The organism is Rubrivivax sp. JA1055 (genome assembly GCF_020966565.1).
GTDB lineage: Bacteria > Pseudomonadota > Gammaproteobacteria > Burkholderiales > Burkholderiaceae_C > Rubrivivax > Rubrivivax benzoatilyticus.
The window spans coordinates 1-54,561 of record NZ_JAJKFP010000005.1; the positions used below are offsets into that span (position 1 = coordinate 1).

The 54,561-nt window shown below is 72.1% G+C and carries 54 protein-coding genes, 1 pseudogene and 2 riboswitches (1 of these 57 only partly in view); of the genes and pseudogenes, 22 read left to right on the forward strand and 33 right to left on the reverse strand.

The window, feature by feature from the left end; translation table 11 throughout:
• Nucleotides 1-474: 474 nt before the first annotated feature.
• The 3 genes from ptsP to LOC65_RS06710 are packed head-to-tail and all read right to left on the reverse strand — an operon-like array spanning nt 475 to nt 2,963.
• On the reverse strand, nt 475-2,253 hold the full coding sequence (gene ptsP / locus LOC65_RS06700; RefSeq protein WP_164963424.1) for a phosphoenolpyruvate--protein phosphotransferase: 1,779 nt from the start codon (nt 2,251-2,253) through the stop codon (nt 475-477).
• A 22-nt stretch (nt 2,254-2,275) separates the two neighbouring features.
• Nucleotides 2,276-2,545, reverse strand: a complete 270-nt coding sequence (locus LOC65_RS06705) for an HPr family phosphocarrier protein (RefSeq protein WP_009858447.1) — start codon at nt 2,543-2,545, stop codon at nt 2,276-2,278.
• Nucleotides 2,514-2,963, reverse strand: coding sequence for a PTS sugar transporter subunit IIA (locus LOC65_RS06710; protein WP_009858448.1), 450 nt, complete (start codon nt 2,961-2,963; stop codon nt 2,514-2,516). Before LOC65_RS06710 ends, LOC65_RS06705 begins: the two co-directional genes overlap by 32 nt.
• Nucleotides 2,964-3,061: 98 nt before the next feature.
• Between LOC65_RS06710 and LOC65_RS06715 the strand changes: the two genes are divergently transcribed.
• Nucleotides 3,062-4,309 carry a CaiB/BaiF CoA-transferase family protein gene (locus tag LOC65_RS06715; RefSeq protein WP_230247005.1) on the forward strand — a complete coding sequence of 416 codons (1,248 nt, stop codon included), beginning with the start codon at nt 3,062-3,064 and terminating at the stop codon, nt 4,307-4,309.
• Between the two features lie 9 nt (nt 4,310-4,318).
• On the opposite strand, the gene LOC65_RS06720 is transcribed toward LOC65_RS06715, so the two are convergent.
• From LOC65_RS06720 to LOC65_RS06765, 10 genes are all read right to left on the reverse strand, one after another.
• Complete coding sequence (locus tag LOC65_RS06720) at nt 4,319-4,996, reverse strand: DUF4197 domain-containing protein (protein ID WP_230247006.1); 678 nt, start codon at nt 4,994-4,996, stop codon at nt 4,319-4,321.
• 60 nt (nt 4,997-5,056) lie between these two features.
• Entirely contained in the window at nt 5,057-6,025 is a 969-nt protein-coding gene (gene lipA, locus LOC65_RS06725) for a lipoyl synthase (protein WP_230247007.1), read from the reverse strand.
• An 82-nt stretch (nt 6,026-6,107) separates the two neighbouring features.
• Nucleotides 6,108-6,773, reverse strand: coding sequence for a lipoyl(octanoyl) transferase LipB (lipB, locus tag LOC65_RS06730; protein ID WP_230247008.1), 666 nt, complete (start codon nt 6,771-6,773; stop codon nt 6,108-6,110).
• A 5-nt stretch (nt 6,774-6,778) separates the two neighbouring features.
• Nucleotides 6,779-7,054, reverse strand: a complete 276-nt coding sequence (locus LOC65_RS06735; RefSeq protein ID WP_164963428.1) for a DUF493 family protein — start codon at nt 7,052-7,054, stop codon at nt 6,779-6,781.
• Between the two features lie 7 nt (nt 7,055-7,061).
• Nucleotides 7,062-7,952, reverse strand: a complete 891-nt coding sequence (locus LOC65_RS06740) for a D-amino acid aminotransferase (RefSeq protein WP_164963429.1) — start codon at nt 7,950-7,952, stop codon at nt 7,062-7,064.
• Nucleotides 7,953-7,989: 37 nt separating this feature from the next.
• On the reverse strand, nt 7,990-9,135 hold the full coding sequence (locus tag LOC65_RS06745) for a D-alanyl-D-alanine carboxypeptidase family protein (protein WP_009858455.1): 1,146 nt from the start codon (nt 9,133-9,135) through the stop codon (nt 7,990-7,992).
• Nucleotides 9,136-9,154: 19 nt separating this feature from the next.
• Nucleotides 9,155-9,772: an alpha/beta hydrolase gene (locus LOC65_RS06750; RefSeq protein WP_009858456.1), complete on the reverse strand. Its 618-nt coding sequence runs from the start codon at nt 9,770-9,772 to the stop codon at nt 9,155-9,157.
• Nucleotides 9,769-10,095 carry a ferredoxin gene (locus LOC65_RS06755; RefSeq protein WP_009858457.1) on the reverse strand — a complete coding sequence of 109 codons (327 nt, stop codon included), beginning with the start codon at nt 10,093-10,095 and terminating at the stop codon, nt 9,769-9,771. The genes LOC65_RS06750 and LOC65_RS06755 overlap by 4 nt, the downstream gene beginning before the upstream one ends.
• 46 nt (nt 10,096-10,141) lie before the next feature.
• Entirely contained in the window at nt 10,142-11,257 is a 1,116-nt protein-coding gene (locus tag LOC65_RS06760; protein ID WP_230247009.1) for a VanZ family protein, read from the reverse strand.
• 16 nt (nt 11,258-11,273) lie between these two features.
• Nucleotides 11,274-11,702: a CopD family protein gene (locus LOC65_RS06765; RefSeq protein ID WP_230247010.1), complete on the reverse strand. Its 429-nt coding sequence runs from the start codon at nt 11,700-11,702 to the stop codon at nt 11,274-11,276.
• Nucleotides 11,703-11,946: 244 nt separating this feature from the next.
• Here LOC65_RS06765 and hemB point away from each other — a divergent pair, with 244 nt between their 5' ends.
• Genes hemB through LOC65_RS06780 form a run of 3 tightly spaced genes read left to right on the forward strand, consistent with a single transcriptional unit; the run spans nt 11,947 to nt 14,942 of the window.
• Nucleotides 11,947-12,951 carry a porphobilinogen synthase gene (gene hemB / locus LOC65_RS06770; RefSeq protein WP_029718861.1) on the forward strand — a complete coding sequence of 335 codons (1,005 nt, stop codon included), beginning with the start codon at nt 11,947-11,949 and terminating at the stop codon, nt 12,949-12,951.
• Between the two features lie 10 nt (nt 12,952-12,961).
• Nucleotides 12,962-14,038 (forward strand): magnesium transporter CorA family protein, encoded by a 1,077-nt coding sequence (locus LOC65_RS06775; protein WP_230247011.1) that lies wholly within the window; start codon nt 12,962-12,964, stop codon nt 14,036-14,038.
• A gap of 13 nt (nt 14,039-14,051) precedes the next feature.
• Nucleotides 14,052-14,942: a DMT family transporter gene (locus LOC65_RS06780; protein WP_230247012.1), complete on the forward strand. Its 891-nt coding sequence runs from the start codon at nt 14,052-14,054 to the stop codon at nt 14,940-14,942.
• Here the strand turns inward: LOC65_RS06780 and ybeY are convergent, their stop codons facing one another.
• The gene (gene ybeY / locus LOC65_RS06785) at nt 14,943-15,386 is read right to left on the reverse strand and encodes an rRNA maturation RNase YbeY (RefSeq protein WP_132648599.1); all 444 of its coding nucleotides are present in this window, start codon (nt 15,384-15,386) and stop codon (nt 14,943-14,945) included.
• Nucleotides 15,376-16,344, reverse strand: coding sequence for a PhoH family protein (locus LOC65_RS06790; protein ID WP_230247013.1), 969 nt, complete (start codon nt 16,342-16,344; stop codon nt 15,376-15,378). The genes ybeY and LOC65_RS06790 overlap by 11 nt, the downstream gene beginning before the upstream one ends.
• 82 nt (nt 16,345-16,426) lie before the next feature.
• Here LOC65_RS06790 and embS point away from each other — a divergent pair, with 82 nt between their 5' ends.
• The 3 genes from embS to ruvA all read left to right on the forward strand — a co-directional run bounded on the left by embS (nt 16,427) and on the right by ruvA (nt 19,624).
• Nucleotides 16,427-18,295, forward strand: coding sequence for a sensor histidine kinase EmbS (embS, locus tag LOC65_RS06795; RefSeq protein ID WP_230247014.1), 1,869 nt, complete (start codon nt 16,427-16,429; stop codon nt 18,293-18,295).
• 62 nt (nt 18,296-18,357) lie between these two features.
• Complete coding sequence (embR, locus tag LOC65_RS06800) at nt 18,358-19,002, forward strand: response regulator transcription factor EmbR (RefSeq protein WP_009858466.1); 645 nt, start codon at nt 18,358-18,360, stop codon at nt 19,000-19,002.
• Nucleotides 19,003-19,045: 43 nt separating this feature from the next.
• Nucleotides 19,046-19,624: a Holliday junction branch migration protein RuvA gene (gene ruvA / locus LOC65_RS06805; RefSeq protein ID WP_009858467.1), complete on the forward strand. Its 579-nt coding sequence runs from the start codon at nt 19,046-19,048 to the stop codon at nt 19,622-19,624.
• A 119-nt stretch (nt 19,625-19,743) separates the two neighbouring features.
• Here ruvA and LOC65_RS06810 read toward each other — a convergent pair whose 3' ends face one another.
• Nucleotides 19,744-20,214, reverse strand: a complete 471-nt coding sequence (locus LOC65_RS06810) for a copper chaperone PCu(A)C (protein WP_009858468.1) — start codon at nt 20,212-20,214, stop codon at nt 19,744-19,746.
• An 80-nt stretch (nt 20,215-20,294) separates the two neighbouring features.
• On the opposite strand from LOC65_RS06810, the gene ruvB reads away from it, so the two are divergent.
• From ruvB to LOC65_RS06850, 7 genes are all read left to right on the forward strand, one after another.
• Nucleotides 20,295-21,359 (forward strand): Holliday junction branch migration DNA helicase RuvB, encoded by a 1,065-nt coding sequence (gene ruvB, locus LOC65_RS06815; RefSeq protein ID WP_230247015.1) that lies wholly within the window; start codon nt 20,295-20,297, stop codon nt 21,357-21,359.
• Nucleotides 21,360-21,548: 189 nt separating this feature from the next.
• On the forward strand, nt 21,549-21,974 hold the full coding sequence (locus LOC65_RS06825) for a type IV pilin protein (protein WP_009858470.1): 426 nt from the start codon (nt 21,549-21,551) through the stop codon (nt 21,972-21,974).
• Nucleotides 21,962-22,429 carry a GspH/FimT family pseudopilin gene (locus LOC65_RS06830; protein ID WP_164963435.1) on the forward strand — a complete coding sequence of 156 codons (468 nt, stop codon included), beginning with the start codon at nt 21,962-21,964 and terminating at the stop codon, nt 22,427-22,429. Before LOC65_RS06825 ends, LOC65_RS06830 begins: the two co-directional genes overlap by 13 nt.
• On the forward strand, nt 22,429-22,890 hold the full coding sequence (locus LOC65_RS06835; protein ID WP_230247016.1) for a pilus assembly protein PilV: 462 nt from the start codon (nt 22,429-22,431) through the stop codon (nt 22,888-22,890). Before LOC65_RS06830 ends, LOC65_RS06835 begins: the two co-directional genes overlap by 1 nt.
• Complete coding sequence (locus tag LOC65_RS06840) at nt 22,883-23,968, forward strand: PilW family protein (RefSeq protein WP_230247017.1); 1,086 nt, start codon at nt 22,883-22,885, stop codon at nt 23,966-23,968. Before LOC65_RS06835 ends, LOC65_RS06840 begins: the two co-directional genes overlap by 8 nt.
• A 5-nt stretch (nt 23,969-23,973) precedes the next feature.
• Complete coding sequence (locus LOC65_RS06845; RefSeq protein WP_230247018.1) at nt 23,974-24,534, forward strand: pilus assembly PilX N-terminal domain-containing protein; 561 nt, start codon at nt 23,974-23,976, stop codon at nt 24,532-24,534.
• A 3-nt stretch (nt 24,535-24,537) separates the two neighbouring features.
• Nucleotides 24,538-27,882 (forward strand): pilus assembly protein, encoded by a 3,345-nt coding sequence (locus LOC65_RS06850; RefSeq protein ID WP_230247019.1) that lies wholly within the window; start codon nt 24,538-24,540, stop codon nt 27,880-27,882.
• 18 nt (nt 27,883-27,900) lie between these two features.
• Here the strand turns inward: LOC65_RS06850 and LOC65_RS06855 are convergent, their stop codons facing one another.
• From LOC65_RS06855 to LOC65_RS06875, 5 genes are all read right to left on the reverse strand, one after another.
• Nucleotides 27,901-28,539, reverse strand: coding sequence for a histidine phosphatase family protein (locus LOC65_RS06855; protein WP_230247020.1), 639 nt, complete (start codon nt 28,537-28,539; stop codon nt 27,901-27,903).
• Between the two features lie 31 nt (nt 28,540-28,570).
• On the reverse strand, nt 28,571-29,200 hold the full coding sequence (locus LOC65_RS06860; protein ID WP_009858477.1) for a YbhB/YbcL family Raf kinase inhibitor-like protein: 630 nt from the start codon (nt 29,198-29,200) through the stop codon (nt 28,571-28,573).
• A gap of 45 nt (nt 29,201-29,245) precedes the next feature.
• Nucleotides 29,246-29,563: a DUF1840 family protein gene (locus tag LOC65_RS06865; RefSeq protein ID WP_230247021.1), complete on the reverse strand. Its 318-nt coding sequence runs from the start codon at nt 29,561-29,563 to the stop codon at nt 29,246-29,248.
• An 82-nt stretch (nt 29,564-29,645) separates the two neighbouring features.
• Nucleotides 29,646-31,742 (reverse strand): bifunctional diguanylate cyclase/phosphodiesterase, encoded by a 2,097-nt coding sequence (locus tag LOC65_RS06870; protein ID WP_009858479.1) that lies wholly within the window; start codon nt 31,740-31,742, stop codon nt 29,646-29,648.
• Nucleotides 31,739-33,019, reverse strand: a complete 1,281-nt coding sequence (locus LOC65_RS06875; RefSeq protein WP_009858480.1) for an HD-GYP domain-containing protein — start codon at nt 33,017-33,019, stop codon at nt 31,739-31,741. The genes LOC65_RS06870 and LOC65_RS06875 overlap by 4 nt, the downstream gene beginning before the upstream one ends.
• Nucleotides 33,020-33,259: 240 nt before the next feature.
• Between LOC65_RS06875 and LOC65_RS06880 the strand changes: the two genes are divergently transcribed.
• On the forward strand, nt 33,260-33,442 hold the full coding sequence (locus tag LOC65_RS06880) for a DUF3563 family protein (protein ID WP_009858481.1): 183 nt from the start codon (nt 33,260-33,262) through the stop codon (nt 33,440-33,442).
• Here the strand turns inward: LOC65_RS06880 and LOC65_RS06885 are convergent, their stop codons facing one another.
• The 3 genes from LOC65_RS06885 to LOC65_RS19345 are packed head-to-tail and all read right to left on the reverse strand — an operon-like array spanning nt 33,443 to nt 35,051.
• Complete coding sequence (locus LOC65_RS06885; protein ID WP_230247022.1) at nt 33,443-34,045, reverse strand: rhomboid family intramembrane serine protease; 603 nt, start codon at nt 34,043-34,045, stop codon at nt 33,443-33,445. It lies immediately after the preceding gene.
• Nucleotides 34,046-34,056: 11 nt separating this feature from the next.
• Nucleotides 34,057-34,530: a recombination-associated protein RdgC gene (gene rdgC, locus LOC65_RS19340; RefSeq protein ID WP_255718800.1), complete on the reverse strand. Its 474-nt coding sequence runs from the start codon at nt 34,528-34,530 to the stop codon at nt 34,057-34,059.
• Nucleotides 34,464-35,051: a recombination-associated protein RdgC gene (locus LOC65_RS19345; RefSeq protein ID WP_255718801.1), complete on the reverse strand. Its 588-nt coding sequence runs from the start codon at nt 35,049-35,051 to the stop codon at nt 34,464-34,466. The genes rdgC and LOC65_RS19345 overlap by 67 nt, the downstream gene beginning before the upstream one ends.
• A gap of 186 nt (nt 35,052-35,237) precedes the next feature.
• On the opposite strand from LOC65_RS19345, the gene LOC65_RS06895 reads away from it, so the two are divergent.
• A complete protein-coding gene (locus tag LOC65_RS06895) occupies nt 35,238-36,767 on the forward strand; it encodes a cobyric acid synthase (RefSeq protein WP_405048242.1) in 1,530 nt (509 codons plus the stop codon).
• Nucleotides 36,764-38,278 carry a cobyric acid synthase gene (locus LOC65_RS06900; protein ID WP_230247024.1) on the forward strand — a complete coding sequence of 505 codons (1,515 nt, stop codon included), beginning with the start codon at nt 36,764-36,766 and terminating at the stop codon, nt 38,276-38,278. Before LOC65_RS06895 ends, LOC65_RS06900 begins: the two co-directional genes overlap by 4 nt.
• 1 nt (nt 38,279) lies before the next feature.
• On the opposite strand, the gene LOC65_RS06905 is transcribed toward LOC65_RS06900, so the two are convergent.
• Nucleotides 38,280-38,630: a cysteine-rich small domain-containing protein gene (locus LOC65_RS06905; RefSeq protein ID WP_230247025.1), complete on the reverse strand. Its 351-nt coding sequence runs from the start codon at nt 38,628-38,630 to the stop codon at nt 38,280-38,282.
• Between the two features lie 82 nt (nt 38,631-38,712).
• On the opposite strand from LOC65_RS06905, the gene LOC65_RS06910 reads away from it, so the two are divergent.
• Entirely contained in the window at nt 38,713-39,300 is a 588-nt protein-coding gene (locus LOC65_RS06910; protein ID WP_230247026.1) for a bifunctional adenosylcobinamide kinase/adenosylcobinamide-phosphate guanylyltransferase, read from the forward strand.
• Nucleotides 39,301-39,315: 15 nt separating this feature from the next.
• On the opposite strand, the gene LOC65_RS06915 is transcribed toward LOC65_RS06910, so the two are convergent.
• Nucleotides 39,316-40,872, reverse strand: a complete 1,557-nt coding sequence (locus LOC65_RS06915) for a methyl-accepting chemotaxis protein (RefSeq protein ID WP_230247027.1) — start codon at nt 40,870-40,872, stop codon at nt 39,316-39,318.
• Nucleotides 40,873-41,188: 316 nt separating this feature from the next.
• Here LOC65_RS06915 and LOC65_RS06920 point away from each other — a divergent pair, with 316 nt between their 5' ends.
• Entirely contained in the window at nt 41,189-42,022 is an 834-nt protein-coding gene (locus tag LOC65_RS06920) for a nidogen-like domain-containing protein (RefSeq protein WP_029718859.1), read from the forward strand.
• A 101-nt stretch (nt 42,023-42,123) separates the two neighbouring features.
• On the opposite strand, the gene LOC65_RS06925 is transcribed toward LOC65_RS06920, so the two are convergent.
• The 7 genes and pseudogenes from LOC65_RS06925 to LOC65_RS06955 form a co-directional block, all read right to left on the reverse strand.
• A complete protein-coding gene (locus LOC65_RS06925; RefSeq protein WP_009858490.1) occupies nt 42,124-42,492 on the reverse strand; it encodes a DUF1636 domain-containing protein in 369 nt (122 codons plus the stop codon).
• Nucleotides 42,489-43,037 (reverse strand): VWA domain-containing protein, encoded by a 549-nt coding sequence (locus LOC65_RS06930; RefSeq protein WP_230247028.1) that lies wholly within the window; start codon nt 43,035-43,037, stop codon nt 42,489-42,491. The genes LOC65_RS06925 and LOC65_RS06930 overlap by 4 nt, the downstream gene beginning before the upstream one ends.
• A 107-nt stretch (nt 43,038-43,144) precedes the next feature.
• Nucleotides 43,145-44,152, reverse strand: a complete 1,008-nt coding sequence (locus tag LOC65_RS06935; protein ID WP_230247029.1) for an ATP-binding protein — start codon at nt 44,150-44,152, stop codon at nt 43,145-43,147.
• Nucleotides 44,149-47,927 (reverse strand): annotated as a pseudogene (gene cobN / locus LOC65_RS06940) (cobaltochelatase subunit CobN). The gene LOC65_RS06935 and the pseudogene cobN overlap by 4 nt, the downstream one beginning before the upstream one ends.
• Nucleotides 47,927-48,973: a cobalamin biosynthesis protein CobW gene (cobW, locus tag LOC65_RS06945; protein WP_230247030.1), complete on the reverse strand. Its 1,047-nt coding sequence runs from the start codon at nt 48,971-48,973 to the stop codon at nt 47,927-47,929. Before cobW ends, cobN begins: the two are co-directional and overlap by 1 nt.
• A gap of 4 nt (nt 48,974-48,977) precedes the next feature.
• Nucleotides 48,978-49,547, reverse strand: coding sequence for a cob(I)yrinic acid a,c-diamide adenosyltransferase (cobO, locus tag LOC65_RS06950; protein WP_230247031.1), 570 nt, complete (start codon nt 49,545-49,547; stop codon nt 48,978-48,980).
• An 11-nt stretch (nt 49,548-49,558) separates the two neighbouring features.
• The gene (locus tag LOC65_RS06955; protein ID WP_230247032.1) at nt 49,559-50,209 is read right to left on the reverse strand and encodes an energy-coupling factor ABC transporter permease; all 651 of its coding nucleotides are present in this window, start codon (nt 50,207-50,209) and stop codon (nt 49,559-49,561) included.
• A gap of 169 nt (nt 50,210-50,378) precedes the next feature.
• Nucleotides 50,379-50,638, reverse strand: a riboswitch (cobalamin riboswitch).
• Nucleotides 50,639-50,673: 35 nt separating this feature from the next.
• Nucleotides 50,674-50,899, forward strand: a riboswitch (cobalamin riboswitch).
• Nucleotides 50,900-50,965: 66 nt separating this feature from the next.
• Between LOC65_RS06955 and LOC65_RS06960 the strand changes: the two genes are divergently transcribed.
• The 3 genes in view from LOC65_RS06960 to LOC65_RS06970 are tightly spaced (at most 31 nt apart) and all read left to right on the forward strand, a layout consistent with a single transcriptional unit that may run on beyond the window.
• Nucleotides 50,966-51,748, forward strand: a complete 783-nt coding sequence (locus LOC65_RS06960; RefSeq protein ID WP_230247033.1) for a class I SAM-dependent methyltransferase — start codon at nt 50,966-50,968, stop codon at nt 51,746-51,748.
• Nucleotides 51,749-51,779: 31 nt separating this feature from the next.
• Entirely contained in the window at nt 51,780-53,912 is a 2,133-nt protein-coding gene (locus tag LOC65_RS06965; protein ID WP_230247034.1) for a TonB-dependent receptor, read from the forward strand.
• Nucleotides 53,909-54,561, forward strand: the 5' portion of a protein-coding gene (locus LOC65_RS06970; RefSeq protein WP_230247035.1) for an ABC transporter substrate-binding protein. It continues 274 nt past the right edge of the window; only the first 653 of its 927 coding nucleotides appear in the window; its start codon is at nt 53,909-53,911; its stop codon lies beyond the right edge, outside the window. Before LOC65_RS06965 ends, LOC65_RS06970 begins: the two co-directional genes overlap by 4 nt.

Below are 54,561 nucleotides of genomic sequence, written 5' to 3' on the forward strand. Positions count from 1 at the left end.
TTTGCTCAATAGGAATCGAAGTGAACTTCACTTCTATTTCCATGAGCGTTTAAAGTCACTAGGACCTTGAAGTCTTGCGACTTCTTGGCACTCGCCTTCAAACGCCCACGCTTATCGGCTGTATGTTGTTAAAGAACTTCGCTGCTTTCGCTGCGTCGCTGTTTGTTCAGCGAAGACCGAGATTCTGACATTCTTTTTAAACCCTGTCAAGCACTCGGCTTTTCTGCTTTTCGCTGAAACCCTTTTCAGAGTTTTTCCGGAACTGCCTCTTTCGAAGCACCACCGTCGATCAGCGGAGCTTGTGACTGTAGCACGGCTCCAAAACCGATTGCAAGCGGTTCAACGAAAAAAGTTTGCAGGACACCGTCGACCACCTCGCTGCTGCCTGCCCGCACACCGGCACACCTCAGCCCGCGCACCCAGGGACCGGCCGATCCGGACGAGTGCCGGAAGCTCCGCCCGCTGCCGGCCTTGTCAGTGGGCGAGCCCGCCCGAGAACAGGCGCGCCGCCTCCAGCGCCGGATCCTCGGCGCTCAGCACCGCCTCGACCGCCGCGGCCAGGCGGCGGGTGTCGGCACGCAGCACTCGCTGCTTGATCGACGCGATGCGCGCCGGGTGCATGGAGAAGCTGCGCAGCCCCATGGCCAGCAGCAAGTCGGTGAACGCCGCGTCGCCGGCCATCTCGCCGCAGACACTGACACCCTTGCCTCGAGCGTTGGCCTTGGCAATGGTGTCCGCGATCAGGCGCAACACCGCAGGATGCCAGGGATCGAAGAGATGGGAGACGGCATCATCGGACCGGTCGATCGCCAGCGTGTACTGGATCAGGTCGTTGGTGCCGATCGAGACGAAGTCGAAGTGATCGAGGAAGCGGCCGATCATCAGCGCCGCAGCAGGCACCTCGATCATCGCGCCGATCTCGACTTCGCCGTGAGCACAGCCTGCGTCGTCGAGTTGCTGTCGGGCACGCTCGAGCGCCTCCAGCGTCATCCGGATCTCGCCGACATGCGCGACCATCGGCACCAGGATGCGCACCTTGCCGAAGGCACTCGCGCGCAGGATGGCGCGCAGCTGCTGGCGGAACATGTCCGGCTCGGCCAGGCTCCAGCGGATCGCGCGCAGGCCCAGCGCCGGGTTCAGCGCATGCTCGTGTCGCAGCTCCTGCAGGCTCATGCGATCCAGCGGCTTGTCGGCACCGATGTCGACGGTGCGGATCGTCACCGGCAAGCCCTGCATCGACACCACGGCGTCGCGGTAGGCCTGGAACTGCTCGTCTTCGCCGGGCAGGTCGCCACCCCGGTTCATGAACAGGAACTCGCTGCGGAACAGGCCGACGCCGACCGCACCGGCCTCCAGCGCCCCGGCCGAATCGCCCGGCATCTCGATATTGGCCAGCAGTTCGACCGGCTGCCCGTCCAGCGTCACCGCCGGCGTGTGGCGCAGGCGGTTCAGGCGGGCGCGTTCGAGTTCGCTCTGGCGCTGGCGGAAGCGGTACTCCTCCAGCACGATCGGCGACGGGTTGACGATGACGACACCGGCGTCGCCGTCGATGACCAGCCAGTCGTCCTGCCGGATCAGGCGGCTCGCTTCGCGCGCACCGACGACGGCCGGGATGTCCAGGCTGCGCGCGACGATGGCGGTGTGCGAGGTGCGCCCGCCGACATCGGTGACGAAGCCGGTGAAGACGCTGCGCTTGAACTGGATCATGTCGGCCGGTGCGACGTCGTTGGCGACCAGCACCAGCGGGTCCTCGCCGCCGAAGTCGCGCATGCGCATCACGTCCGGCTCCGCAGAGGGGCTGTGGCCCGGCTTGCTGCGGGCAAGGCAGCGCAACAACCTCTCGGCCAGCTGCTCGACGTCGGCCTTGCGTTCACGCAGGTACTCGTCGTCCATCTCGTCGAACTGGCGCGCGAGCACCTCAAGCTGCGCCGACAGCGCCCACTCGGCGTTGTAGTGGCGCTCGACGATCCACTGCCGGGTCGCCGAGGTCATGGTCTCGTCGTGCAGCAGCATCTGGTGCACGTCGAGCAGCGCCGACAGCTCGGCCGGCGCATCCTGCGGCAGGTCGCGCTTGAGCGCCGTCAGCTCCGCGGACACGATGTCGCGCGCCTGGCGCAGCCGGTCGATCTCCTGCTCGACTCGTTCGGCCGCGACGAAATAGTGCGCGACGTCGACGCGGCTGGAAGCCACCAGCACCGCGCGGCCGATCGCGACGCCGCGCGAGACGGGAGTGCCGAAGACCTGGATGCTCATGCGTTCGGCTCCCGTCGGCGCGTCACTGGCCTTCGCCGAACTTGGCGTCGATCAGGCCGCGCAGCGCTTCCATCGCGGCCTGCTCGTCCTCGCCGTCGGTCTCGATCTCGACCTCGGTGCCCATTCCGGCGGCCAGCATCATCACTCCCATGATGCTCTTGGCGTTGACCCGCCGGCCGTTGCGGCTCATGAAGACTTCGCTGCGGAAGGTGCCCGCCAGCTTGGTCAGCTTGGCCGAGGCGCGGGCGTGAAGGCCGAGCTTATTGCTGATGGTGATGCGGGTCTTGATCATGAGGGCCCGGGGAGACGGCCTGATTCTGCCGGCGCGCGCCGCCGATCTGCATGACACCTTGCGTACCACCGGCCACGGCGCGCGCGACCAGTTCATCCAGCGGAAGGTGGGCGTAGCACAGGGTGCGCCACAGCATCGGCACGTTGACCCCGGCGACGACACGTGCGGAGACGCCGTCGGCCAGTTCGAGCGCCGCGTTGCAGGGCGTCGCGCCGAAGACGTCGACCAGGATCAGCGCCTCCTGGGCGCCGAGTTCGGCCAGCAGCGCACGCGCGCGCTCGACCACCTGCTCGGGTTGCATGCCGGGCTCGACGTCCAGCGCCGCCAGGCCGCGGCCGCAGTCCGGATAGACATGCGCGGCCACCGCGCGCAGCGAAGACGCGAGCGGGGCGTGGGCGATGACGAGCAGGGCGGCCATGGCAGCAGGAGCGCGGATTATCGGCAGCTTTCGCTCCGTCTTGCGCACCGTACTCGCATCAGGGCCTGGGCGCACGGCGCGGGCCCAGAATCGGCGCCATGGAACAGCTGAAACCGGGCGCGCTCGCGGGGCTGCGCGTGCTCGATCTCTCGCGCGTGCTCGCCGGCCCCTGGTGCACGCAGACACTGGCCGACCTCGGTGCCGACGTCGTCAAGGTGGAACGCCCGCGCTCGGCACGCCACCCCGGCGGCGACGACACACGCGGCTGGGGCCCGCCGTTCCTGAAGGACGCCGCCGGCCACGACAGCGCCGAGGCCGCGTACTTCGTCGGCACCAACCGCAACAAACGTTCGGTGACGATCGACATCGCGCACCCCGACGGTCAGGCACTGGTGCGCCGGCTGGCCGACACCGCCGACGTGATGATCGAGAACTTCAAGGTCGGCGACATGGCGCGTTACGGCCTGGACGCCCAGGCGATGCGCGCGACGCGCCCGCGCCTCGTCTACTGCTCGATCACCGGCTACGGCCAGAGCGGGCCGTACCAGGATCGCGCCGGCTACGACTACGCGATCCAGGGCCTGGGCGGGCTGATGAGCGTGACCGGCGAGCGCGACGGCCTGCCCGGCGCCGGGCCGCAGAAGGTCGGCGTGGCGGTCGCCGATCTGTTCACCGGCATGTACGCGACGGTCGCCATCCTCGCCGCGCTGCGTCACCGCGACGCCACCGGCGAAGGCCAGGCGATCGACATGGCGCTGCTGGACACGCAGGTCGCGATGCTCGCCAACCTCGGCGCCAACTACCTGGCGACGAAGACGCCGCCGCGGCGCGTCGGCAACGCCCACGCCAACATCGTGCCCTACCAGGTGTTCGAGGTCGCCGACGGCCACCTGATCCTGGCGGTGGGCAACGACAGCCAGTTCAGGCGCTTCTGCGAGATCGCCGGCTGCGCCGAGCTGGCCACCGACGAACGCTTCGCGACGAACGCCGCGCGCGTGCGCCACCGTCAGGTGCTGATTCCAATGCTGGAGCCGCTGATGCGGCAGCGCGCGCGCGCCGACTGGCTGGCCGCCCTCGACGCCGCCGGCGTGCCCTGCGGGCCGATCAACGACCTGGGCGACGTCTTCGCCGACGAGCAGGTGCGTGCGCGCGGCATGGTGACGCAGGCGGAGCACCCGCTGCTCGGCACGATCGATCTCGTCGCCAGCCCGATGAAGCTGTCGGCGACACCGCCGACGCTGCGCCGCGCGCCGCCGCTGCTGGGCGAACACACCGACGAGGTGCTGCGCGAGATCGGCCTGACCGAGGCCGAGATCGCCGACCTGCACGCCCGCGGCGTGGTCTGACGCGGCCGGCTAGAGCGAGAAGACCTTGCGCAGGATCGCGCTGCCGGTACCGACCGGGTCGGCGCGGATCTTCTTCTCCTCCTCGCCGATCATCAGGTACAGGCCGTCGAGCGCCTTGGCGGTGACGTACTGCTGGACGTTGGCGTCCTCCTGCTGGATCAGGCCGAAACGCGAAGCCTTGCCGGCGACCGCGTTGTAGCGGTCCGCCAGCTTCACCTTCTCGGTCGCCTTGGTGACGATGGGCAGGAACTTCACGCCCAGCGGCTCGCGCGTCTTGCGTGCGAAGAAGTCGGTCACCGAGGTGTCGCCGCCGCGCACGATGTCCAGCGCGTCCTCGACGCTGATCGACTTGGCGGCGCTGACGAGCAGCGTGCGCGCCTCGGGCACCGCCGCCTCGGCGGCGCGGTTCATCGCCGTCACCAACTCGTCGACGCGTTTGCCCTGGCCGGTGGCGCGCAGCAGCCCGGCGGCATCCTCCAGTGCGCCCGGCAGTGGAATGCGCACCTTCGGGTTGCCGAGAAAGCCGTCGGTGCGCCCCAGCAAGCCGACGGCGGCGACGGCGCCACGTTCCAGCGCCGCACGCACGCCGGCGGCGGCATCGGTCTCGGTCAGCGCGGCGGCGCGGCCGGCGAGCGGCCAGACGCTCGACGCGGCGGCCAAGGTCCACGCGAATTGCCTGCGATCCATCGCAACTCCATCAAGACGGGAGACGCGATCGTGCGCGCGGGCGCGCACGCTGGCAACCGATCAGCCTTCGGTGACGCCCGCCGCGTGCGCCTGCTGGTCGGCGTGGTAGCTCGAGCGCACCATCGCGCCGACGGCGGCGTGGCTGAAGCCCATCGCCGCGGCCTCGCGCTCGAACATCTTGAAGGTGTCCGGGTGCACGTAGCGACGCACCGGCAGGTGGTGGCCGCTGGGCGCGAGGTACTGGCCGATGGTCAGCATCTCGATGCCGTGGGCGCGCATGTCGCGCATCACCTCGAGGATCTCCTCGTCGGTCTCGCCCAGGCCGACCATCAGCCCGCTCTTCGTCGGCACGGCCGGCACTTCTTCCTTGAAGCGCTTGAGCAGGTTCAGGCTGAAGGCGTAGTCGGCGCCCGGCCGCGACTCCTTGTACAGGCGCGGCACGGTCTCCAGGTTGTGGTTCATGACGTCCGGCGGCGCGGTCTTCAGGATCGCCAGCGCCTTGTCCAGGCGGCCGCGGAAGTCGGGCACCAGGACCTCGATGCGCGTCGCCGGCGACGCCTCGCGGATCGCGGTGATGCAGTCGACGAAGTGCTGGGCGCCGCCGTCGCGCAGGTCGTCGCGGTCGACGCTGGTGACGACGACGTACTTCAGCTTCAGCGCGGCGACGGTCTGGGCCAGCTTCTTCGGCTCCTCGGCGTCCAGCGGGTCCGGGCGGCCGTGGCCGACGTCGCAGAACGGGCAGCGCCGCGTGCACTTGTCGCCCATGATCATGAAGGTCGCCGTGCCCTTGCCGAAGCACTCGCCGATGTTCGGGCACGAGGCTTCCTCGCAGACCGTGTGCAGCTTCTGCTCGCGCAGCACGTTCTTGATCTCGTAGAAGCGCGAGGACGCCGAGCCGGCCTTCACGCGGATCCACTCCGGCTTCTTCAGCACCTCGGCCGGCACCACCTTGATCGGGATGCGCGAGGTCTTGGCCTGCGACTTCTGCTTGGCGGTCGGGTCGTAGGCCGGGGTCTGGGGATCGGTCATGGCGCGGAGCGGGCGGGCGTGGGAGCCCGAAGATTATCCGCCGCGGCCTTTCGCCGCCCGGCCGTCAGGGTCGGCGCCGGGCTCAGGCCGGCGCGAGCCGCCGCGCCAGCGCCTGGCCGAAGGCGCGCGCCGCGTCCTCCCAGCCGACCTCGATGCCCAGCGAGCGCAGGTCCACCGTCTTCAGCCCCTTGTAGCCGCAGGGGTCGATGCGCTCGAAAGGCTGCAGGTCCATCGCGACGTTCAGCGCCGCGCCGTGGTACGTGCAGTGGCCGCTGACCTTGATGCCGAGCGCGGCGATCTTGCCCAGGCCGGCGAACGGATCGTCGTCGCGAGGCACCAGGCGGGCGTGACCGAAGGGGTCGTCCAGGCGCACGTAGATGCCCGGCGCGCCGCGCACGCGGTGGCCGGTGACGCCGACGGCGCCGAGCACGTCGAGCACCGCCTCCTCGAGGCGGAAGACGTATTCCTTGACGAAGTAGCCGGCGCGCCGCAGGTCGACGAGCGGGTAGGCGACGACCTGGCCGGGGCCGTGGTACGTCACCTGGCCGCCGCGGTTGGTGCGCACGACCGGGATCTCGCCGGCCGCCAGCACGTGGGCCTCGCGCCCGGCGATGCCCTGCGTGAAGACCGGCGGGTGCTCGACGAGCCAGATCTCGTCTTCGGTGCCGGCCGTGCGCGCCTCGGTGAAGCCGCGCATCGCGGCCTCGGTCTCGGCATAGTCGCGCCGGCCCTGCAGCAACAGCCGCATCGCCGTCAGAGCACGACCTTGACCATCGGGTGCGTGCTCAGCGTGCGGTAGAGCTCGTCGAGCTGCTCGCGGCTCGTCGCCGTGACGGTGATCGTCAGCCCCATGTAGTTGCCGCCCTTGCTCGGGCGGCGCTCGACACGCAGGCGGTCGAACTCGGGGTCGAAACGCAGCGCCACCGCGACGATGGCTTCCTCGAAGCCCTCGACGTGCGCGCCCATCACCTTGATCGGGAAGGCGCTCGGGTACTCGATGAGGCTTTGTTCGGGCGGGATGTCGGCCATCTTGACTTCAGATCGACTGCAGGCGCTTGGCCTGCTGGTAAGCCTCGTACAGGCGGGCGTAGACCGGGCCCGGCTTGCCGCGCAGCGCGCCGTGGCCGACCGGCACGCCGTCCAGGCGCGTGACCGGCAGCACTTCCTTGGTGGCCGAGCTCAGCAGCACCTCGTCGGCCGACAGCAGCTCGGCCTCGGACACCGGGCGCAGGCTGTAGGGGATGTCGCAGTCCTCGCACAGCTCGCGCAGCAGCTCGAAGCGGATGCCCTCGAGCACGAACTCGCTCTTGGGCGCGCCGATCAGCGCGCCTTCCTGCACGATCCAGACGTTGCTCGCCGAGGCCTCGGTGAGGAAACCGTCGCGCAGCATGATGGTCTCGACGGCGCCGTGGTCGGCCGACATCTGGCGCGCGAGCACGTTGCCCAGCAGGCTGGTGCTCTTGATGTCCCCGCGCTCCCAGCGGAAGTCGCGCGCGGTGATGCAGGCCACGCCGTGGTGGCGCTGCTCGGCCGTCGCGTGCTTCAGCGGGTTGACCATCATGAAGACCGTCGGCTCCAGGCCGTCGGGCATCACGTGGTCACGCGGGGCGACGCCGCGCGTGACCTGGATGTAGACCACCTGGTCATCGACGCCGCGCGTCTCGGCCAGCGTCTGCACCAGGCAGCGGCAGCGCTCCAGCCACTCGTCGCGCGTGTGCGGGTTCGGGATGCGGATCTTCGCCAGGCTGCGCTCCAGCCGCGCCAGGTGCTCGTCGAAGCGGAACAGCCGCCGGCCGTAGACCGGCACGACCTCGTAGATCCCGTCGCCGAAGATGAAGCCGCGGTCCAGGACCGGGATCTTCGCCTCGGCGAGCGGGGTGTAGTGGCCGTTCAGGTAGCAGAGCGTGTCGGGCAGGGCGATCGCCATGACGGTCTCGGTGTGGACGCCGCGTGAAGGCCCCAGATTACTTGATCCAGAGCCGCACGGCATCCCAGGCGCGGCCGAAGATGCCGGCCAGGCCCACCGGCTCGAGCACCTGCAGCGGGATCTCGGCCACCGGCGTGCCGCCGGCGGTCGTCACCTTCAGCGTGCCGACACGCTGGCCCTGCTGCAGCGGCGCGACCAGCGGGTCGGTGCGCTGGATCGAGGTCTTCAGCTTGTCGCCTTCGCCGCGCGGCACGGCGACGAAGATCGCGCCCGGCGCGCCCAGGCGGGCTTCGGACTTGTTGCCCTTCCAGACCGGCACCGTGGCCACCGCCTTGCCGGCGTCGAACAGCCGGATCGCGTCCCAGGCCGCGTAGCCCCAGTTCAGCAGCTTCTGGCTCTCGTTGGCGCGGGCCTGCATCGAGGCCGTGCCCATCACCACCGACAGCAGCCGGCGCTTGCCGTTGGGCATGTCGCGCTGGGCGCTGGCCACGAGGCAGTAGCCGGCGGCTTCGGTGTAGCCGGTCTTCATGCCGTCGACGCTCGGGTCGCGGCCCAGCAGCAGGTTGCGGTTGTCCTGGCGGATGTTGTTGAACGCGAAGGCCCGCTCCGAATAGATCGGATAGAACTGCGGGTGGTCCTGGATGATGCGAGTGGCGATGTAGGCGATCTCGCGCGGCGTCGTCTTGTGGCCGGCCTCGGTCAGCCCCGAGGGGTTGCGGAACTGGGTGTTCTTCAGCCCCCAGGCCTGGGCCTGCTTGTTCATCATCGCGACGAAGTTCTCGACCGTGCCGCCGACCGCTTCGGCCAGCGCGACCGTCGCGTCGTTGCCGCTCTGCACGATCATGCCGCGCAGCAGCTCGTCGACACGCGGCTGCATCCGGGTGTCGATGAACATCAGCGAGCCGCCGTACTTGCGCTCGTCCCAGGCGCGGGTGGACACCGGCACACGCTGGTCCAGCGCCAGCTTGCCGTCGCGCACGGCGTTGAACACCAGGTAGGCGCTCATCAGCTTGGTCAGCGAGGCCGGGTCGGCCGGCGTGTCGGCGTCGCGCTCGGCGAGCACCTGGTTGGCGCTGACGTCGATCAGGATGTACTGGCGCGCGGCGACCTCGGGCGGCACCGGGGCCTGGGCGTGGGCGCCAGCCACGAAGAAGGCCAGCGCCAGGGACAGGAGTCGTTTCATCGGGAAGGAATGGGGTGGGTCAGCGGTGCCAGGCACCGACGACGATCTGCTTGAGCAGCGTGAGCTGCCCGTGGAAGAAGTGGCCGGCGCCAGGCACCACCGTCAGCGGCAACGACTGGGGACGCGCCCAGTCGAGCACCGCCGCCAGCGGCACGACCTCGTCGGCCTCGCCGTGGATCACGACGCTGTCCTGAGGCACCGGCGCGGCGCGAAAGTTCCGCACCGCCGGCGCGACCAGCACCTGGCGCTCGACCGGCGTGCCGGCGTCGGCCAGGCGCGCAGCCAGCTGCGTGGCGATCGCGCCGCCGAAGGAGAAGCCGCCGACGGCCAGCGGCAGCGACGGGTCACGGAAGGCGGTGGCGACGGCCAGCGCGTCGTCGAGCTCGCCGACGCCGGCATCCCATTCACCGCCGGAGCCGCCGACGCCTCGGAAGTTGAAGCGCACCGCGCGATAGCCCAGCTGGACGAACGCCCGCGCCAGCGTCTGCACGACCTTGTTGTCCATCGTGCCGCCGTGCAGCGGATGCGGGTGGCAGAGCACGGCCACGCCGCGCAGGCCGGCTGCGGGAGCGTCGATCGCGACGTCCAGCGCGCCGGCCGGGCCGGGGATCGCCCGGCGCTCGGTGGCCGAGTTCATCGGCCGACGTCGGGGGGCAGCATCAGGCGCTCGACGGGCCGCCCGTTTTTCAGGTGCGACTCGACGATCTCGTCGATGTCCTCGCGGTCGACGTAGGTGTACCAGGTGCCTTCGGGGTAGACCACGGCCACCGGGCCGCCGGCGCAGCGGTCCAGGCAGCCGGCCTTGTTGACGCGCACGCCGCCGGCGCCGGCCAGGCCTTCGGCCTTGACACGCGCCTTGCAGTGATCGAACGCCTCCTGCGCGCCGTGACGGGCGCAGCTCGACTCTCCGGCGGGCCGCTCGTTGAGGCAGAAGAAGATGTGATGCCGGAAATAGCTCATGGCGGGATTGTAGGCACCGCCCCCGGCACGGCCGGCGCGCGGGGACTCAGTCGCGGCTGGCCAGACGGCCCAGCAGCCAGCCGCCCGCGGCATACGGCCAGAGCCAGCCGATCCACTGCGCCAGCCCGTGGAAACGCACGAAACGCCCCTGCTCCCAGCTCTGCAGGCTGTCGGCGAAATACGGGTCGGCAGGCGCCTGCGCGACCAGCGTCACCAGCACCGTGAGCACCACCAGCCCCAGGCCGCAGGCGACGCGGCGCCCCACCGGCGCGAGCAGCAGCGCGCTGCAGGCCGCGGCCAGCAAGGCCGGGCCCACCATCGGCGTCAGCCAGGCCAGCGCGTGCTGCGGGCCGAAGTTCAGCAGCGTCGACAGCGTCATCGTCGCCGCGGCCAGCGCCAGCGCGCCGGCGGCCAGCACCACGCGCCGCCAGCCCGGCGCAACGACCGAATAGGCCACCAGACAGGGCGCCAGCAGGCCCAGCGCCGTGACCGCGCCTTCGGCCGGCGGCCACAGGCGCTCGCCGGGCGTCGGCACCGCGGCCAGCATCTCGTAGACCGGGTCGGCCCAGGGCACTTCGTCGAGCCAGTCGAGCGCATAGCCGCGCAGGCGTTCGCCGAACTGGCCCAGGCCCAGCGGCACCGGCGCCGGGAACAGCAGCCCCAGCGGCCACAGCGCCAGCAACGCCAGCGCCCCGGCGCTGCGCGGCACGAACCAGCGCTGGCGCAGCCCGTGCCAGCGGTCGATCAGCCCGGCGGCATGCAGCGCCGCACCGGCCAGCGCGCCGACGGCGCCGCCGGCCGAATTGAGCGCGAAATCCTTCAGCGACGGGTGGCGCGTCGGCAGGAACTGCTGCGTGACCTCCGCGCCGTAGGACAGCGCCGCCGGCAGCACCAGGCCCAGCGCCAGCGACGGCAGCGGCGCCCAACCGCTGCGCCGTGCGGCGATCAGCACGAGGGCGCCCAGCGGCACGTAGCCGACGAAGTTGGACCAGTCGTCGAACGGCGTCACCCAGCGCGGCCAGGGCAGCGCCAGCAGCGCCGTCAGCTCCTGCCCCGGCGGCCAGCGCCAGCCCTCGAACGGGAACAGGCTGGCGTAGACGATCAGCGCCGCGAACGCCGCCGCCAGCGGCGTGGCCGAGCTGCGGTGACGGTCGCTCGTCACGCGTGCGAAGCGCCCGCTAGAAGGGCTTGACGACGACCAGCACGACGATCGCCATGAACAGGATCACCGTGACTTCGTTGAAGACGCGGAACCACTTGTGCGAACGTTTGTTGGCCGAGTTCTCGAAGTCCTTCAGCACGCGGCGGCAGAACTCCTGGTAGACGAGGATGCCCGCCACCAGCGTCAGCTTGGCGTGCAGCCAGCCGGCACCGGCGCCGATGCCGAAGTGCAGCCACAGCAGCAGCCCCAGCACGAAGGCCGGGACCATCAGGATCATCATGAAGCGGTACAGCTTGCGCGCCATCAGCAGCAGGCGCTCGCGCTCGGCGTGGCTGTCCGGCGGCACCATCGCCAGGTTGACGAACAGACGCGGCAGGTAGAACAGCCCGGCGAACCAGCTCGCCACGAAGATGATGTGGAAGGCCTTGACCCAGAGGTAGCTCATCGGGCCATTATGGCGGGCGCCACGAGGCTGAAAAAAGGAGGCCCCGGCGCGGAGCCGGGGCCAGCAAGCCTTATCGCTGTCATCACGGTAAGGCACCTGCTCAGGGAGGAAAAGCAGGGAATGACCACCGCGCGTGCGGCTATCATTCATCGGTCACTTTAGCAGAGTGACCGGCGAAGAGCCAACCGAAATCCGTCGGGCCTTCGCAGGCGTGTGACACGCTCCAGAACCCCCAGGACAGCTCGTGCGTACCCTTCCCCCGTTCCCCGCGAGCCGGCCGCGCCGGCTGCGCCGCGATGCCTTCACCCGCGCCCTCGTGCGCGAAAACCGGCTGGCGCCGGAAGACTTCATCTACCCGGTGTTCGTGCTCGAGGGCACGGGTCAGGTCCAGGACGTGCCGAGCATGCCCGGCGTGCAGCGCATGAGCCAGGACATGCTGTTCGGCGTCGCCGAGCAGTGCGTCGAACTCGGCATCCCGGTGCTGGCGCTGTTCCCGAACATCGACGCGTCGCTGAAGACGCCCGACGGCCGCGAAGCGACCAACCCCGACGGCCTGATCCCGCGCACCGTGCGCGCGCTGAAGGAGCGCTTCCCCGAGCTCGGCGTGATGACCGACGTCGCGCTGGACCCGTACACCAGCCACGGCCAGGACGGCCTGCTCGACGAGACCGGCTACATCATCAACGACGCCACCGTCGAGGTGCTGACCGCCCAGGCGCTGACGCACGCCGCGGCCGGCGTCGACATCGTCGCACCCAGCGACATGATGGACGGCCGCATCGGCGCGATCCGCAACGCGCTGGAAGCCGGCGGCCACATCCACACGCGCATCATGGCCTACAGCGCCAAGTACGCGAGCGCCTTCTACGGCCCGTTCCGCGACGCCGTCGGCACGCGCGGCACGCTGGGCAAGAGCGACAAGAAGGTCTATCAGATGGACCCGGGCAACTCCGACGAGGCCCTGCGCGAAGTGGCGCTGGACATCGCCGAGGGCGCCGACATGGTGATGGTCAAGCCCGGCCTGCCGTATCTGGACATCGTGCGCCGCGTGAAGGACGAGTTCGGCATGCCGACCTTCGCCTACCAGGTCAGCGGCGAGTACGCGATGATCAAGGCCGCCGCCGCCAACGGCTGGCTGGACCACGACGCCGTGATGATGGAAGCGCTGCTCGCCTTCAAGCGTGCCGGCGCCGACGGCATCCTGACCTACTTCGCGCTCGACGCCGCGCGGCTGCTGCGCCAGCGCTGATCCCGCCCGCATGCGGGTCTTCCACGTCGGCGCGCCGGGCTTCCGCGAACTCGACGCGCTGCCGCAGGCGCTGCCGGCCGAGGGCTTCCTCTGGATCGGCAGCGCACGCCGCGTCTTCGAGCTCGGCCAGGCCGATCTCCAGGCGGCGCTGCAGCGCTGGGGCCTCGGGGCGCTGGTCGACCTGCACGTCTCGGACCTGCTGAACCACCAGCTGCCGAGCCACTACGACTACACCTCCTGGTACGACCTGCTGGTCTTCCGGCGGCTGGCCGCCGCCGCCGGCAGCGAGGACCTGTTCGTCGACGACGAACACGGCACGATGGCCAGCGCCGAACGCGCGCTGCGCGCGATCGACACCAGCCCGGTCGGCTTCGTCGTCTTCGACCGCGTGCTGATCACCGTGCACCCGACCGACTGCGCCGTGCGCGAGCACTTCGCCACGCGCCTGGCCGGCGCCGGCACGCGCCTGCCGGCCAGCCCGGCGGACCTGATGCTGCGCATGGTCAACCACATGGTCGACAGCTACCTCGACCTGCGCCGGCTGCTGACGCGCCAGCTCGGCTACCTGCAGCAGCGCCTGCTCGACCCGAAGAGCCGCTTCGGCGACTGGAGCGTGCTGCTGCAGTCGCGTACCGCGCTGCACACGCTGGAGGACACCTGCGATGACCAGCGCAGCGCGGTGCAGGAGTGGGTCGACGCGCTCGACGAATGGCCCGAACCCGCCGAAGCCGCCGCGCAACGCGAGCGCGAGCTGCTGCGCGTGCGCTCGCGCGACGTGCTCGAACACGTCGAACGTGTGCTCTCGCACGTGCGCCGGCTCGAGCACTCGGCCGAGACCGCGGTGCAGATGCACTTCTCGGCGGTGGCGCACCGCACCAACGACATCATGCGCACGCTGACGGTGCTGACCGCCGTCTTCCTGCCGCTGAACCTGATCACCGGCTTCTTCGGCATGAACTTCGACATGCTGCCGCTGGTGCACTCGAGCAACGGCATCTGGGTCGCGATCTGGCTGATGCTGGCCGTCGGCGTCGGGCTGGCGGTGTTCTTCTGGCGCAAGCGCTACCTCGGCGAACAGCGCCGCTGAATCCCGTTCTCCGATGAGCCGCCCGACACGCCGCCAGCTGGCGGTCCTGCTGCTGCTGACCCTGATCTGGGGCCTGAACTGGCCGGTGATGAAACTCGGCGTCAGCGGCTTCCCGCCGCTGTCCTTCCGCGCCGTGTCGATGCTCGCCGGGCTGCCGCTGTTCGGCCTGGCGCTGCTGGCGCTGCTGGCGCTGCGCGTGCCGCTGGCGCTGCCGCGCGAGCACTGGGGCGAGCTGCTGCGGCTGACGGTGTCCAACATGCTGGTCTGGCACGTCGTCGTGATCCTCGCGATCCCGTCGCTGAGCTCGGGGCGCGCGGCGATCCTCGGTTACTCGATGCCGGTGTTCGCGGCGCTGTGGGGCCGCTGGCTGTTCGGCGACCGGCTGGGCTGGCGCCAGCTCGCCGGCGTCGCCGCCGCCGGGCTGGGTGTCGTGCTGCTGCTGGCGCACGAGGCCGGCCGCCTGGCCGGCGCGCCCTGGGCGGCCGCGGCGATGCTGCTGGCCGCGGCGACCTGGGCCTACGGCACGCATCGCCTGCGGCGCAGCACGATCCCGGTGCCGCTGCTCGCGGTGGCGTTCTGGATGACGGTCGTGACGACCGCCGTGATGAGCGTGCTGGCGCTGGCCTTCGAGTCGCACAGCTGGACCCTGCCGTCGGCGCCGGTGGCCTGGGCCATCGCCTACAACGCCGTCGGCGTGTTCTGCTTCGCGCAGGCGGCCTGGTTCTACCTGGCGCGCACGCTGCCGCCGGTGGCCAGCTCGATCAGCGTGATGATGATCCCGGTGCTGGGCACCTTCTCCGGCGCGCTGGCGCTCGGCGAGACGCTGCACTGGCAGGACTTCGCGGCGATGCTGCTGATCGTCGCGGCGATCGCCTCGGTGCTGATGCGGCCGAAGGCCGGCTGATCAGCCGCGCGCGTAGGGGTCGGCGAAACCCAGCGCGGCGAGCAGCTCGGTCTCGCGCGCTTCCATCGCCTCGGCCTCGCCGTCGTCCTCGTGGTCCCAGCCCTGGGCGTGCAGCGTGCCGTGCACCAGCAGGTGGGCGTAGTGCGCCTCCAGCGTGACGCCCTGCTCGGCGGCTTCGCGCTCGACGACCGGCGCACAGAGGACCAGGTCGGCGACGACCTCGGGCTCGTGTTCGTAGTCGAAGGTCAGCACGTTGGTCGCGTAGTCCTTGCCGCGGTACTCGCGGTTGAGCGTGCGGCCCTCGTCCTCATCGACGATGCGCACCGCGATGCGGCCGTTGGATTCGAGCGCCGTGCGCACGAAGCGCGCGACACGGTGACGCGCCAGCGCGCCGCGGTGGCGGGCGTCGGCGAACTGCAGCGACAGTTGGAGTTCAGGCTTCACGCGGCTCCCGGGCGGCGTCGTAGGCCTCGACGATGCGCGCCACCAGCGGGTGGCGCACGACGTCGGCGGCGGTGAAATCGGTGAACGCGATGCCCGGCACACGCTTGAGGATGTGCCGCGCCTCGACGAGGCCGCTGGCCATGCCCTTGGGCAGGTCGACCTGGCTGACGTCGCCGGTGACGACGCACTTGCTGCCGAAGCCGATGCGCGTGAGGAACATCTTCATCTGCTCGCGCGTCGTGTTCTGCGCCTCGTCGAGGATCACGAACGCGTGGTTGAGCGTGCGCCCGCGCATGAAGGCCAGCGGCGCGATCTCGATCAGCCCGCGCTCGAAGGCCTTGGCGACGCGGTCGAAGCCCATCAGGTCGTAGAGCGCGTCGTACAGCGGGCGCAGATACGGGTCGACCTTCTGCGCCAGGTCGCCGGGCAGGAAACCCAGGCGCTCGCCGGCCTCGACCGCCGGGCGTGTCAGCACGATGCGCTGCACGCCGTGGCGCTCGAGCGCGTCGACGGCGCAGGCCACGGCGAGAAAGGTCTTGCCGGTGCCGGCCGGGCCGATGCCGAAGGTGATGTCGTGCGACAGGATCTGGCGCAGGTACTGCACCTGGTTGGGCGTGCGCCCGACGAGGTCGGCATGGCGCGTGTGCAGCACGATGCGCTCGGCGCCGCCGTCAGCCGGCGTGCCGGGCGCAGGCGGCGGCATCGCGCCGGCTTCGGCCAGCGCGAGCTGCAGCCGGCGTTCGCCGATCGGCGCTTCGGCCAGCGCGTACAGCCGGTCGAGCAGCGCGACGGTGCGTTCGACCGCGGCGCGTGCGCCGTCGATGCGGAAGCTGTCGTCGCGGCGCGCGAGCGTCACGCCGAGGCCGGCCTCGATGGCGCGCAGGTGCGCGTCGAGCGGGCCGCAGAGATGGGCGAGCCGACGGTGGTCGGCCGGGGCGAGCGTGTGGCGGCGGATCAAGCGACGAGGATGCGGGGGGACGGCAGGAAGCGCCATTGTCGCAGCGCCGCCGGGCCGGCGGCATGCCTCAGAATCGGTCGACATGTCGTCGCCCGCCGCCCTGCTCCGCCGCCTGTCGTCGCTGCTGCTCCTGTTGATGTTCGCGCTGGCGGCGCTGCCGGCGGCGGCGCAGACGCTGCGCATCACCTCGGCGCTGGTGGCCCCCGGCGACACGCCAGGATTCCCCGGCGACGCCGACGCGCGCCCGGTCACGCTGCCCGACGACTGGTCGCGCACGCGCCCCAACGAGGCCGGGCCGGTCTGGTACCGCGTCGGATTCCGCGCGCTGCAGCGGCCCGGCGACGACGAGCTGAGCGCGCTGTACATCGAGCGCGCCTGCACCAACCTCGAGGTCCACCTCAACGGCCAGCTCGTCTTCAGCGGCGGGCGCATGCGCGAGCCGGCGACCAACAACTGCGGCCAGCCGCAGCTGGTGACGCTGCCCTCGGCGCTGATCGCGCCGGAGCTGAACACGCTGGACATCAAGGTCACCGGCCAGCCGCTGGCGCGCGTGGGCTCGCGCTGGCGCGCCGGCGGGCTGTCGGCGCTGGAGCTGGGGCCGCAATCGCGGCTGCTGCACCGCCAGGCGCGCCAGCACACCTTCGCCGTGGCGCTGCCGCAGGCGCTGTCGGCGACGCTGCTGCTGATGGGCAGCTTCATGTTCGTGCTCGGCACGATCAACCGGCGCGAGTCGCACCTGGCCTACTTCGGCGCACTGTCGGTGCTGTGGTCGGCGCTGGAGGCCCGGCTGTGGCTGCGCACGGTGCCGGTGGACCCGGCGGTGGCGGAGTTCCTGCTGTGCTCGCTGCTGGCCTTCATCACGCTGGCGGCGGTGCAGTTCCTGCTGCGCTACGCCCGGCACCGCAGCCGCCTCGCCGACCGCCTGCTGCCGCTGCAGTGCGTGGCGATGCCGGCCTCGCTGGTGCTCGCCGGCGCGGCGCATCTGCACACGCTGACGATGCTGTGGTCGCTGCTGCTCGGCCTGCAGGTGGGCGCCGCGGCCCTGCTCTACCTGCGCGCGCAATGGCGCGCGCACTCGCGCTCGTCGTGGGTGATGGCGGCGACGCTGGGCACGCTGGCGCTGGCCGCGCTGGTGGAGTTCGTCTCGCAGCAGATCGGCGGCAGCCCGCTGCCGGCGCAGGCCGCGCGGCTGGTGGCGCCGCTGATGTTCGTCGTCGTCGGCCTGCGCCTGGTGCAGCAGCACGGGCGTGCGCTGCAGGAGGCCGAACTCGGCCGCGCCCACCTGGAGGAGCGCGTGCGCGAGGCCACCGCCGAGATCGAGCGCAACTTCCGCCAGCTCGCCGAGCTGCGTGTCGAGCAGATCACCGAGCGCGAACGCAAGCGCATCGCCGCCGACCTGCACGACGACCTGGGCGCCAAGCTGCTGACCATCGTGCACACCAGCGACGACCAGCGCATCTCGACGCTGGCGCGCGAGGCGCTGGAGGAGATGCGGCTGTCGGTGCGCGGCCTCACCGGCCGTGCGGTGCGCCTGGCCGACGCGCTCGGCGACTGGCGCGCCGAGGTCGTCAACCGGCTCGCGCAGGCCGGCATCCAGGCCGAGTGGGACGCCCCCGAGGACCTGACGCAGATGCTGTCGGCACGCGCCTTCGTGCAGACCACGCGCATCCTGCGCGAGGCGACGAGCAACATCATCAAGCACAGCGGCGGCTCGCACGCCTCGGTGACCTGCACCGTGGCCGACGGCGACTTCAAGGTCGTTGTCCAGGACGACGGCGACGGCATCAAGATCGAGAACGACGGCCGGCTGGACCGTGGCCACGGCATGGCGACGATGAAGAACCGCGCCAAGCAGCTGCAGGGGCAGTGCCTGGTGGAATCCGCTCCCGGCCGCGGGACCGTGATACGGCTCACGATCCCGCTGGACCGGGCGCTGGAGGGCGCCGCCTAGTGCGGCGCCGCGGCACCGGCTGCTGTTAGGATCAGTTTTCGGCCCCCACGAGCCCCAGCCCCATGAAGAACGTCCTGCTGCTCGAAGACCTCCCCGAAATCCGCGCCTGGATGCGCAAGCTGGTGCTCCAGGTGTTTCCGTCCGCGCAGATCTCGGAGAGTGCCCGCGTCCAGGACGCGATCTCGCTGGCCGCGGCCGTCAAGTTCGAGCTGGCGCTGATCGACCTCGGCCTGCCCGACGGCAGCGGCGTCGACGTCGTCACCAAGCTGCGCGACGTGCAGCCCGACGCGCAGTCGGTCGTCGTCACGATCCACGACGACGACGAGCACCTGTTCCCGGCGCTGCAGGCCGGCGCCTTCGGCTACATCCTGAAGGAGCAGCCGCGCGAGCTGATCGTCGAGCAGCTGCAGCGCATCAGCCAGGGCGAACCGCCGCTGTCGCCGTCGATCGCGCGGCGCATGATGGCCCACTTCACGCAGAAGGCGAAGCCGCAGACCTCGCTGCTGCCGCACGTGCAGCTGACCGACCGCGAGAGCGAGGTGCTGCTGCGCGTGGCCAAGGGCTACACGCTGCCCGAGATCGGCGTGCAGCTGGGCCTGTCGCGCCACACGATCGCCGACTACGTCAAGCAGATCTACCGCAAGCTCAACGTGAGCTCGCGCGCCGAGGCGGCGCTGGAAGCGCAGCGCCTGGGCCTGTTCCGCTGATCCCCCGCCGGGCTCGCGGCCCGGCGCGGCGACAATCGCGGCCATGATCGGACGACTCTCCGGCACGCTGGCCGAAAAGACCCCCCCGCAGCTGCTCGTCGACGTCGGCGGCGTCGGCTACGAAGTCGACGTGCCGATGAGCACGTTCTATCACCTGCCCGCGCTCGGCGAGCGTGTCGTGCTGCTGACCGAGTTCGTCGTGCGCGAGGACGCGCAGCAGCTCTTCGGCTTCCTCACCGCGAGCGAACGCGCGACCTTCCGGCTGCTGGTCAAGATCAGCGGCGTCGGCCCGCGCATGGCGCTGGCGCTGCTGTCGGGGCTGTCGGTGGCCGAGCTGTCGCAGGCCGTCGCGGCGCAGGACGGCGCCCGCCTCGTCAAGGTGCCCGGCATCGGCAAGAAGACCGCCGAGCGCGTGCTGCTGGAGCTGAAGGGCAAGCTCGCCCCCGACCTGGGCCTGCCGTCGGCCGCCGGCGGCGCCGGCGATGCCCACGCCGACATCGTGCAGGCACTGATGGCGCTGGGCTACAACGAGCGCGAGGCCCAGGCCGCGGCCAAGGCGCTGCCGAAGGACGTCGGCGTCAGCGAAGGCATCAAGGTGGCGCTCAAGGCACTGAACCGTTAGCCCCCGAGCTCGCTTTCGCTCGCTACCCCCCGAGGGGGCCGTCCGCCAACGGACCGGCGGAGCCGGCCCGTGGCGGGAAGCTGGGTCGCGCGGGGATCAGCGGACCTCGCTCGCCGGACTCAGTGACCGCTGTGCTTCATCGCCGGCATCGCGGCGTTCATCGCCTTCACCGGCACCTGCAGCTCGACGCTCTCGCGCTTCTGGTCGGCGCCTTCGAAGATCAGCGTCACCGGCACCGTGGAACCCACGTCCAGCGCCTGCTTCAGGTCCATCAGCATCACGTGGTAGCCACCGGGCTTGAGCTCGACGGTCTGGCCGGCCGGCAGCGCCAGGCCGTTGGCCAGCGCGCGCATCTTCATCACGTTGCCGTCCATCGCCATCTCGTGCACCTCGACGACGCCGGCCACCGGCGACGAGGCGCCGACCAGGCGGCCGCCCTGGGCCGAGCTGATCTGGGCGAACAGGCCGGTCGCCTTCTGCTGGGCCACGGTGCCGCGGATCCAGGCGTCCTTGACGGTGGTCTGGGCCGAGGCGGCCGCGGCGGCCAGGCTCAACAGCGCGCCGATCACGGCAGCGGTGCTACGGTTCATCGCGAAACACTCCTTGGGTCGTCGCCGGCGGCCGACACGGGCGCCGGGGCAGGCAGTCTAGCTCGCCATAATCCGGCCCCATGGCGATCAAGACCGACGACTTCGGCTCACTCCCGGCCCCGCGCGTGGTCAGCGCCGCCCCCGCGTCGCCCAACGAGGAGGCGATCGAGCGTGCGCTGCGCCCCAAGCTGCTGGACGAGTACGTCGGCCAGGCACGTGCACGCGAGCAGCTGGAGATCTTCATCCACGCCGCCCGCGGCCGCGCCGAGGCGCTGGACCACGTGCTGCTGTTCGGCCCGCCGGGGCTGGGCAAGACGACGCTGGCGCACATCGTCGCCGCGGAACTGTGCGTCAACCTGCGCCAGACCTCGGGCCCGGTGCTGGAGAAGCCGCGCGACCTGGCGGCGATCCTGACCAATCTCGAGAAGAACGACGTGCTGTTCATCGACGAGATCCACCGCCTGTCGCCGGTCGTCGAGGAGATCCTCTACCCGGCGCTGGAGGACTACCAGATCGACATCATGATCGGCGACGGCCCGGCGGCACGCTCGATCAAGCTCGACCTGCAGCCCTTCACGCTGGTCGGCGCGACGACCCGCGCCGGCATGCTGACCAACCCGCTGCGCGACCGCTTCGGCATCGTCGCGCGGCTGGAGTTCTACAACGCCGACGAGCTGACGCGCATCGTCACGCGTTCGGCCGGGCTGCTCGGCGTCGAGGTCGACCCGGCCGGCGCGCTCGAAGTCGCGCGGCGCTCGCGCGGCACGCCGCGCATCGCCAACCGGCTGCTGCGCCGGGTGCGCGACTACGCCCAGGTCAAGGGCGACGGCCGCATCGACGCGCCGATCGCCGACAAGGCGCTGGCGCTGCTGGACGTCGACCCGCTGGGTTTCGACGTCATGGACCGCAAGCTGCTGGAGGCGGTGATCCACCGCTTCGACGGCGGCCCGGTCGGGCTGGACAACGTCGCCGCGGCGATCGGCGAGGAGGCAGGCACGATCGAGGACGTCATCGAGCCCTACCTGATCCAGCAGGGCTACCTGCAGCGCACGCCGCGCGGCCGTGTCGCCACGCTCGCGGCCTACCGCCACCTGGGCCTGTCGCCGCCCCAGCGGGCCGGCGGCGACCTGTTCGGCACCGGCTGAACAGGCCGGCCGGGCCGGCTGCGTGAAGGCTGTCACACCGCACCGCTCGGTCTTACAGCCGGTCACCACCTCCCCGGCATACTTTCTCAACCCGCGTCCGACGTGGCCGAAGACCCGTCGGAGCGGATGGCCCGGGCACGGGCCGGTCCGTGCCTCCCGCCCGACGCAGTCGACCCGCCCGAGACCCCGATGACGCCACGTTTCCGCCCCGCGCCTGCCGGCTTCACGCTGATCGAACTGATGATCGCGCTGGCGGTGCTCGCCATCCTGACGGCGGTCGCGCTGCCGTCCTACAACAGCTACATCCGGCGCGCCAAGGTGCCCGCCGGGCTCGACGCGCTGTCGGCCTTCGCCACGCGCATGGAGCAGCGCTACCAGGACGTCGGCAACTACGGCACCGACGACTGCGCCATCGCGAACCCGACCAACATCGCGAACTTCGCCGTCAGCTGCGAGCTGACCGACGGCGGCCAGGGCTTCACCGCCACGGCCACCGGCAGCGGCCCGGTGTCGGACTACGTCTTCACGATCGACGAAAGCGGCGCGCGCACGACGACCTACAAGAGCAACTCCCTGAACTGCTGGAGCACCAAGGGCACGGTATGCGACACCTGAGGCAGCGCGGCCTGACGCTGATCGAGCTGATGGTCGCACTGGCCATCGGGGTGCTGCTGCTGTTCGCGGCGGCACCGCAGTTCGGCGACATGGTGGCCAACTCGCGCCTGCGCGAGGCCGGCAACGTGCTCTACACCCAGGCGCTGTTCGCGCAGAGCGAGGCGCTCAAGCGCAACGGCACGGTACGGCTGTCCATCGACGGCGGCACGATCGAGGTCATCGACCGCAGCAGCGGCGCCGACACGACGCTGCGCACCATCGAGCTGGGCGGCGGCGTCACGGCCAGCGCGGCGGCGACCCTCGACTTCGGCAGCAGCGGCATGCTCGGCGCCGATGCCTCGGTCAACCTGTCGATGCCGGGCCAGACCTGTTCGTCGGACCTGCGCTGCCCCGGGCTGCGGGTCGAAGGCGGTGGAGCGATAAGACTATGCGGCGACCGCACCGGAACCTGCTGATGGCCCCCCGCACACGCGCACGCCGGCGGCTGGCCGGCTTCGGCCTGTTCGACGCGCTGATCGCGCTGGTCATCCTGTCGGTCGGCCTGCTCGGGCTGACGCGGCTGCAGGCGCGCTCGCTGAGCTATGGCACCGAGGCGGACCAGCGCGTGCGCGCGGTGCAGCTCGGCAGCGAGCTGCTGGGCACGGCGATGATCGACGCGGCCAACGCCGCCTGCTACACGCTGCCGGCCAGCGGCACCTGCGGCAGCGATTCGGCCAGCGACTACGCCGAGGACTTCGAGACCCGCGTCGGCCAGGCGCTGCCCGACGGCACGGTCTCGGTCAGCTACAACGCCGGCACGCGCCGGATGACGCTCGTCATCACCTGGACCGCCAAGGGCCAGCGCGAAGACGGCGCCCAGACCGAGGACGGCGACGGCGAGAGCACCCGCCGGATGGAGGCCAGCACCTATGTCTGAGCACGCCCGCCGTGCCCAGCGCGGCTTGTCGATCATCGAGGTGCTGGTCGGCATGGTCATCGCGCTGATCATCAGCCTGGCCGCCGCCGGCAGCGCCAAGATGTTCGGCGCCGCGCAGCGCCAGGGCATCAGCGTCGGCGGCGTGAGCGTCGGCGCGGCGACGGCGATCTCGGCGATCAAGAACGAGGCCTCGTCGGCCGGCCTGGGCTTCTTCGGCACGCGCGACGACCAGAACCGCTCGCTGTTCTCCTGCCACCGCATGAACCTGACGCTGGGCGGCACGGTGCGCTCCGACGCCGCGTCGTTCGTGCCGGTGCGCATCGGCACCTCGGGGGCCAACAACAGCCTCGACGTCGTCTACGCGACGAGCATCGACGGCGGCGCCGACGTGCTGCTGTCGGGCAGTGCCGACGCCTCCAGCGCGCAGACGATGTCGCGCCTGCCGGTGGCCAACGGCCAGCTGGTGATGCTGGTGCCGGGCACCGCGTCCGGCTCGTCGCAGCCCTGCCTGGTGCGCACCGTGACGAGCTCCGTCGCCGCCACCGACGACACGCCGCAGACGATCAACTTCGGCGCCACCGGCGTCTACAACCAGGGCACGTTCTCCAACACGCCGAGCTTCGACGAGGAGGACAAGGACCGCGTCGTGCTGCTCGGCACGCTGCGCTGGAGCCGCTTTGCCGTGAACGGCACGACGCTGGTGCGCACCGAGCCGCTGACCGGCACCTCGGCGACGCTGCTGCGCAACGTGATGTCCTTCCGCGTCCAGTACGGCGTGTCCACCGACGGCGTGCTCAACGACCTGAGCTGGCAGGACGCCACCGGCACCCCCTGGGGCAACGTCTCCGGCGACAACGTCAACCGCATCCGGGCGCTGCGCATCGGCCTGGTGACACGCTCGCTGCAGCGCGAACGCCCCGACGCCTCCGGCACCTGCCAGGCCAGCACCGAGAAGCCCCGCGACCCGCTGGACGCGGCCGTCGAGGTCGAGCCCGACGTCGCCGCGCCCGACGACTGGCGCTGCTACCGCTACCGCAGCGAGCTGGTGGTCGTGCCGCTGCGCAACCTGGTGTGGTGACGACGATGAGGCTGCGAACCCTGAAGCGGCGGGCCGAACGCGGCGTGACGATGCTGCTGGTGCTGATCCTGCTGACCGTGATGCTGCTCGGCGGCCTGGCGCTGGCGCGCATGGTCGAGGTGGGCACGCTGTCCGGCGGCAACGTCGCCTACCGCGAAGCGGCGCTGCAGGCCAGCGAGGTCGGCGTCAACACCGCCTTTGCCGCCGTCAACGCGCTGACCAACGAGAACAGCGCGGCGGGCTCGTGGTACTCGCCGGTCGAGCTGGCCAAGGACGGCAACGGCCTGCCGAGCACGGTCGACTGGTCCAACGCCGCGATCCCGGCGATCACGGTGGGCACGATGACGGTGCAGTACGTCGCGGAGCGCGCCTGCACGGTGGCCAACGTGACCTTTCCGTTGCGCCAGTGCCTGGTCAAGCAGATCCCGCAACCCAAGAGCCAGAAGGCCGGCCCCGAACCGCCGGACCCGCCGCATTCCAAGCAGTTCCGCATCACCGTGCGCGTGACGAACCAGAAGGGCACCGAGACCTTCGTCCAGGCCCTTGTCACCAGGGAAGGCAGCTGAGCCATGAAGACCGCATTCCAGATCGGCGCGTGCTCGTTCGCACTGGCCGCGTTGCTCACCGGGCCCGCCTCGTCGGCGACGAACATCGCCGACCTGCCGCTGAAGACCTCGGTGCTGGCCAAGCCCAACGTCATCTTCGCGATGGACGACTCGGGCTCGATGGACTGGGAGGTGCTGCTCGACACCAGCTCGGGCCTGTTCTGGTGGAACGGCAGCACCGGCTGGAACTCGAGCACCGGCAAGCCGGTGAGCACCAACAACTCCTACGTGCCGTACGCCTACCTGATGCCGGTCGGCACGGCCACCGGCGGGCAGATCTACGCCTACAACAGCAGCTACGGCCAGGCCGTGCCGCCGACGCCGCAGTTCGCCTGGCTGCGCTCCAAGCACTTCAACCCGATCTACTACGACAGCAACACGACCTACAAGCCCTGGGCGCCGGCCTACGTCTCGGGGGCGACGAAGAGCTTCTCGAACGCCAGCGCGTCGGCGGCGCTGTCGCATCCGCTGTACTCGACGGGACCGAAGCTGGCGCTGAACACGCAGTGGGACAGCGGCAACTCGAAGTTCAGCAACAACGGCTACATGTTCTACATGCAGGCCGGCATGAAGGTCCCGGTGGGCGCGTACGTCCCGGCCGAGCGAAGCAACCGCGACGTCTGCAGCGGCTCGACCTGGCGCACGCTGACCGCCGAGCTGACGGTGCCGTCGGGGTCGACCTGCTGGGCGGCGATCCCGTACTACCCGGCGACCTTCTGGCACGCGGAGGACTGCACCGTCGACGGCACGAGCTGCATCACCGGTCCCGACGGCACGACCAAGCTGAAGAAGTACGAGATCAAGAGCGGCAACACCTTCCCGTCCGGGCGGACCTATGACGCGGAGATGCAGAACTTCGCCAACTGGTTCAGCTACTACCGCAAGCGCAAGCTGATGCTCGGCGGCTCGATGGGCCAGGTGCTCGAGAGCCTGACCGGGCTGCGGCTGGGCGTCGTGCCGTTCAACGCCAACAACACGGTGACGATGTACGACACCGACGGCACCTCGGCCAGCAGCAACGCGATGCGCGTGATGGGCCAGTTCTACGGCAACGCGATGTCGGCCGAGGGCACGCCGACGCACGCGACGGTGAAGTACATCGGCGGTGAGTACAACACCAACACCAGCATCATCCAGTACGCCTGCCAGCGCAACAACACCTTCGTCGTCACCGACGGCTTCTCGAACACGACCAGCATCTCGGTGCCGACCTACGACTCGAGCACCTACGGCGGCTCGGCGCCGTACACGACGATCCCCACCGGCTCGCTGGCCGACCTGGCGCTTTACCAGTACACCAAGCGGCTGCGCACCGACCTCACCGCCGGCCGCGTGCCGGCCAGCACCTCGACCGAGGCCAACGCCGACCGCAACCCCGACCTGCACATCAACACCTACGCGATCTCGCTGGGCGTGCGCGGCTCGCTGTGGCCGAACACCGAAGACCCCTTCGTGACCGCCCCGACCTGGACGACGCCGACGGCCGACAACCCGTCGATGATCGACGACCAGTGGCACGCGACGATCAACGGCCGCGGCAAGATGTTCCTGGCGTCGAGCCCGACCGAGACCGCCACCAGCATCAAGGCCATCCTGGACGACATCATCTTCCAGGTCGGCGCGCAGAGCGCGGTCGCGGTCAGCACCGTCAACCTGACGCGCGGCGACGGTTTCGCCTACCTCGGCACCTACAACCCCTCGGGCTGGTCCGGCGACCTGACGGCCAACGCGATCGACAGCTCCACCGGCGACATCAGCGCCACGGCGACCTGGTCGGCCGCCATGCTGCTGGCGGCGCGCAACTACACGACGCGCCAGATCGCGACCGACGGCGGCAGCGGCGGCGTCGCCTTCACCAGCACCAATGTCGGCAGCCTCGTCGACCCGAGCAGCAGCTACGGCGACGGCGCGGCGCTGTTCAACTACCTGCGCGGGGACCGCTCGCTCGAAGGCACGACCTACCGCCGGCGCACCAGCCTGATCGGCGCCGTGATCAACGCCGAGCCGGTGATCAGCAACCCCGACAGCGTCGCCTACCTGGCCTCCAGCGAAGGCATGCTGCACGCCATCGACATCGCCAGCGGCACCGACCGCGGCCAGGAGCTGTGGGCCTTCGTGCCGCATGCGGCGCTGTCGACGATCGGCGCGGCCTCGCAGCGCGGCTACAACTTCGGCACCCACCTGGACGGCACGCCGGTGATCGGCAAGACCGGCAGCGCGTCGAAGCTGCTCGTCGCCGGCATGGGCGCCGCCGGCCGCGCCTACTACGCGCTGGACGTCAGCACGCCGCGCACCAACACCGAGAGCAACGCCGCGAGCTGGGTGAAGTGGCGCTTCCCCGGCGCCAGCACCTCCAGCTACGCGAGCAAGGTCGGCCAGACACTGGGCAAGCCGGTGATCGTCAAGGTCGCCGACGACACCTACCGCGTGCTGGTGACCTCGGGCTACAACGCCACCGCCGACGGCTACGGCCGCCTGTTCGTGCTCGACCCTGCCGACGGCAGCGTGCTCAAGGAGTACGTCACGACCGCCGGGAGCGCGGACGCCGAGGCCGGCCTGGCCCACGTGTCGGGCTATCTCGAGCAGGACAACACCGTGCGCTACGTCTACGGCGGCGACCTGCTGGGCAACGTCTGGCGCTTCGACCTGTCGCTGGAGCCGAACGCCGACGGCGCGGTGCACAAGGTCGCCACGCTGCTGCGCTCGAACGGCGACGCGCAGCCGGTGACGGCGGCGCCCGAGCTCGCGCGCATCGGCACCCAGCGCGTGGTGCTCGTCGGCACCGGGCGCCTGCTGGACGTCGACGACTTCGGCCGCCCCGCGGTCCAGACCTTCTACGCGATCGCCGACGGCGCGACGATCACCGCGCCGCGCAGCACGCTGGTCCAGCGCACCTACACGCGCAGCGGCACCAACGGCACCATCTCCGGCGACGACCTCGACTGGACCACCCAGCGCGGCTGGTACCTCGACCTGCCGGCCGGCGAGCAGGCCAACACCGAGCCGGCAATCGCCTACGGCGCGATCGCGTTCACGACCAACGTCATCGGCGCCACCGACTGCAGCGCCTCGTCGTGGATGTACGTGCTGGACTTCAAGACCGGCAAGGTCTACGAACACGCGGCCTTCGTCTCGACGCAGATCTCGTCGGTGGCGACGTCGTCGGGCGTGCGTGCGGTGCTCACCGACACCGGCGACATGCGCGGCCTGATCCAGACCGGCGACGGCCAGTCGCAGAACAAGCTGATCGGCTCCAACCCGCCGATCCCGGCAGCCAAGAACTCGTGGCGGGAGATCCGCCGCCAGTGAGCCCGCCAGGGCCTGCGCTCAGGCGCTGACGTCGTCCCGGCCACCCTCGAGGTGGCCGGCGTCGTTCCAGCCCACCAGCACCAGCGCGCCGTCGGCGTGCAGCAGCCGGTTGATGCTGGCATTGCCCAGCATCCAGGTGCGCGGCGCGTCCAGCGCGATGCGCGTGGCGGCGCGGTACAGGCAGTCGAGCACGCCGCCGTGTGCCACCAGGGCCACGGTCTGCCCCGGATGGCGGGCGGCGATCGCCAGCGCCGCCGCGACGGCCCGGCCGTAGAAATCGGCCAGGCGCTCGCCGCCTTCGGCGCCCCAGTCCGGGTCGCGCCGGCGCCAGCGCAGCGCATCCTCGGGCCAGCGCTGCTGGATCTCGGCGAAGGTGAGGCCCTCGAAGCGGCCGAAGCCGCGCTCGCGCAGGCCGGGCTCCGGGTGCACCGGCAGGCCGGTGGCGCGGCCGATCGCCGCCGCGGTGTCGGCCGCACGCGCCAGATCGCTGCTGTAGATCGCCTGCAGGCCCTCGTCGAGCAGCGCCGCGGCCGCGCGGCCGGCCTGCCAGCGGCCGACACCGTTCAGGCCGATGTCGAGCTGGCCCTGGATGCGCTGGCCGACGTTCCAGTCGGTCTCGCCGTGGCGCAGCACGACGAGGCGGGTCGCCTCGTTCATGCGCCGGGCCCGGCGGCGGTGCCGCCCGCCGTCACGGCAGCAGGCGCCGGTTCAGCGTGTAGGTGCCCGAGAACGTGGCCTCGCCGCAGGTGTGGCCGGCCAGCGCGCGGCGCACCTGGGGGCCGGTGAAGTCGCCGTCGACCGGCAGGCGCTCGAGCGTCACGGCGTACAGCGTGAAGACGTAGTGGTGCACCAGCGAGTCGTTGAACGGCGGGAACGGGCCGTCGTAGCCGTAGTAGCGGCCGTCGAACCGGGCGTCGCCGGCGAACCAGCCGGTGTAGTCGTTGAGCCCCTGGCGCGCGCCGTTGGGCAGGCCGGGCCCGGGTTTGCCGCGGGCGGTGAAACCCCGGCTGTACTCGCCTTCGGCGATCACCGCCGGCCGCGGCGGCAGGTCGACGAGCACCCAGTGGAAGAAGTCCACACGATCGAGGTCGGCGGGGATCTCGCGGTCGGGCTGGTTGACGTCGTCGCCGCGGCTGGGCACGTCGAAGTCGTGGCAGATCAGCACCAGCGAACGCGCCTGCGCGGGCAGGTCGCTCCAGGCCAGGTGCGGGTTGAGGTTCTCGCCGAAGCCGACCTGGCCCGCCTCGTCCAGGCGTCCGGCGGCGTAACGCGCCGGAATGCGGTCACCGTTGGTCCAGCTGTCGCTCCACAGTTTCATTGCTCTTTCCTCTTGGTTGCGGTGCACCGCACCACGCCAGCCGGTTCAGACGCCCCAGACGACCGGCTCGTCGGCCTCGTGCGCGCGCCACAGCATCTGGATCATCGGCCAGACGCGGCTGCGCAGCGAGACCTGGCGCGCGATGCGCGCGGCCTCCAGCTCGTCGCCGGCGCCGGCTTCACGCCGGGCCTCGTCGTCCTCGGCGGCGGCCGCCTCGAGCGCGGCGATCGCGGCCGGCATCGCCGCCGGCTCGATGATGCCCTGGGCCGCCGGCTCGCGGCCGAGCAGGCGCAGCACGCGGTCGCCGTGCGGCCCGAGCATGATCAGGTAGCCGGTGGCCTGGCTCTTGAACTTGTAGATCATCCGACGCGGTACCGAGGCTGGCGGTTGAACGGAGGCACCGATTGTGCTCCGCGCCGGGCCGAACGGACGGCCGGACGGCCGCTCAGCGCACGAGACGGATATGGCGGCCGCCAGCCGTCGGCATCGGCCGCGGGCGCGGCGGCGGAAGGTGGCGATCGAAAGCCGTGGCGTCCATCGCCGGGGCGTAGAGAAAGCCCTGGAAGGCGTCGCAGCCGAGCTCGGCGAGGAAACGGCGCTGGGCCTCGTTCTCCACGCCCTCGGCGATGACCCGCTTGCCCAGCGCCTGGGCCAGCTGCGTGATCGCCCGCACCAGGCCGACGTCGGTGTCGTCGTCGGGCAGGCCGGCGACGAAGCTGCGGTCGATCTTCAGCCGCCCGATCGGCACGCGCTTGAGCGAGCCCAGGCAGGAGTAGCCGGTGCCGAAGTCGTCCAGCGACAGCTGCACGCCCAGGCGCTCCAGCGCCTGCAGCCGCTCCAGCGCCTCGTCGGCCTTGTCGACGAGGATGGACTCGGTCAGCTCCAGCTCCAGCAGGTGCGCCGGCAGGCCGCTGACGGCCAGCACGTCGGCCACCTGCGAGACGAAGTCCGGCTGGCGGAACTGCAGCGCCGAGACGTTGATCGCCACCGTCAGCGAACGCCCGGCCTCGTGCCACAGCGCCGCCTGGCGCACCGCCTGCGACAGCACCCAGTTGCCCAGCGTGACGATGAAGCCGCTGTCCTCGGCCACCGGGATGAAGGCCGCCGGCGCGATCTCGCCCAGCTGCGGGTCGCGCCAGCGCAGCAGCGCCTCGGCGCCGCAGACGGCGCCGTCGCGGAAGCGGATCTGCGGCTGGTAGTGCAGGCGGAAGTGGCCCTCCTTCAACGCCTCGCGCATCGCGTGCACCAGGCGCACGTGTGAATGGGCCTCGCCGCCGGGCACCGGCTCGGCGAACCGGTAGCCGGCACGGCCGGCCGCCTTGGCGCTGCGCACCGCGGCCTCGGCCTGGCGCACCAGGTCGTCCAGCGCGTGGCCGTCCTGCGGGCACAGCGCGATGCCGATGCTGCAGGTCAGCGAGAACGGCGTGCCCTCGGCCTCGAAGGGCTGGCCGTTGACGATGTTGAGCACACGCAGCACCGCCTTCTGGGCGCTGGCGCGGTCGGCGTCCTGCAGCAGCACGGCGAAGTTGTCGCCGCCGATGCGCGCCAGCACGTCCTGCGAACGCAGCACCGCGCCGATGCGCTCGCCGACCTCGCAGAGCACGCGGTTGGCCACCTGCTGGCCGAAGCTGTCGTTGACGCGGCGGAAATGGTCCAGGTCGACGACCAGCAGCGCGAACGACTGCTGCTCGCGGCGCCAGCGCGCGGCCGCGTCGCTCACCTTCTCGGCCAGCAGCGCGCGGTTGGGCAGCCGGGTCAGCGCGTCGTGCGAGGACAGCGCCTCCGACAGCGCACGCACCTTGACCAGCTCGGTGAGGTCGGAGAACGAGTAGACACGCCCCTGCGGCCCGGCGCGGCCCCACAGCGGACGCGTCACGCGCTGCACGGTCTGGCCCTCGACGAGCTCGAGCCGCTCGGTCGACGACAGCAGCGGTGCGGCCAGCAGCGCGGCCAGCCGGCGCTCGTAGCCGTCGGCGTCGAGCGCACGGCGGCGCATCCAGTCGTGGATGCCGGCGCTGTCGCGCGCTTCCAGCATCTCGTCGGGCACGCCCCAGATCTGCGCGAAGCGGCGGTTGAAGGCACGCACGCGGCCGTCCAGGTCGGTGACCAGGATGCCGTCGCCAGTGGACTCCAGCGTGGCCTGCAGCTCGGCGACGACGGCTTCGCGTTCGTCTTCGGCGCGCTGCTCGCCGCTGCGGTCGCGCAGCGTGACCAGCGCGTGCGTCGGCACGCCGGCGGCACCGCCGGGCAGCGGCTGCACGTGGCGCTCGACGTGCAGCATGCCGCCGCCGGCCGTGCACAGCAGGCTGTCGGAGCGCAGCGACGCGAAGCGCCCGGTGGCGATGTCGGCCCAGTACGCGAGGTCTTCCGGCGTCGCCAGCCAGTGCGTCACGCGGCGGCCGACGAGTTCGCCGCGCCCGGCCTGCAGCAGCCGTCCGGCCTCGGGGTTGGCGGCGACGACGGTCTGCCCGGCGAGCTCGACGATGCAGCCGGCCAGCGGCAGGCTGTCGAGAAGCGGCGTCCAGGCAGCGATCAGGTTCACGCCCCGATCTCCGCGTCGAGCGCCTCGACCTCGGAGACGGTCGGCGCGGGCTCGAAGAAGTAGGTCAGGCGGTGACGCGGCGCGAGGTACTCCAGCGCCTCGCGGGGCAGCTTGGCCGGGCTCAGGCTGCGGCGGATGCCGATCTCGGGCTCGGTCTCCAGGTCCAGGAACAGCGCCTCGTCGCGGGCGATGCGCGCGTCGTGCACCAGCAGCCGCGGCCGCAGCGGGCGCGAGGAGTTGACGCTGACGACCATCGCGTAGCGCTCGTCGGTCAGCTGCACCACCGAGCCGGCCGGATACACGCCCATCATCTTGATGAAGGCGTTGAGGATCGCCGGGTCGTACTTGGTGCGCGACTGGGCGAACAGGATCGACAAGGCCTCGTGCGGCGTCAGCGCGCGCGCCAGCAGCGCCGGGTTGCACAGGTTGTCGTAGCGGTTGACCAGCGACACGATGCGCGCGCCGGTGGCCATGCGCTCGACGCTCAGGCGCATCGGGAAACCCGAGCCGTCGGCGTTCTCGTGGTGCTGGGCCAGCACCAGCAGCGCCGCCGGGGTCAGCGCCATGCGCCGGCCCTGGGCGACGCCGCGCGCGACGTGGTCGCGGTAGGCGTTGAGCTCGACGCTGGTGAAGCCGTCGTCGAGGTGGTGCAGGCGGTCGGGGATGTCGATCTTGCCGACGTCGTGCATCAGCGCGCCGACGCCCAGATCCAGCATCTCGTCGCGCTGCAGGCCGAAGCAGCGGCCGAGCAGCAGCGAGATCACCGCGACGTTGAGCGCATGCGCCGTCGCGCGGTCACCCGCGCCGGTGCTCAGCAGGCGGATGCACATCTCGCCGTCGATCAGCATCTTGTCGAGCAGCGCGCCGGTCAGCGACTCGGTCGCGGTGCGTGCCTGCTCCGGGCGCTGCGGCACCGCGTCCATCGCGTCGCGCCAGGCGCGGCCGGCCTCGAGGTACTGGCGCTCGCACTGCTGGGCGGCGGCGCGCTGCGCGGCCAGCGCCTCGCGGCGGCGGCGCGCCTCGCGCTGCTCGGGCGTCTCGAACGGCGCCTCGGCACGCTCCTCGGCGGCCACGGGGGCCGGCGCCTCCTCGCCCTCCAGCACGCTGCGCTCGGGCACCCAGCGCAGCCGCTGCAGGCCGAGCGAGCGGATCGTCGCGATCTGCTCGGGCGAGCTGATGCGGAAGCTCGACAGCGGGAACGGATGCGACATCCACCCCAGATCGAGGTGGACGTACATGCCGACCCGCAGGTCATGGACGGCGATCGTTTGCGACATCGGTGGGTGACAAAGCCGGTTGCGCCGTGCCGTGGCGGGCACGACGGGCGGTATCGACACCATTTCGGCAGCCGCCAGCCGGACTTGAACGAAGAATGCCACGCTGCGTGACACGCTCACGGTCCCGGCGCTGCGCCCGGGAAGAGGCTCTGATTTATCACAATCCGGCATGGCCTGAGCGAGGTCAAACTGGCCGCCAGACCATCGGAGCGGGCCGGCCAAAAGCGGGCCTGTGGAGCCATGAGCGTTGTCGAGATCCTGAAAGCCCTGCTGCCCGACCTGGAATCGCAGCACGAACGCGACGAACACTACCTGGAGGCGGCCGAAGACGACGCCGACCTCGAGCGCCGCCTGCACGAGATCGAGGACCGCGGCCGCAACGTGCCGGCCCAGGCGATCACGCTGGGGCTGTACGAGCGCTGATCAGGACAGCCAGGTCGACACCGCCGCGGCGAGTGCCGCCGGGTCGGTGATCGCGACGAAGGCCAGCCCGGCGACCGCGCCGCCCAGGTGCGCGTCGTGGTTGACGCGGCCGAAGTCCTGGCGCGAAGCCCAGATCGTGTACGCCAGATAGCCCAGCGCGAACAGCGGCGCGGGCAGCGGCACCGGCAACGGGAAGACGTAGAGCGACCCGCTCGGGAAGTACAGGATCGAGGCGAACAGCACCGCCAGCACGGCGCCCGAGGCGCCGAGCGTGCGGTAGGCCGGCTCGCGCCGGTGCTGCAGCCAGGTGCCGAAGGCGCTGGCCGCGATGCCCACCGCGTACAGCGTGGCGAACGCGCCGCTGCCGATGCGCCGCTCCAGCATGAACGCGAACGCCCAGAAGGTGAACGTGTTGAACAGCAGGTGCGGCCAGTCGGCGTGCAGGAAGGCCGAGCTGACGACCGTGCCCCACTGGCCGCGGCGTGTCACCCAGAACGGGCGGAACAGGCCGCGTTCGAGCCAGTCCTCGCGCCACTTCAGCGCCACCGCGCTGGCGACGACGATGACGAGCAGCAGCAGCGTCGCGACCGGGGCGCCGAACATCGTGCCGGCGCTCAATCCCAGGGCGCGTCCGTGCTGGCCGTCGCGGCGGCCGGGGCACCGGGCGCCACGGCAGGCACCGGCAGCGGCGCCGGCGCGGCGTCGCCGCGCTCCTGCCAGCCGCCCAGCGCCTCGGCCAGGTCGGCGATCAGTTGCGACAGCTCGCCGGTGACCAGCGCGACGTCGCCGTCGAAGTCGCGGCCTTCACGCTGCGCCTGGGCCTCGGCCTGCTCGAGCACGCCGTCGAGCAGCTTGATGCGCTTGATGGCCATCGATTCCGCGAGCACGAAGGACACCCGGCCCTGCCAGGTCATCGCCAGCTGCGTCGGCAGCTTGCCGGCGCGGATGTGCTCGCCGATCTCGTCGAGCTCCAGCGTGTGGCGGGCGTAGCGCACCGCGGCCTTCTCGCTGTCGGGCTGCTTCAGTTCACAGTCGCGGTCGATCGTGAAGCCGGCCGGCGCTTCCTTGTCGGCCAGCCAGGCGGCCATCGCGGTGGCCGGCGCGAGCTGGGTCTGCGCCAGCCCGAGGCGAAAGCCCCGCCCATCAGCTCGACGAGGCGGGTGACGATGGCGTCGGCCTTCTTCGCGCCGGTGACGCCGAGCACGACGAGGCCGGCCTTCGGCGCGATCCAGACCATCGTCGCCGAGCGCTTGGGGAAGGCGCGCGGCAGCAGCTCGCGCACGATCTCCTCCTTCAGCTCCTTGGCGCGCTTGCCCTTGGGGCGGCGGCCGGTCTCCTGCTCGACGGCGTCGAGCCGGCGTTCGAGCTCGTCCTTGACGACGCCGCCGGGCACGGCCTTGGTCTCGGCGCGCAGCTTCAGGATGATCTGGCCGCCGACGCTCTCGGCCAGCGCGCCGTGGTTCTCGCCGCGCGGCTCGACGAAGCCCGAGGACTCGGGGTCGGTGGCGCCGCAGGGCAGGAAGCGGGCGCCGGCCAGACGGTCCTCGATCTCGGCGAGATCGGGCGCGTCCCAGTGTTCGATGCGGTAGACGAGGGCGTTCTTGAACATGCGGCGACAGAGGGGAGTCGGTCCCCGGCGAGCGGGGAAACGGTCGAATCTAGCAGGTCGGGCGACCGCGCCGCACGCCGGCGGGTCGCCGGGATAATCGCCCGGCGCCGCCGTGGCGCCTCGCCGACCGCCGAAGTGACGCCCGCCCCCGACCTCCCGCCGCCGCTGCCCGATCTCCAGGTTCCGATGCTCGACGCCGCCGTGCCGCGGCGCGGCCGCGCGCTGATGCTGCAGGGCTCCGCGTCCGACGTCGGCAAGAGCCTGCTCGTCGCCGGCCTGTGCCGCGCCTACGCGCGCCGCGGCCTCGCCGTGCGCCCGTTCAAGGCGCAGAACATGAGCAACAACGCCGCGGTGAGCGCCGACTCCGACCTGCCGCCCAACGCCGACGGCAGCCTGCCGCGCGGCGAGATCGGCCGCGCCCAGGCGCTGCAGGCGCGCGCCTGCGGCGTGCCGCCGTCGATCCACCACAACCCGGTGCTGCTGAAGCCCCAGTTCGGCGTCGGCTCGCAGGTCGTGCTGCGCGGGCGTGCGCTGGGCAACTGGCCGGCGCGCCACTATCACAACCTCAAGCCGCTGCTGATGCCGGCGGTGATGGACAGCTACCGCCGCGTCGCCGCCGAGGCGGATCTCGTGATCGTCGAAGGCGCCGGCGCCGGCACCGAGGTCTACCTGCGCCACTGCGACATCACCAACATGCGCCTGGCCGAGGACGCCGACCTGCCGGTGGTGCTGGTCACCGACAACGACCGCGGTGGCGCCATCGCCGCCGTCGTCGGCACCCACGTGCTGCACACGCCGGCCGAACGCGCGCGCATCGTCGGCTACGTCGTCAACAAGTTCCGCGGCCACTTCTCGCTCTACGAACCGGCCTGCCGGGTGATGAGCGAGCACACCGGCTGGCCGCTGCTGGGCGTGGTCGAGTGGTTCGACGCCGCGACACGCCTGCCGGCCGAGGACGCGCTGGCGCTGGAGCGTGCGCTGCCCGGCGGCAGCGCCGGCGTGAAGATCGTCGTTCCGCAGCTCGGCCGCACCGCCAACTTCGACGACCTCGACCCGCTGGCCGCCGAGCCCGGCGTCGCGCTGCACTGGCTGCTGCCCGGCGAGGCGCTGCCGGCCGACACCGACCTCGTGCTGCTGCCCGGCTCCAAGACCACGCGCGCCGACCTCGAGACGCTGCACCGCGAAGGCTGGGCCACCGACATCCTGGCCCACGTGCGCCGCGGCGGGCGGGTCGTCGGCCTGTGCGCCGGCTTCCAGATGCTGGGCCGCGTCGTGCGCGACCCCGACGGCCTCGAAGGCGCGCCCGGCGAGACGCCCGGCCTGGGCCTGCTCGACGTCGAGACCGTCATCACGCCCGACAAGCGCCTCGTCGAGGTCGACCGCCAAGACCGCGCCAGCGGCTGCCGCGTGCGCGGCTACGAGATGCACATGGGCCGCACCGCCGGCGACGGCCTGGCGCGGCCCTGGCTGCAGCTGGACGACGGCGCCGGCAGCACCACGCCCGAAGGCGCGGTCTCGGCCGATGGCCGCGTGATGGGCAGCTACGTGCACGGCCTGTTCGCCGCCGACGCTTTCCGGCGCCACTTCCTCGAACGCATCGGCGCCCAGCGCTCGGCGCTGGACTACGAGGCCCAGGTCGAGGCGACGCTCAACGCGCTGGCCGATCACGTCGAACGCGCGCTGGATCTGGACGCGCTGCTGGCGCTGGCGCGATGAACGACGCGCTGCCGTTCGACCCGGCGCCGGCCGCGCCGCGGCGCGCGCGACGGCTGATGGTGCAGGGCACCGGCTCGGACGTGGGAAAAAGCCTGCTCGTCGCCGGGCTGGCGCGCGCCTATGCACGCCGCGGCCTGGTGGTGCAGCCGTTCAAGGCGCAGAACATGAGCAACAACGCCGCCGTCGCCGGCGAGGCCGAAGGCGGCGGCAGCGGCGAGATCGGCCGCGCCCAGGCGCTGCAGGCGCGCGCCGCCGGCGTGCCGCGGTCGGTGCACCAGAACCCGGTGCTGCTCAAACCCGACAGCGACGTCGACGCCCAGGTCGTGCTGCGCGGGCGCGTGCTCGGGCGCTGGCCGGCGGCGGGTTACCAGGCGCTGAAACCGCGGCTGCTGCCGGCGGTGCTCGACAGCCTGGAGCGGCTGTCGCAGCAGGCCGATCTGGTGCTGATCGAAGGCGCCGGCTGCGGCGCCGAGGCTTATCTCAGGCCGCAGGACATCAGCAACATGGGCCTGGCCGAAGCCGCCGACCTGCCGGTGCTGCTGCTGGGCGACGAGTCGCGCGGCGGCGTCACGGCTGCAGCGATCGGGCACCACACGCTGTGGTCGGCGAGCGAACGTGCGCGGGTGGCCGGCGTGCTGGTCAACAAGTTCCGCGGCGACCCGGCGGTGTTCGCACCGGCCGCGGCGCAGATCGAGGCCGCCACCGGCTGGCCGGTGCGCGGCCTGGTGCGCTGGTTCGACGGTGCCGCGCGGCTGCCGCAGGAAGATTCGCTGGCGCTGGACGCCGCGGCCCGCCGCCGCGGCGGCGGCGGCCTCGTCGTCGCCGTGCTGCGCACGCCGCGCCTGGCCAACGCCGACGACCTGGACCCGCTGGCCGCCGAGCCCGGCGTCACGCTGCGCTGGGTGCAGCCGGGCGAGCCGATTCCGCGCGAGGCGCAGGTCGTCGTCATCGCCGGCTCCAAGTCGACACGCGCCGACCTCGCCTTCGTGCACGCCCAGGGCTGGACGCACGACCTGCACGCCCACGTGCGCCACGGCGGCCACGTCGTCGGCCTGTGCGCCGGCTTGCAGATGCTGGGCCACGTGGTGCACGACCCCGAGGGCCTGGAAGGCGAACCCGGCTCGACGCCCGGGCTGGGGCTGCTGGACCTGGAGACGACGATCACGCCGGCCAAGCGCCTGCTCGACGTCGACGCGCTGGACACCGCCAGCGGCGAGCGCGTGCGCGGCTACGAGATGCACATGGGCCGCAGCGAGGGCGCGGCGCTGTCACGCCCCTGGCTGCGGCTGGACGGCCGCGCCGAAGGCGCACAGTCGGCCGACGGCCGGGTCGCCGGCAGCTATCTGCACGGCCTGTTCGCCGCCGACGGCTGGCGCCGGCGCTGGCTGGCGGCCTTGGGCGTCACCGGCGGCGTCGACTACGACGCCCGTGTCGAGGCCCTGCTCGACGCCTACGCGGCCCAGCTCGAAGCCGACCTCGATCTGGACGCGCTGCTGGCGCTGGCGCGCTGAATCAGGCGCCGGTCGTCTCGTCGGGCAGCGCGTCTTCGGGCTGCTGCGGGTAGCGCCGCGTCTGCGGCAGGCCGCGCCAGTGCACCGGGCGCTCCAGCCACTTCTGGATGAAGTTCCAGGACTGGCGGTAGCCGTCGTGCGGCAGCGTGCAGGCCGAGCAGTCCTTGCGCGTCACGCCGTTGGCGCTGACGAAGACCTGGTAGTTGCCGGGGCACTCCAGCGCGCTCAGCGGGCAGTAGCAGAACAGGCAGTTGAACTCGCGCTTGACGCCCGGGTGGCAGGGGTAGAACGGGCAGTCGCTGTTCGTGAAGCCCTTGAAGGCTTCGTTGGTCGTCGTGTCCTTGGGCTGCATCGCGCGGGCTCCGTCGTGGAACGTCATGCTAACCAGCACCGCGCCGCCTTGCCTGACAAGGGGCTCGTATGATCGCCGGCCCTTGCCCGACGCCAGAACCTTGCATCCCGGACACGAACTGATCCTCGGCGGCCAGCGCAGCGGCAAGACGCGCCGCGCCGAGCAACTGGCCGCAGACTGGCTGGCCACGCCGGGCCACGAGGCCGTCGTCGTCGCCACCGCCACCGTCAGCGACGACGAGATGCGCAGGCGCATCGAGCGCCACCGCGCCGACCGCGCCGCGACGCTGGCGCGCGCCGGCTGCATCGAGGAGCCGCTGGCGCTGGCGGCGGTGATCGCCGCGCAGTCGGCGCCGCAGCGGCTGCTGGTCGTCGACTGCCTGACGCTGTGGCTGACGAATGCGCTGTGGCCGGCGATCGTCGGCCTGGACGCGCCGGCGCTGGACGACGCCGGTTTCGACGCCGCCTGCCGCGAGCTGTGCACGGCGCTGAACACCGCGCCCGGCCCGGTGGTGCTGGTCAGCAACGAGACCGGCCTGGGCCCGGTGCCGGCCGACGCCGCGACACGGCGCTGGCTCGACGCCTTGGGCCAGTTGCACCAGGCGGTGGCCGCGAGCTGTGCGCGTGTGACCCTGGTCGTCGCCGGTCAGGCGCTGGCCGTCAAGCGCTGACGGCCGGGCGCCCGCTCAGATCCGGAAGACCTCGACCGCCTCGCGCAGGCGGCGCGCCTGTTCCTTCAGGCTCTCGGCGGCGGCGCCGGACTCCTCGACGAGCGCGGCATTCTGCTGCGTCGCGCGGTCGAGTTCGGCGACCGCCTTGTTGACCTCGCCGATGCCGGTGGACTGCTCGTGCGCGGCGCCGGTGATCTCGGAGATCGTCGTCGACACGCGCGCCACGCTCTGCTCCAGCGCGGCCATCGCGTCGCCGGCGCTGGTCACCAGCGCGCTGCCGGCGTCGACCCGTTCGACCGACTCCTGGATCAGCGACTTGATCTCCTTGGCCGCCTGGGCGCTGCGCTGCGCCAGCGTGCGCACCTCGCCGGCCACGACCGCGAAACCGCGCCCCTGCTCGCCGGCGCGCGCCGCCTCGACGGCGGCGTTCAGCGCCAGGATGTTGGTCTGGAAGGCGATGCCGTCGATGACGTTGATGATCTCGGTGATGCGGCGCGAGCTGTCGTTGATCGCGCCCATCGTCTCGACGACCTTGCCGACGGCCTGGCTGCCGCTGACCGCCGACGACGCCGCCTGCTCGGACAGGTCATGCGCCTGACGCGCCGACTGGGCGGTGCTCTGCACCGTGCCGGTCAGCTCCTCCATCGCCGAGGCCGTCTGCTGCAGGTTGGACGCGGTCTGCTCGGTGCGCGCCGACAGGTCGGCGCTGCCGACGGCGATCTGCGAGGAGGCCGTGGAGATGCTGTCGATCGAACCGCGCACGCTGGCGATCGTCGAGCGCAGCGACTTGACGGTGGCGTCGAGCTCGGCCAGCAGGCTGTCCGGATGGGCGGCGTGCACGGCCACCGTCAGGTCGCCGGCGGCGACGGCCTTCATCGCCGCCATCGCCTGTTCGGGCTCGCCGCCGATCTGGCGCAGCACGACACGCGCGATCCAGAAGCCCGCGGCACCGAGCAGCAGGATCAGCGAGCCGGCCAGCGCCAGCGCCTTCAGCGCCGCGGCACGCACCTGCGCCGCGATGCCGTCCATGTACAGCCCCGAGCCGACCATCCAGTCCCAGCCCGGCACACGCTGCACGTACTGCAGCTTGGCCTGCGGCACGGTCTCGCCGGGCTTGGGGAACATCACCTCGACGAAGGTCCTGCCGTCGGGGCTGGCCTTGAGGCTGGCGATCATCGCGCCGATGACGTCGACGCCGTTGGCGTCGAGCACCTTGCCGTCCATGCGCTGGCCGGCCCATTCCGGCTTGCTCGGCACGAGTACGTTCACCGAGTCCAGCGTCCAGATGTAGAAGTAGTCCTTGCCGTCGGGGCCGAAACGCGAGTCGCGCAGCGCGTCGACGGCCGCCTTCTGGGCTTCGTCGACGCTCATCTTGCCGGCCTCGGCCTTGGCCCGGTAGGCGTCGACGATGGTGTAGGCCGACTGCACCGCCGCCACCAGCTCGCCCCGCCGCCCCTCGATCAACTGGTTGCGCAGCTGCCAGAACGACAGCGCCGACAGCAGGCCCATGCCGGCGACGGCGAGCACGATCAGGCCGACGATCTTCGAGCGGAATGACGAGAAGGGATTCAACGCGGGCTCCTGCAATGCGGGTCGAGCCGCGCCAGCGCGCGACGGAAACTGCGTTCAAGTTCGGCATCGCCCCCGATCTTCTTGAGGCTGCCCGGCACCGACCGCGGGGAAAAGAGTGAATTCGCTGGCATTCCGCCCGCGATCGGAGCGCCCACGCGGGCTGTCGGCCGGCCTTACAGAAGTTCCGCGTTGGCCACACGCCCGCTCATAACTCATTGACTGACAAAGGGTTGTGACACTGGCCCGCACTTTGCAGACGCCCGGGTTGCCCGGCACGAGCCGGATCTGGACCACACCACACCTGAGAAAGGTCAAGATGAACACGAGTCTCCGAACCCTGGCGCTCGCGGCAGCGGCAGGTCTGGCGATGGCGTCCGCCGGTGCCGCGACCGTCACGATCCCGCAGTCGGCGCTGAACGCCTCGCCGGGCGTCTACACCCCGGGCGGCTACTACACCGATGCCCTCGGCGCCAACATCGTCACCACCGGCGGCGGCAGCGCGGCCAACGTCGGCCAGGCCGACGGCCGCAACGACGACGGCTTCATGCAGCTGAACCTGGGCTTCGACTTCAGCTTCTTCGGCACGACGTACAACAGCCTGTACATCAACAACAACGGCAACGTCAGCTTCGGCGGCGGCATCTCGGCCTACGTCCCGAGCGGGCCGACCGGGGCCAACGCGCCGGTGATCTCGCCGTACTTCGGCGACGTCGACACGCGCGGCGAGAACTCCGGCGTCGTGCACTACAAGCTCTCGGCCAACGAGCTGGTGGTCACCTGGGACAACGTCGGCCGCTTCGCCGGCAGAGACGACCTGCTGAACTCGTTCCAGCTCGTGCTGCGCTCGGACGCGTTCGCGGTCCCCGTCGGCGAAGGCAAGATCGGCTTCTTCTACGAGCAGATGCTCTGGGAAGTCACCGACACCAGCCAGGTCGCGGCGGTGGGCTTCGGCGACGGCCAGGGCAACGCCGAGGTGCTGCAGGGCTCGACGCAGGCCGGCCTGTTCCGGGCGCTGAACAACAAGTACATCTGGTTCGACGCCAACCTCGACGTCGTCGACCCCAACGACGTGCCGGAGCCGACGACGCTGGCGCTGGCGCTGGCGGCGCTGGGCGCCGCGGGCTTCTCGGCGCGCCGCCGCAAGAGCTGAACGGCGCAGCAGAAGGCAAAGGGGCACCTCGGTGCCCCTTTCTTCTTGAGCCGGGCCGGCATCGATCCCGGATCACGCGGCGCCGGCCCGCGGCCTGCAGCTCAGGCCGGCGGCGGCAGCCGCGCCAGCGTGCCCCGGCGCAGCGACTCCGGACGCTCGCGCCACGGGATCTGCCCGTCGGGCAGCGCCTGGTGGCGCGCCGCGGCGGCCAGCAGGTCGGCGGCGCTGGCCGCGTCGGCCTGCAGGTCGCCGAAGACGTAGCTGGTCTTGCCCGGCGCCTGCAGCGCGGCACTGCAGCCGCGGCCGCAGGCCGACAGGCAGGCGACGGCGCGCACACGCGGCGCATCCGGTGTCTGGGCGGCCAGCGCCTGCACGGCATCCAGCAGTTGCTGGCCGGCGGCGACACCGTCACGCGGCGCGCCCGGCGGGCGGCAGGTGTGGCAGACCAGCAGTTCGGTGGTGGCGCTCATCGTCGTTCTCCTTGGATCTGGTGGGCCGGCACGCAGCGCGCGCCCCAGCGTTCGGCCCAGGCGGCGCAGCGGCCGATCGCCACCGGGCCGTCGTCGTGGTCGACGACGACGACCTGGGCCGCGGCACGCGGCGCCGGCGGCTCGCCCGGGCAGCGGCCGTCGCTCAGCAGCCAGAGCCAGGCGCCGGGATGGCGCTGCAGCACCGGCTCGGCGGCGGCCAGCGCCTGCGCCAGCGGCGTGTCGCCACCGCCGCCCAGCGGCGGCAGGCGCACGGCGGCGGCGCGCCGCGCCGGGCCGGGCGCGATCAGCCACTGCAGCCCGGCGCCGCCGAAGGCCAGCAGGCCGAGATCGTCGCCGTGGCGTGCAGCCTGCGCGACCAGCCAGGCGGCGACACCTTTGGCGCGCGCCAGCCGGCCGCCGCGGCGCATCGAGCCCGAGGTGTCGAGCAGCACCAGGTGGCAGCGCGGCGGCGGCGCGGCGGCGGCACGCCGGCGCAGATGCGCGGGGGCCAGCGGCTGCGGGCCTTTGGCGACCAGCGTGCGCACCCAGTCGGGTGCACCGCCGCTCGTGGCCGCGGCGCCGGCCAGGCGGCCGCCGGGCGCGGGAAGCGGCCACCGCGGCAGGCCGGCGTGCCGGCCCGGGCCGCGGCGGCCTAGGCTTTTGGGCGCCAGGCGCCGGGCAGCGAGGCCGGCTCGAAACCCGCCGGCTGCGGCGGCAGCGCGCCCCAGTCGCCGTCGCCGGCGTTGTCCGGCGCAGGCGGCTGTGGCGGCGGTTCCGGGCGCGCGGCCGGCGGCGGTGCCGGCGTGCGGCGGCGGTGCACCAGCGCGTCGTCGGCGACGGCGTCGACATCCTGGACACGCACGGCGTCGCGGCCGTCCAGCGCCGCCAGCGCACGTGCGGCACGCAGCATCACGAGGTCGGCGCGCAGGCCGTCGACGCCGGCGGCGTGCGCCAGGTCGGCGGCGCGCGCCAGCGCGGCGTCGCCGAGCTCGACCGCATCCAGCCGCGCGCGCGCGGTGGCGATCGCACGCGCCAGCGCGGCGTCGTGCACGGCGTGTTGGGCCTGCACACGCTGCGGGTCGCGGTCGAAGGCCAGACGGGCGCGCAGGATCGCCTGGCGCGCGCCGACGTCGGCCGGGTTGGCGATCGTCACCGACAGGCCGAAGCGGTCCAGCAACTGCGGCCGCAGCTCGCCTTCCTCGGGGTTCATCGTGCCGACGAGCACGAAACGCGAGGCGTGGCGCTCGGAGATGCCGTCGCGCTCGACCGTGTGCACGCCGCTGGCGGCGGCGTCGAGCAGCGCGTCGACCAGCGCGTCGGGCAGCAGGTTGACCTCGTCGACGTAGAGCACGCCGCCGTGGGCACGCGCCAGCAGGCCGGGTTTGAAACGCAAGCGGCCGTCGCGCAGCGCGTCCTCGACGTCCAGCGTGCCGACCAGCTGCTCCAGGCTGGCCGCCAGCGGCAGCGTGACGAAGGGCGCGCCGGGCAGCAGCGCCGCCAGCGCGCGTGCCGCGGTCGACTTGGCGGTGCCGCGCGGGCCGCTGATCAGCACGCCGCCCAGGCTTTCGTCGACGGCGGCCAGCAGCAGCGCCTGCTGCAGCCGCGGCTGGCCGACGAGGGCGCTGAACGGGTAGGCGGGGAGTTCGGATGGGGCGGTCATGCGTTGTCTTCCAGGCGCTGCTCCAGCGCCAGCAGGTGCGCGGCGATGCGCTCGCGTTCGGCCCCGGGCTCGCGCCACAGGCCACGCTGCATCGCTTCCAGCAGGCGCTCGCCGACGGCGCGCAGCGCCTCGGGGTTGTGGCGCAGCAGGAACTCGCGTGTCGTCTCGTCGTGCAGATAGGCGTCGGCGACCAAGGCGTACTGGTGGTCCTCGACCAGCCCGGTGGTGGCCGAAAACGCGAACAGGAAGTCCACCGTCGCCGCGATCTCGAACGCACCCTTGTAGCCGTGGCGGCGGATGCCTTCGAGCCACTTCGGGTTCACGGCGCGGGCGCGCAGCACACGCGCGATCTCCTCGCGCAGCGACCGCACCCGCGGCGCGCCGGGCACGCTCAGGTCGCCGTGGTAAAGCGCCGGCGCGTGGCCGCGCAGCGCCTCGACGGCGGCCGCCATGCCGCCCTGGAACTGGTAGTAGTCGTCGGAGTCGAGCAGGTCGTGCTCGTGGTTGTCCTGGTTGTGCGCCACCAGGTCCAGGCCGCGCAGCCGGGTCTCGAGCGTGGCACGCGCCGCCTCGCCGTCGCGGCCGCCGCCGTAGGCGTAGGCGCCGGCGCGCAGATAGGCCTCGGCCAGGTCGCCCCGGCCCTGCCAGCGCCGGCCGGCGATCAGCTCCTGCAGCCCGGCGCCGTAGCCGCCGGGGCGCGGGCCGAAGACACGCCCGCTGGCCTGGCGCAGCGCGGCCTCCTCGTCCAGCCCAGCCTGGCGCGCGGCCAGCGCCTCGCGCTGCACGCGCGCGCGCACCGGGTTCTCGTCGTCGCTCTCGTCTTCGGCCGGCACCGCGGCGACGGCGCGCACCGCGGCGTCGAAGAGCTCGATCAGGTTCGGGAAGGCGTCGCGGAAGAAACCCGAGACGCGCAGCGTGACGTCGATGCGCGGCCGGCCGAGCACCGCCACCGGCAGCAGCTCGACGTCGAGCACACGGCCGCTGCCGGCGGCCCACTTGGGCCGCGCGCCGAGCAGCGCCAGAGCCTGGGCCAGGTCTTCGCCGCCCGAGCGCATCGTGCTCGTGCCCCAGACCGACAGGCCGACCGTGGCCGGCAGCGCGCCGTGATCCTGCAGATGGCGTTCGACCAGGCGCTCGGCGGCGGCGCGCCCGGTGGTCCAGGCGGCGACGGTGGGCACGGCCCGTGTGTCGACGGCGTAGAAGTTGCGCCCGGTCGGCAAGGTGTCGGCGCGCCCGCGCGACGGCGCGCCGCTGGGGCCGGGCGGCACGACGCGGCCGGCCAGGCCGCGCAGCAGCTGGCGCATCTCCTCGGCGCCGCAGGCGTCCAGCCGCGGCGCCAGCACGTCGCGCAGCGTGGCCAGCACCGGCGCCGTCTGCGGCCAGGCGGCGGCGTCGGCGGCCGGCGCGTCAGGCTGCAGCGCGTGGGCTTCGAGCAGGCGTTCGGCCAGCAGCTCCAGGCGTTCGCGTGTGTGGCCGGCGTGGCGCCAGGGTGTGTCGGCCAGCGACAGCAGCAGCGCCGGGCGCGCGCCGGTCCAGGGCCGGGCCCAGTCGGGCGCCAGCGGGTCGAAGTCCAGCGCCAGGTCGGCGGCCAGCGTGCGCAGCAGGCTGGCGTCGCCCGGCGTCGCGCCGCGCTCGAAACGCGCCAGCGCCGCAGCGTGTCGCGCCGCGCCCGGCCTGCGGGCGAGCGGCCGAAGACGTGCAGGCCGTCGCGGATCTGCGCTTCCTTCAGCTCGCAGAGAAAGGCGTCGAGGCGGCGCAGCAGCGCCTCGCGCTGGCCGTCGTCCTCGGGCGCGTCGAAGCCCAGTTCGCGGTGCAGCCCGGCGCCGATCACCTGGCCCAGCAGCACCTGGCGCAGCCGGCGCGCGCGCGGCGGGTCCAGCGCCAGCGCCTCGTAGTACTCGTCCATCGTGCGTTCGATGTCGAGCAGCGCGCCGTAGGACTCGGCACGCGTCAGCGGCGGCATCAGGTGGTCGACGATGACCGCCTGCGTGCGGCGCTTGGCCTGGCAGCCTTCGCCGGGGTCGTTGACGATGAACGGGTACAGGTGCGGCATCGGGCCGAGCAGCAGGTCGGGCCAGCAGGCTTCGCCGAGCGCGACGCTCTTGCCCGGCAGCCACTCCAGGTTGCCGTGTTTGCCGACGTGCACGACGGCGTCGGCCGCCCAGTGGCGGCGCAGCCAGAAATAGAACGCCAGGTAGGCGTGCGGCGGCACGAGGTCGGCGTCGTGATAACGCGCCAGCAGGTCGGGCCCGCGCGAACGCGCCGGCTGGATGCCGACGAAGACGCGCCCCAGGCGCAGCCCCGGGATCATGAAGCGCCCGGCGCGTTGCATCGGGTCGGCCTCGGGCGCGCCCCAGAGCGCGAGCACGGCGTCGCGGCAGACGGCCGGCAGGCGCTCGAACTCGGCACGGTAGTCGGCCAGCGCCAGGCTCTGCGCCGCCGGGCGCGCGTCGTTAGCCTCGATGTCGTTGGTGACGCCGGCGGCCAGCGTCTGCATCAGCGCCTCGCTGTCGGGCGGCAAGGCGCCGACGCCGTAACCCGCCTCGTGCAGCGCCCGCAGGATCAGCCGCGTCGAGGCCGGCGTGTCCAGGCCGACGCCGTTGGCCAGGCGGGCGTCGTCGTTCGGGTAGTTGGCCAGCACCAGCGCCAGGCGCTGGTCGGCCGGCGGCACGTGGCGCAGCCGGCACCAGCGCCACGCCAGCTCGGCGACGAACGCCATGCGCCCGGGTTCGGGCTGGTAGCGCACGACGTCGATCTCGGTGCGCTCGCAGCGCCAGGCCACGCCCTTGAAGCTGATCGCACGCGTCGCGATGCGGCCGTCGACCTCGGGCAGCACGACCTGCATCGCCAGGTCGCGCGGCGCCAGGCCGTGCGGGTCTTCGGCCCAGCGTTCGCGGGTGCTGCCGGCCAGCAGCAGCTGCAGCACCGGCGCGTCGCCGGCCAGCGGCTCGAAACCGGCGCCGGCGCCGCCGAGCGCAAACGCCGTCGCGTTGAGCACGACGTCGACCGCGTGGCGCGCCGCCAGCGCGCGCAGCAGCGCCAGGCTCTCGGCGTTCTTCAGCGTGTCGACGGCCAGCGCCAGCGGCTCCAGCCCGGCCGCGGCCAGCGCCGCGAGCTGGGCGTCGAAGACCGCCGTGTTGCCGGACTGCAGATGCGCCCGGTAGAAGACCAGCAGCGCCACCGGCGCGCCGGCCGGGCGCGCCGGCCAGGCGGCGGCGTCGCGCGGCACATAAGGGAGCGCGCAGGGCAGCGGCTCGGGCGGCGCCGGGCGTTCGCCGCGGCCGAAGGCGGCGTGCGCGATCAGCGCGAAGAAGGCCTCGGCCTGCGCCGGCCCGCCGTCGCGCAGGCAGCGCCAGAGCAGGCGGCAGTCGTCGGCCGCGGCGGTGGAGCGCGCCAGCAGCTGCGGGTCTTCGCCGAAGTCGCCCGAGAACAGCGCCAGCCACTGGCCGCGCCGACGCGCGGTGCGCCCGGCCTGCTCGACGAGGTAGGCCCAGTCGGCTGCGTTGCCGAGGTGGTCGACGACGACCGCACGCGCGTGCTGCAGCACCTCGTCGACGTAGAGGTCCACCGAGGCTGGCTGGCGCAGCGCCATCAGGTTGGCCAGGCGGACGCTCGGAAAGCCGGCCGGCAGCGCCGCGGCGGTGTCGGCCAGCAGCGCCAGCGTGCTGTCGGCGGCGCTGAGCACGACGATCTCGCCCGGCGTCTGCGCCAGGCGCACGACGCCGCGGCCCTCGTCGTCGACGAGGCCGGCGGCGCGTGTCGACAGCAGGTGCATCAGCCGGCGGCCAGCGCCTGCTGCAGCTCGGCCTGCAGCACGGCCGCGTCGAGCCCGGCGCCGATCAGCACCAGGCGCGAGACACGTGCCTCGCCCGCGCGCCAGGCACGGTCGAAGTGGCTGCCCAGGCGCGCGCCGACGCCTTGCACGACGAGGCGCATCGCCGCGCCCGGCAGCGCGACGAAACCCTTGGCGCGGTAGATCTCGTGGCGCGCGACGAGCGCGGCCAGCGCCTGCAGCAGGCGCTCGCGGTCCGTCACCTCGACAGCCAGCGAGACCGAGTCGAACTCGTCGTGGTCATGGTCCTCTTCTTCGTCGTGGTGCGTGTGGCGGCCGTCGATCGTGTCCTCGACGGCGCGGCCCAGGCCCAGCAGCACGTCAGGCGCGAGGCGGCCGTGCTGCGCGGCGAGCAGCTTGACGGCCGCCGGCGCACCGGCGCGCACCTGGGCCTCGACGGCCGCCAGCGTCGCGGCGTCGAGCGCGTCGGTCTTGTTCAGCACGACGAGGTCGGCGGTGGCGAGCTGGTCCTCGAACAGTTCGGCCAGCGGCGACTCGTGGTCGAGGTTGTCGTCGGCGCGGCGCTGCAGGTCGACGGCCTGCGGGTCGTCGGCGAAACGGCCCTCGGCCACCGCCGGCGCGTCGACGACGGTGACGACGGCGTCGACCGTGAAGGCGTGGCGCAGCGTCGGCCACTGGAAGGCCTGCACCAGCGGCTTGGGCAGCGCCAGGCCCGAGGTCTCGATGACGAGGTGGTCGATGCGCTCGCGGCGCTCGGCCAGGCGCTCCATCACCGGCGCGAACTCCTCCTGCACCGTGCAGCACAGGCAGCCGTTGGCCAGTTCGACGAGGTTGCCGTCGTCGCGGCCTTCTTCGTCGCAGCCGATGCCGCAGCCGCGCAGCAGTTCGCCGTCGATGCCGAGTTCGCCGAACTCGTTGACGATGACGGCGATGCGGCGGCCGCCGGCGTTCGTCAGCAGGTGGCGCAGCAGCGTCGTCTTGCCGGCGCCGAGGAAGCCGGTGACGATGGTCGCGGGGATCTTGTGCATGGGTTCAGTCCTCGATGCCGCGCTGTGCAGGCACGCCGGCGTCGTAGTGGTGTTTCAGTTTGGTCATCTCGGTGACGGTGTCGGCGGCTTCGATGAGCTCCGGCGGCGCGCCGCGCCCGGTCAGCAGCACGTGGACCTGCGGCGGGCGCGCGCGCAGGCAGGCCAGCAACTCGTCCAGCGGGATCCAGCCGTAGCGCAGCGGCGCCATCACCTCGTCGAGCACGACGAGAAAGTGCTCGCCCGACAGCACCGTGTCGCGCACACGGTGCCAGCCGGCACGCGCCAGCTCGGCGGAGTGGCCCAGGTCGCGGCTCTTCCAGCTGAAGCCGTCGCCCAGGCCTTCGATCGGGATGCCCAGCTGCTCGAACAGCCGGTGCTCGCCGAAACGCGCCGAGGGCACTTTCATGAACTGGTAGACCTTCACCGCCTTGCCGCGGCCGTGGGCGCGCAGCGCCAGGCCGAAGGCGGCGGTGCTCTTGCCCTTGCCCGGCCCGGTGTGCACGATCACCAGCCCCCGGCGTTCGCCCTGAGGGCGCGGTTTGTCGCGATCGAACGGGGGCGTTTCGATCTGCATGGTGCCGTCCGTCAGGCGGCGGCGGTGAGCCGCTCGTCCAGGCAGGCGCGCGCCCAGCCGGCTTCGCGCCAGCGGCGCACGGCGCGCACGATCAGCAGCGTGAACACCGGCTCCAGCGCCACCAGCACGAGGTAGGACGAAGCGAAACGCGCCCAGTCGGCCAGCGGCGTCGCTTCCTGGCCGATGGCCAGCCAGAAGCCGACCATCGCCGTGACGCCGGCGTAGTAGGCGGCGTCCAGACGCAGCACGGTGGCGACACGCGCCTCGCTGACCTGCGCGGCCGACAGGCGGCGGCCGATGCCGAAGTGCACGGCGGTCAGCGGCACGACCAGCGACAGCGTGTTCACCGCCAGGTGCAGCAGGTCCTGCGGCTCGAACAGCAAGCCTTGCAGCGCGAGGCCGAGCGCGAAGCCGAACAGCGTCGGCAGGTAACCCAGCAGCAGGTAGATCGGCATCGCGCCGATGAAGTGCAGCTCCGACGGGCCGACGGCCATGTGGAAGGACTGCATGAACAGCGAGAAGAAGACCGCCGCGAGCAGCGTGCGCAGCCACAGCGCCGGGCGCTTGGCGAGTGCCGGCAGGTGCGCCAGCAGCACGCCGCCGGCGGCGACGTTGGCGGCGAGGATCTTGGTCTGGGCGAGGACGCCGGGTTCGATGTGCATCGGGTGCTCCTGGGTCGAGACGGCGCGACGACGGCGGCCCGCCGCCGCACGACGGCTCGGGCGCGGCGACACGGCACGCGCTGGGAAGGGACGGCTCGGAAAACGTGAGACGGGTTCGGCGCGCCCGGCCGCTTCCCCGCGGCTGGCGCTACACGGCGCGCCGCTCGCGCGGGCACGCCACCTCGTTGGCCGGTATCCGGGCTGGCGGACCTGTCCGTGACGCCTTCCCGGTGGCGACGCTGGCGCGCCGCCGTCCCAGTGGCCGTGTCACGGGCCGGAAGAGCCGGCACGAAGCCGTCTTTCCGTCCGCTTACCGTTGCGGGGGCAGCTCAGGTTGGGGCTCGCGCCGTGACGGCCTCGCCCTTCCTGATTCCCGTTGAACTGCCTCGGCGGAAAGCCTCGGCGAGCACCAACGCGGCGCATGATACAGGTCAGGTCTCGCGGCGGGGCCGCCGGCGGCGCTGGTTATGATGCCGGCCGTTGGTGCTCGCGCCCACCCTCCGGTGGATGCAGTTCAACGGGAATCAGGGAGGGGCCTCGTGCCCCCAACCTGAGCTGCCCCCGCAACGGTAAGCGGACGGGGCCTCACCGGCCCCAGCTCGTGTCGAAGCCACTGGGAGTCGTCTCCTGGGAAGGACACACGGGTCGTCTCCGCCAGCCCGGATACCGGCCAACGAGGTGGCGTGCCGCGCGAGCGGCAGGCCGTAAGGCGCCAGGCTGCGGGGAAGCGGCCAGGGCGCGTACGCCGGTATTCCCATGTCTTCCAACGCGCCGGAACTCCGGCCCGACGCCGCCACGCCCTGCGCCTGGGGCGAGGCCGAAGCCGCGTTCTACGCGCACACCATCGTGCGCTCGGGTTACGCCCGCGCCGTGCTGCCGCTGCTGCCGCGCTCGCTGCCCGATCTGCTCGACATCGGTGCCGGCAGCGGCGTGCTCAGCCGCCGCATGCTCGCGCCCGGCGCGCGCTGGCACGCCGTCGAACCGCAGCCCGAGATGCAGCGCCGGCTGCTCGCGCGGCGACCGGCGCTGGCCGTGCGCGGCATCCGTCTGGAGCTGTCGCCCGTCGACTGGACGCAGCTCGAGCCCGCCGTCGCCGCCGACACGCTGCTGGCCGCGCACCTGCCGCCGGCGCAGCGTGAACCCGCCGCCTTCCACGACGCGATGGCCACACGCTGGCGCCGCTGCATGGCCTGGGTCGTGCCGGCGCAGGCCGGGCCGGCGACTTTCTGCCTGGCCGGCGTGCTGACGCCCGAACTGCACGGCGCCGACACGCGCCCGGTCGTCGAACGTGTGCTCGCCGCACTGGGCCCCACACGCGCGCCGCAGGCGCTGCACTTCGCCGACTGGCGCTACGAGGTGTGTTTCGAGTCGCTGGCCGCGGCCCAGGCGCACGTCTTCGAGCGCCTGCGTCTGCTGCCCGGCGACGAACGCCGGCCGCAGGTGCTGGCCCAGGTCGCCGCCTCGGCGCGGCCCGGCCGCCGCGGCCTGCGCCTGGGCTGCGCCAAACGCAGCGCGGTGCTGCTCTGGCACCGCGACTGACCCTGTTTCCCTCCCTCCAGAAGAAGAGACGATGAAGATGAAGCCACAGGAAAGATCACCGTCGCGCCACTGGCGCCCTGCCGTGCTGGCGCTGCTGCTGCCGGCCGCCGCCCAGGCCCAGAGCGAGGCCGTCGAGACGGTGCAGATCACCGCCGAGCGCCGCGTCGTCACCGCGACACGCGTCGCCGAAGACCCGCTGGATCTGCCGTTCAGCACCTACGCCGTCGGCCGCGACGAGATGGACGCCGTCGGCGCGCGCACGCTGGAAGACGCGCTGCGCGCGGTGCCCGGGCTGCAGCACGGCACCCAGGGCAACTACTTCACGCGGTTCGAGACCCGCGGCCTGCGCGACACCCAGGACGTGCTGGTGCTGATCGACGGCGTGCCGCTGCGCCTGCTGCAGGGCAACGCCGACCTGACGCTGGTCGCGCCCGACCTGCTGGAGCGCATCGAGTTCATCAAGGGCCCGGCTTCGGCGCTGTACGGCCGCAACGCGATCGGCGGCGTCGTGCAGATGTTCATCGAACCCGAGGCCGAAGGCGGCAGCGCGCGCGCGACGCTGGGCAGCTTCGGCCGCCGCGACCTCGGCCTGCGCCAGCGCTGGGACGGCGAACGCGGCCATCTGTCGGTGGGCGCCGCCTACAGCCGCGTCGACGGCTTCCAGGACGGCACGCCGCGCGACCAGGCCACGGCCAGCGTCGGCGGCGAGCTGGCGATGACCCGCGACTGGGCCAGCAGCGTGCAGCTCTTTTCCAGCCAGGTGAACGCCAAACGCGGCTCGATCGTGCCGCTGAAGGACGGCCATCCGATGTTCGGCATAGCCCCGGAGGACAACTACGGCATCCCCGGCGCGCACGTCGACGGCGAGTACCTGAGCCTGGCCTGGCGCAACCGCGTGCGGCTGACGCCGGCGATCAGCTTCGAGCACCTGAGCAGCATGGCGCGCTACGACCGCCTGTTCCAGGGCGGCATCACCATCGTGCCGCCGCCGGCCGCCGTCACCAAGGGCTGGTCGGAGACCGACACCCAGGACCGCGGGCTGTTCCACGAGTTCACGCTGAACGCCAAGGCCGAACTCGGTGTGACACGGCACGCGCTGCAGCTCGGGCTGAACCTCGAGTCCGGCTGGCAGGACCAGGCCTCGCCGTCGTTCAGCGGCGCACCGACCTATCGCGGCCCCGACTACGACACGCCGGTCAGCAACGTCGGCAGCGATCCGCGCGGCATCCGCGGCCCGGTGACCGACTCGCGCTTCGACCAGCGCGTGCGCAGCCTGTACCTGCAGGACCGCATCGACATCGGCGCGCTGAGCCTCAGCGCCGGCCTGCGCCACGACCGCTTCGAGCAGACGCTGCAGCGCAGCGGCACCGCCGTGCAGGCGCGCCAGGAGGCCAGCCGCACCAGCCCGCGGCTGGGCGCCGACTGGCGCTACGCGGCCTCGGCGGCGAGCGAGAACGCGCTGTTCGCCAACTGGGCCGAAGGCTTCCGGCCGCAGGCCGTGGCGCTGAACACGCGCTCGGGTGTCGTCGTGCCGGCGCTGCTGCGCCCGGAAGTCACGCGCAGCGTCGAGATCGGCGCCAAGGGCCGCGCGCTCGACGACCGCTGGAGCTACCAGGTGGCGCTGTTCCAGGCCGACAAGACCGACGGCCAGCGATCGTTTCGCACCGGGCCCGACAGCTTCATCTTCACCAATGCCAGCTCGCGCGTGCGCGGGCTGGAGACGCTGCTGCGCGCGCGGCTGTCGGCGGCCTGGTCGGGTTACGCCCACTACACCTGGCAGGACGCGCGGCTGCGCGACTTCCCGACCTATGACAGCGCCGGCAACCCGGGGCCGAACTACGCCGGCAACCGCATGCGCATGTCGGCGCGCCTCATCGCCGGCGCCGGCCTCGCCTGGTCGCAAGGCGACTGGCAGTGGACGGGCAGCGCCAACCACGTCGGCCGCCGTCCGCTGCGCGACAACATCGAGCACTCGCAGATCCTGCCGTCGTACACGCTGCTGGCGACGGCCGTCACCTGGCAGGCGACGCCGCGGCTGTCGGTGCAGGCCGGCGTCGACAACCTCGCCGACGTCGAGTACATCGCCGACGACTTCTCGTCGCAGGAAGCAGGCTGCTTCGGCACACCGCGCAGCCTGTTCCTGCGGCTGAAGGCGCAGTGGTGAGCGGGCCCTCGTCGCCCGCGCGGCGTGCGCTGCTGGCCGGCGCGGCGTTGTGCTGCGCCGGGCGCGAGGCGGCAGCCGCAGGCACCTGGCCGCGCAGCGTCACCGACGCGCTGGGGCGAACCCTGCGGCTGGCGGCGCCGCCACAGCGCATCGTCGCGATCTTCCCGAGCAACATCGAGATCGTCTTCGCGCTGGGACTGGAAGCGCGCGTCGCGGCGATCGGTGGGCGCGTGCGATATCCCGAGGCAGCGCTGGCCAAACCGTCGGTCGGCGGCGCGCTGGGTTATTCGCCCGAGGCGCTGGCGGCGCTGAAGCCCGACCTGATCGTGCTGACGCCGTCGCACGGCAGCGCGCTGGGCCTCGTCGAACCCTTCGAACGCGCCGGCGTCGCGGTGCTGGTGCTGGCGCACCCGGACCTGGCGGCGGTGCGGCGCAACATCGACCTCGTCGGCCGCGCCACCGGCAGCGAAGCCGCCGCGGCGGCGCTGCTGACGCGTTTCGACGACTCGCTGGCGGCCATCCGCCAGGCCTGGCAGGGCCGGCCGCAGCCGAGCGTGTACCTGGAGACCGCGGCCGCCGCACGCGGCGCCTACCAGACCGTCGGCCGCGGGCACTACGCCGACGACGCGCTGGCCTGCGCCGGCGGGCG

Coding starts and splice junctions, on each gene's coding strand:
- ptsP (WP_164963424.1), bottom strand. CDS start 2,253: ATGAGCATCCAGGTCTTCGGCACTCCCGTCTCGCGCGGCGTCGCGATC.
- LOC65_RS06705 (WP_009858447.1), bottom strand. CDS start 2,545: ATGATCAAGACCCGCATCACCATCAGCAATAAGCTCGGCCTTCACGCC.
- LOC65_RS06710 (WP_009858448.1), bottom strand. CDS start 2,963: ATGGCCGCCCTGCTCGTCATCGCCCACGCCCCGCTCGCGTCTTCGCTG.
- LOC65_RS06715 (WP_230247005.1), top strand. CDS start 3,062: ATGGAACAGCTGAAACCGGGCGCGCTCGCGGGGCTGCGCGTGCTCGAT.
- LOC65_RS06720 (WP_230247006.1), bottom strand. CDS start 4,996: ATGGATCGCAGGCAATTCGCGTGGACCTTGGCCGCCGCGTCGAGCGTC.
- lipA (WP_230247007.1), bottom strand. CDS start 6,025: ATGACCGATCCCCAGACCCCGGCCTACGACCCGACCGCCAAGCAGAAG.
- lipB (WP_230247008.1), bottom strand. CDS start 6,773: ATGCGGCTGTTGCTGCAGGGCCGGCGCGACTATGCCGAGACCGAGGCC.
- LOC65_RS06735 (WP_164963428.1), bottom strand. CDS start 7,054: ATGGCCGACATCCCGCCCGAACAAAGCCTCATCGAGTACCCGAGCGCC.
- LOC65_RS06740 (WP_164963429.1), bottom strand. CDS start 7,952: ATGGCGATCGCCCTGCCCGACACGCTCTGCTACCTGAACGGCCACTAC.
- LOC65_RS06745 (WP_009858455.1), bottom strand. CDS start 9,135: ATGAAACGACTCCTGTCCCTGGCGCTGGCCTTCTTCGTGGCTGGCGCC.
- LOC65_RS06750 (WP_009858456.1), bottom strand. CDS start 9,772: ATGAACTCGGCCACCGAGCGCCGGGCGATCCCCGGCCCGGCCGGCGCG.
- LOC65_RS06755 (WP_009858457.1), bottom strand. CDS start 10,095: ATGAGCTATTTCCGGCATCACATCTTCTTCTGCCTCAACGAGCGGCCC.
- LOC65_RS06765 (WP_230247010.1), bottom strand. CDS start 11,702: ATGAGCTACCTCTGGGTCAAGGCCTTCCACATCATCTTCGTGGCGAGC.
- LOC65_RS06775 (WP_230247011.1), top strand. CDS start 12,962: ATGCGGGTCTTCCACGTCGGCGCGCCGGGCTTCCGCGAACTCGACGCG.
- LOC65_RS06780 (WP_230247012.1), top strand. CDS start 14,052: ATGAGCCGCCCGACACGCCGCCAGCTGGCGGTCCTGCTGCTGCTGACC.
- embS (WP_230247014.1), top strand. CDS start 16,427: ATGTCGTCGCCCGCCGCCCTGCTCCGCCGCCTGTCGTCGCTGCTGCTC.
- embR (WP_009858466.1), top strand. CDS start 18,358: ATGAAGAACGTCCTGCTGCTCGAAGACCTCCCCGAAATCCGCGCCTGG.
- ruvA (WP_009858467.1), top strand. CDS start 19,046: ATGATCGGACGACTCTCCGGCACGCTGGCCGAAAAGACCCCCCCGCAG.
- LOC65_RS06810 (WP_009858468.1), bottom strand. CDS start 20,214: ATGAACCGTAGCACCGCTGCCGTGATCGGCGCGCTGTTGAGCCTGGCC.
- ruvB (WP_230247015.1), top strand. CDS start 20,295: ATGGCGATCAAGACCGACGACTTCGGCTCACTCCCGGCCCCGCGCGTG.
- LOC65_RS06825 (WP_009858470.1), top strand. CDS start 21,549: ATGACGCCACGTTTCCGCCCCGCGCCTGCCGGCTTCACGCTGATCGAA.
- LOC65_RS06830 (WP_164963435.1), top strand. CDS start 21,962: ATGCGACACCTGAGGCAGCGCGGCCTGACGCTGATCGAGCTGATGGTC.
- LOC65_RS06835 (WP_230247016.1), top strand. CDS start 22,429: ATGGCCCCCCGCACACGCGCACGCCGGCGGCTGGCCGGCTTCGGCCTG.
- LOC65_RS06840 (WP_230247017.1), top strand. CDS start 22,883: ATGTCTGAGCACGCCCGCCGTGCCCAGCGCGGCTTGTCGATCATCGAG.
- LOC65_RS06845 (WP_230247018.1), top strand. CDS start 23,974: ATGAGGCTGCGAACCCTGAAGCGGCGGGCCGAACGCGGCGTGACGATG.
- LOC65_RS06850 (WP_230247019.1), top strand. CDS start 24,538: ATGAAGACCGCATTCCAGATCGGCGCGTGCTCGTTCGCACTGGCCGCG.
- LOC65_RS06855 (WP_230247020.1), bottom strand. CDS start 28,539: ATGAACGAGGCGACCCGCCTCGTCGTGCTGCGCCACGGCGAGACCGAC.
- LOC65_RS06860 (WP_009858477.1), bottom strand. CDS start 29,200: ATGAAACTGTGGAGCGACAGCTGGACCAACGGTGACCGCATTCCGGCG.
- LOC65_RS06865 (WP_230247021.1), bottom strand. CDS start 29,563: ATGATCTACAAGTTCAAGAGCCAGGCCACCGGCTACCTGATCATGCTC.
- LOC65_RS06875 (WP_009858480.1), bottom strand. CDS start 33,019: ATGTCGCAAACGATCGCCGTCCATGACCTGCGGGTCGGCATGTACGTC.
- LOC65_RS06880 (WP_009858481.1), top strand. CDS start 33,260: ATGAGCGTTGTCGAGATCCTGAAAGCCCTGCTGCCCGACCTGGAATCG.
- LOC65_RS06885 (WP_230247022.1), bottom strand. CDS start 34,045: ATGTTCGGCGCCCCGGTCGCGACGCTGCTGCTGCTCGTCATCGTCGTC.
- rdgC (WP_255718800.1), bottom strand. CDS start 34,530: ATGGCCGCCTGGCTGGCCGACAAGGAAGCGCCGGCCGGCTTCACGATC.
- LOC65_RS19345 (WP_255718801.1), bottom strand. CDS start 35,051: ATGTTCAAGAACGCCCTCGTCTACCGCATCGAACACTGGGACGCGCCC.
- LOC65_RS06895 (WP_405048242.1), top strand. CDS start 35,238: ATGCTCGACGCCGCCGTGCCGCGGCGCGGCCGCGCGCTGATGCTGCAG.
- LOC65_RS06900 (WP_230247024.1), top strand. CDS start 36,764: ATGAACGACGCGCTGCCGTTCGACCCGGCGCCGGCCGCGCCGCGGCGC.
- LOC65_RS06905 (WP_230247025.1), bottom strand. CDS start 38,630: ATGCAGCCCAAGGACACGACGACCAACGAAGCCTTCAAGGGCTTCACG.
- LOC65_RS06920 (WP_029718859.1), top strand. CDS start 41,189: ATGAACACGAGTCTCCGAACCCTGGCGCTCGCGGCAGCGGCAGGTCTG.
- LOC65_RS06925 (WP_009858490.1), bottom strand. CDS start 42,492: ATGAGCGCCACCACCGAACTGCTGGTCTGCCACACCTGCCGCCCGCCG.
- LOC65_RS06935 (WP_230247029.1), bottom strand. CDS start 44,152: ATGACCGCCCCATCCGAACTCCCCGCCTACCCGTTCAGCGCCCTCGTC.
- cobW (WP_230247030.1), bottom strand. CDS start 48,973: ATGCACAAGATCCCCGCGACCATCGTCACCGGCTTCCTCGGCGCCGGC.
- cobO (WP_230247031.1), bottom strand. CDS start 49,547: ATGCAGATCGAAACGCCCCCGTTCGATCGCGACAAACCGCGCCCTCAG.
- LOC65_RS06955 (WP_230247032.1), bottom strand. CDS start 50,209: ATGCACATCGAACCCGGCGTCCTCGCCCAGACCAAGATCCTCGCCGCC.
- LOC65_RS06960 (WP_230247033.1), top strand. CDS start 50,966: ATGTCTTCCAACGCGCCGGAACTCCGGCCCGACGCCGCCACGCCCTGC.
- LOC65_RS06965 (WP_230247034.1), top strand. CDS start 51,780: ATGAAGATGAAGCCACAGGAAAGATCACCGTCGCGCCACTGGCGCCCT.